This is a genomic window from Chromobacterium sp. S0633, from assembly GCF_024158805.1.
In the GTDB taxonomy this organism is placed as follows: Bacteria; Pseudomonadota; Gammaproteobacteria; order Burkholderiales; family Chromobacteriaceae; genus Chromobacterium.
In genome coordinates this window covers 1-56,425 of the sequence record NZ_JAMZGH010000004.1, presented here as the reverse complement: position 1 = coordinate 56,425, position 56,425 = coordinate 1, and the positions used below count along the sequence as shown (strand labels likewise).

Below are 56,425 nucleotides of genomic sequence, written 5' to 3'. Positions count from 1 at the left end.
CGCCGCCGCCCGGATAAGGCGAGCACAGTACGTTGCCGAATTCATCGATCGCGCATTCGCCCTTGCCGCACATCGCCTGTCCGCGCTGCACCAGGGCGATGCCGCCGTCTTCGGAACAATAACTGCGTCCGTTCAGATTGACGCAATTGGCCCAGGCCTGGGCCGAGAACAATATGGCCAGCAAGGCCAGCCCGGACAGCAAGATTCGCTTCATGCGCTTTCTCCGCTTCAACGGCTGGCCTTGGAGAACAGCCGGAAAAAGTTATCGCTGGTGACGCGCGCCACCTCTTCCACCGCCATGCCGCGCAGCTCGGCGATGTGCGCGGCCACATGGCGGACATAGGCCGGCTCGTTGACCTTGCCGCGATACGGCACCGGCGCCAGATACGGGGAATCGGTTTCGATCAGCATCCGATCCAGCGGCACTTTCTGCGCCACTTCCTTGACCTGGGCCGCGTTCTTGAAGGTCACCACGCCGGAGAAGGAAATGTAGAAGCCCAGCTCCAGCGCGGCTTGCGCCACCTCCCAGGTTTCGGTGAAGCAATGCATCACGCCGCCGCACGCCTCGGCGTTTTCTTCCCGCATCAGCCGGATGGTGTCCTCGGCGGACTCGCGGGTGTGGATCACCAGCGGCAGGCCGACGCGCTTGGCGGCGCGGATATGGGTGCGGAAGCGTTGATGCTGCCATTCCAGATCGCCCTTGCACCAGTGGTAGTCCAGCCCGGTTTCGCCTATGCCCACCACCCGCGGGTGCGCGGCCAGCGCCACCAGTTCGTCCTCGCTGTACTCTTCCGCTTCCGGGTCGTCCGGATGCACGCCCACGGTGGCGTATAGATTGCCGTGGCTCTCCGCGAGTTCCAGCACTTGCGGATATTTGGGACGGCTGACGCCGATCACCAGCGCGTGGCTGACCTGGTTGGCCTGCATATTGGCCAGCACTTCCGGCATGCGCGCGGCGAGGTCGGGAAAATTGATATGGCAGTGGGAGTCGATAAACATATTTGCGTCAATCTGGCTGCGGCGCGCGGACGCGCGCCGCTAAAACAATCACATGGTATGAGTGGGCCGGCTGGAGTTGAGCACACCGCTGAGCAGGGCCTCGATCTTGTCCTTGGCCTGCTTGCCGGCGTCGCCGGCGACGAACTCGACGCCGACGCCCTGCACCCGGCTGTTGTTGGCGCCGGCCGGCGTCAGCCACACCACCTTGGCTTGCACCGCGATGCGCTGCGGGTCGTCCATCAGGGTCAGCAGCAGGAACACCTCCTCGCCCAGCTTCATTTCCTTATTGGTGGGAATGAAGATGCCGCCGTGGCGCACAAAGGGCATGTAGGCGGCGAACAGCGCGCTGCGCTCCTTGATGTGCAGGGACAGCACCCCGGGACGGTTGGGATTCAGGTCCGGGCGAGTGGCGGAATTGTCCATACTTGGCTAACCCTCTGTGTCAGGCGGCCTTGCCGCTGGCGAATATCTTCAGATAGTCCATCAGCACCGCTTCCAATTGCAAGCGCGTGTTCAAGGTATGCTGGCCGAACGGCGCCAGTTGGTTGAGCGTCTGCTGACACGCCATCAATTGCGCGATGTCGGCGCGCGCCGCCAGTGGCTGCAAGGCGCGCTCCTGATCTGGATAATAGCGGACCAAACCGGCCAGTCTCAAACTCGCCAGATCATGCAGCCACTTCATCAGCCAGCCTATGGGCAGCAACAGCGGCAGTTTCTGCTTGTCCACCGCCTCCGCCAGCTGCAGCACATTGGCGAAGCTGGGCTGGCCCAGGCCCTGGACGAACTGGCCGCGCAGCTTGGCCAAAGCCGGATCGTGGTCGAACAGCGGCGCGCCGCCGTTATGGGCCAGTTCCAGTTCCGCGTCCGCCACGCCCTGCTCGCGCAGCCAGGCCAGCGCCTGGGCCTGGTGCGGCCGCGTCAACGGAAACTGGCGGCAACGGCTGCGTATGGTGGGCAGCAAGCGCTGCGGCGCATGCGCCACCAGCAGGAACAGCACCTCGGCCGGCGGCTCTTCCAGGATTTTGAGCAAGGCGTTGGCGGCGGCCGGATTCAGGCTTTCCGCCGGTTCCACCAGCACGATGCGCCGGCCGGCGCGATGCGCGCTCAGGTGGGCGAAATCGATCACATCGCGCACCGCCTCGATCTTGATCACCGGCAGCTTGCGGCTGACTTTCTTGCCCTCGGCGCCCTCCTTGCCTTCCTCGTCCTCGTCGCCCAACGGCGACAAGCGGCGGAAGTCCGGGTGGGTGCCGTGCCGATACCAGCGGCAGGCCTCGCATTCGCCGCAAGGCTGGTGGCCGGCCTGCGGGCGTTCGCACAGCAGCGACTGGGCCAGGTGTTCGGCGAACTCCAGCTTGCCGATGCCGGCGGCGCCGGTGAACAGCCAGGCATTGGGCAGGCGTTCGCGCTCGGCGTTCAGCCGCGTCCAATCGCCTTCTTGCCAGGGCAGCAGCATCACGCGGCCTCCAGCAGTTTTTGCAGGCAGGCCGCGATGTCGACCTGGATCTCGGCGATGGAGCGGCTGGCGTCCAGCACCGCGAAACGCGGCTGGCCGGCGGCGCGGCGCAAATAGGCTTCGCGCACGCGCACGTGGAAGTCGGCCTTCTCCTGCTCGAAGCGGTCCAGCTGCCGGGTCTTGGACATGCGCTCGGCCGCCACTTCCAGCGGCAGGTCGAACAGCAGGGTCAGGTCCGGCTGCAAACCGTGCTGCACCCATTGTTCCAGTTCGGCGATGCGCTCGAACGGCACGCCGCGGCCGCCGCCCTGGAAGGCGAAGGTGGAATCGGTGAAGCGGTCGGACACCAGCCACTGGCCGGCGGCGAGCGCGGGCTCGATCACGCTGTGCAGCAATTGCTGGCGCGAAGCGAACACCAGCAGGGTTTCCGCGTCCAGCGAGGCCTCGGTGTCCACCGCCAGCAGCAGCTCGCGGATTTTCTCGCCCAAAGGGGTGCCGCCCGGTTCGCGGGTGAATACGGCGTTGACGCCGTGTTGCGCCAGCCAATCGCGGATGAAGGCCAGATGGGTGCTTTTGCCGGCGCCGTCTATGCCTTCCAGGCTGATGAAGCGGCCGCGTTGCTGCTCTAGCGCCATTACTGTCCTTTCTTCAAAATATATTTGCGCACCGCCTGATTGTGTTCGTCCAGCGTTGCGGAGAAATGCGAAGTGCCGTCGCCGCGAGCGACGAAATACAAGGCCTTGGTTTCGGCCGGATTGGCCGCCGCGTCCAGCGCCGCCTTGCCGGGCAAGGCGATGGGCGTGGGCGTCAGGCCGGCGCGGGTATAAGTGTTGTAAGGCGTGTCGCGGCGCAGATCGGCCTTGCCTATCTTGCCCTGGTACAGACTGCCCATGCCGTAGATCACCGAGGGATCGGTCTGCAAGCGCATGCCCTGCTTCAAGCGGTTGACGAACACCCCCGCCACCATTGGACGGTCGGCGTCTTCGCCGGTTTCCTTCTCAATCAGGCTGGCCATGATCAGCAGCTCGTAAGGCGTGCGGTAAGGCAGCTCCGGTTTGCGCGCCGCCCAGGCCGCTTCCAGCCGCTGCTGCATCGCGCCGAAGGCCTGGCGGTAGAGCTCCGCGTCCTCGGTGTCCGGCGAGAACAGATAGGTGCTGGGGAAGAACAGGCCTTCCGGCTTGGCGTCGCCGAAGCCCAGCCGCCGCATGATCTCCTCGTCGCTCCAGTCCTTGGCCGTATGCTTGATGTCGGGGTTGCGGTCTATCGCCTGGCGGAATTGGCGGAAGGTCCAGCCCTCGATCACCGTCAGGCTGGCCTCGTCCGGATGGCCGTCGGCCAGGCGGTTCAGGATGTCCAGCATCGATGCCTGGCCGTCGAAACGATACAGGCCGGCCTTGATCTTGCGGTCCACGCCTTGCAGGCGGGCCAGGGCCACCATCACCTGACGGCTGCGAACCACGCCCTCCTGCTCCAGTCCCCGCGCCACTTGGCTCAGGGTGCGATTGGGCCCCACGGTCAGCTTGTAACCGGCTTCCGGCAGGCCAACCGGAATCAGGACCACCCAAACCAGCCAGGCACAGCCCAGCGCAAGGCACAGCAAGAACAGGCGAAACAGAGTTTTCATCATTTGACGGGAAGCATGAGACAGCGCAGCGGGACGATCGCGCATGATACCAGACAAGCCGGCCTGACCGACATGTCAGGCCCGCCCCCCGCAATCAAGCAAAGTTTGCGCCAAATCAACTGTCCACCTTTCCATTTTGCATAGTTTTGCTCGCGTTCTATACCTGATTAAATGGACTGCTTAAATGATGCGAGTCTTTTCATGAAGCCATTCTTCAATCTGGGATGCGCATTGGTGGCCTGGACGGCGCTGGCCAGATTGGCGGCAGTCCGGCAGACCGACAGGGATTTATGGCGCCTGCCGATGGACGCTTTCCGACAAGGAGGGCATCCGCAGCAATTGACTTACCAGCAATCCCCCGCTGCGCTGAGCGGCTACCACGCGCTGATCGTGGAGCCTTTGCTGCTGTTGAACCGCCAGCAGGACGGCGGCTGGCAGCTGCTGCAAACCGCGGAACAGGAAAACGCCAACCAGATCATGCGCCGCCAGGTGGCCGCGCTGCTGCAGGCCTGGCCTATCGCGCTGACCGACGTGGCCACCGCCGGCGTGCTGCGCTTGCGCATCGCGGTGGCCGCGCGTCAGTCTCGGATTGCCCAGGACAGCCAGCCGCTGAACAGCAGCCACGTGGCGCTGCAACTGCCTTGCATGGCTTCCAATATAGAACCCTATCTGCAACTGGTGTCCTCGGTGTCCCAATTGGAAGACGCGCTGGGACGGGGCGTGGTCGCCGGCGGCGTCACCATGCAGTCGCAAGCCGAAGCCGCCTCCGGCGACGAAGACGACGGCTGGCGGCAGCTGCTGACCCAGGACTGGTCCCCGCTGCTGCGCCAACAACTGGCGCCGGCGACGCGGCGCGGCGCGGCCTCGACGACGCGATAAGCCGCATGAAGACAGTCCGCCCCGTCACAAAGTCGCAACAATATAGAGGGAACGCCGCTTGGCGGCCGCAGTCCATCTCCCACGCAATCTCCACTGAGCCCGCACGATGAAACCATTCTTTAAACTCGCCTGCGCGCTGATGGCTTCCGCCTTGCTGGCCAATATCGGCCACGCTGGGGAGCCGCCGGAGAATCTGGTCCTGCTGCCCAGCGAAGCTTTTCATCCCAACCCTGAGCATGCCGGCCAGGTGCTGTACCTGCAGCCCGGCGTCGATCTGAAACGCTATCACGGCATCCTGATCGAGCCGCTGATTTTCCTGGGCCGCCAAGCGGACGGCCAATGGCTGGCGACGGCGGCGGACGAGCACAACCGCCTAGACGCCTGCTACCGCAACAGCCTGGCCCGGGCGCTCTGCCGCGAGGGATTGCCGGTGGCCGCCGCGCCCGGTCCGGGCATCGCCCGGCTGCGCGTGGCGGTGGGCGACATGCTCAGAGAGCTGGCCGGCCCCAAGGAACGGCGCCCCGTGAAGACCGCCCTCAACCTGGCGCGCTTCGCCGACGACATCGATCCCTATCTGGCCCAGGTGTCCACCGTGGGCCAGCTGGAAGACTCCGAATCCGGGCTGCTGCTGGCCGGCGGCGTCAATCTGCTGGGCAAGGACATGGACCTCGCCAACGCGCAACCGTCCAATGCGGAATGGCTGCAACAGCGCGTCGACCTTTGGAGCAGCCACCACGCGCGGCAGATGGCCCAGCATCTGGCGGCGGCTACGTCGTTTGGGGAGTAGGCTAGCGCCCAGGCTGGCGGCATAATGGTCGCCTCATCTCTTGTCAGAAAGCCGACCATGCCGCGCAAACTACTGAGTTTCTTGCTGTTGTTGTCCCCGCTGTTCGCCGCCGCCGACACCGTCACCGTGGCGGTCGCCAGCAATTTCCAGCAAACGCTGGACAAGATCGCGGTGGAGTTCAAGGCCGCCAGCGGCCATGACATCAAGGCCAGCGGCGGCGCTTCCGGCAAGCTCACCGCGCAGATCCGCCAGGGCGCGCCCTTCGACGTGTTCCTGTCCGCCGACGACGAACGCCCGGCCGAGCTGCTGCGCGACAAGATAGGCAAACCCGACAGCCGCTTCACCTACGCCATCGGCAAGCTGGCGCTGTGGAGCAAACAGCGCGACGACGCCGGCGAAGCCGCGCTGCGCGGCGGCAACTTCAACAAGCTGGCCATCGCCAACCCGGCGGCCGCGCCCTATGGCCGCGCGGCGATGGAAACCCTGGCCGCGCTCAAGCTCGTCGACGCGCTCAAACCCAAGTTCGTCACCGGCGACAATATCAGCCAGACCATGCAGTTCGCCCAGGTCGGCGGCGCCGACTTCGCCTTCGTCGCTTACGCGCAGCTGCTGGAACAAGGCATCTCCGACCGCTACTGGCTGGTGCCGGCCAAGCTGCATCAGCCGATACGCCAGGACGCGCTGCTGGTGCGCGACACGCCGGCGGCCAGGGCCTTCCTCGCCTTCCTCAAGGGCGACAAGGCGCGCGCGCTGATCAAGAAAGCGGGCTACGACTTCGCGCAATGATGGCTTCCGAATGGGCGGCCATCGCGCTGACGCTGCGGCTGGCCGCCATCAGCACCCTGATCCTGCTCCTGCTGTGCGTGCCGCTGGGCTGGTGGCTGTCGCGCACGCGTTCGCGCCTCAAGCCGGTGATTGAGGCCGGCGCGACGCTGCCGCTGGTGCTGCCGCCCACGGTGCTGGGCTTCTATCTGCTGGTCGCCTTCGGCCCGCACGGCCCCATCGGCCAGCTGACCGCCTGGTTGGGCTGGCCCGGCCTCGCCTTCACCTTTCAAGGGCTGATCATCGCCTCGGTGCTGTACTCCTTGCCCTTTGTCCTGCAACCGCTGATCGTCAGCTTCAACGCGGTGCGGCGCGAGGAAATCGAAACCGCGATGGTCTTGGGCGCCAACCGCTGGCAGCGGCTGACCCGCGTCATCCTGCCCAGCTGCCGCTCCGGCGTGCTGGCCGCCGCCAGCATGGGCTTCGCCCACACCGTGGGCGAATTCGGCGTGGTGCTGATGATAGGCGGCAATATCGAAGGGGAAACCCGGGTCATTTCCATCGCGCTGTACAACCACGTGGAACAGGCAGACTACGCCAGCGCCCACCGTCTGGGCCTGCTGCTGGTGCTGTTCGCCTTCTCCACCCTCGCCCTGGTCTACCGCCTCAACGCGCGCCAGCGCCGCTACGACTAAGACCCGCTCGCAAAACTCCGGATCCTGCCTTGCGCCCGACGGGCGCTGCCTGCGTCGGCGCGCCTTGGCTCAGCCTCCCCGCGAGGTTCGCTTAGCGGTTCTTAAGAGGCCGCGAATCCGGCCGCGTTTACTGACAATGCTGACATCTATCGATGCAAACCGTTACATGACGTCAACAAAACGCAGTGTTCATGCGCTATAACTTGGAGTATCGTTTTTCTCGCCCGTCATGGGCCCGACAACCTGTGCTACCAAGGATGAATCATGCGCAAATACCTGATGATCGCTGTTCTGGCCCTGACTTCCGCCAACCTGGCGCTGGCTGACGCCGCCTGCGACGCCAAAGCCGCCGAGAAGAAACTGGCCGGCGCCGCCAAAAGCAGCTTCCTGAAGAAATGCGAGAAAGACAGCGCCGCGGCCAACGCCCAGAAAGCCTGCGACGTCAAAGCCGCCGACAAGAAACTCGCCGGCGCGGCCAAGGCCAGCTTCGTGAAGAAATGCGTGAAGGACGCGGCTCCGGCCAAGTAAGCCCCCTCCCCGGCGGCCTGTCCGCCGGGACAGCCCGCTCGCCGGCAAGTCCCTGATTTTTCGCCTACACTGAGATGTGGCAACAGGGATTCTGCGGGTGAGCCATGGCAAACAATATCCTTGGAAATTACAATCCGCTGTTATCGCTTTTCGGCAATAACAACCAACTCTTGAGCGGTTTATTGGGCTCCTCGCCCATTGTGCCGCTGATCCGGAGCAGCAACAGCTCGCCAAGCGCCGGCACCGATCCCAATGTGGTGCTGATTTCCGGGCTGGGCCAATTGCTGTCCAGCCTGAACATCTTCCAAGACAGCCTGCAACAGATCTATTCCCCGTACGCGGTCAACAACTCCATCAGCGGCAGCAGCAGCAATCCGTCGGTGGCCAGCGTCTCCACCGCCGCCGGCGCGCAAAACGGCAATTACAGCGTATCCGTCTCGCAACTGGCCCAGGCTCACAGCGCGGTCACCGCCTTCACGCTGCCGGACACCAGCAGCACCGCGGTGGGCAGCGGCAGCCTGACCATCAAGACCGGCAGCTACGCCTACACATCGTCCACCTCGGCCAGCAGCTTCACGCCCAGCGGCAGCTCGGCCACGCTCTCCATCAGCAACGGCACGCTGTCCAGCATCGCCACCGCCATCAACGGCTCCGGCGTCGGCATGGTGGCCAATATCGTGCAGAACGCCTCCGGCAATTATCAATTGCAGATCAGCGCCGCCCAGACCGGCGCCAGCAACAATTTCCAGATCCTGGTCAGCGACAACGACGGCAACAACACGGATCAGAACGGCTTGTCGCGCTTGGCTTTCGACCAGACCCAGGCGGTGGGTAGCGGGCAGAATCTGACCCAGACCCAGGCCGCGCAAAACGCCAACTACCTGATCAACGGCGCCTCCGGTTCCAACGCCGGCAACAGCGGCATCTCGCTGGGCGCCTCGGTATCCATGGACTTGCTGTCCACCGGCAGCACCAATATCTCGGTCAAGCTGGATCTGAACGGCCTCAACGGGCAGGCGCAATCGCTGGCCGACGCCTTCAACACCCTGCAAGGCAGCCTGAACGCGCTGCTGGTCAGCGGCGGCCTGCTCAGCCGCGACCCCATCGCCAAGCAATTGGCCAACAGCATGAACCAGCAGGCCGGCGCCAGTTACAGCAACGGCAGCTCGCTGCTGGTCAAGCTGAACCAGATCGGCCTCAATTTTCAATATCCGCAGCAGTTCGGCCAGATGGGCAGCCTCAGCCTGAGCAACAACAGCCTGCAAAGCGCTTACAGCGGCGACTCCCAGGGCGTGGCCAATCTGCTCTACACCGCCGCCCGGGCGCTGAACTGGCTGGCCAACAGCTACGCCTCCTATGGCAACGGCACCATTCCGCAAACCCTGACCGCCTTGCAGAAAATGCAATTCAGCCTGCAGCTGCGGCAGTCGGCCACCCCGACGTCCAACACCGTCCCCGCCAACCTCGCCTCCTTGACCGGCAACCAGTCCGGCACCATCCAGCTGAGCGCGCAGCAGATCAGCGCGCTATCGCTATACGCGATGGTCTACTCTCTGGGCGCGCCCTATGCGGTCAATTCCCAGATTCTGAACAACGGCCTGGGCCTGTCCGGCAACGGCAACAGCGGCAACGGCATCTCCACTTATGCATGATTGATATTTGCTATTTGTTTTTCATCTAGCATTGCCTGCGCCGTATTGTCTCGTTAAAATTCATCGGATGATTGGATGAATAAGGAGGCCGCATGCTGGCGCTGCCCTATAAACGCTCGCTGGTCGACATCGCCGTGGAAAACATCGCCAAACGTCTGGCGGACGGCGACTGGCCGATAGGCGCTCGCATTCCCACCGAACCGGAACTGGCGGAGCAGCTGGGCGTCAGCCGCAACACGGTGCGCGAGGCGGTGCGGGTGCTGCTCTACGCCGGCCTGCTGGAGGTGCGCCAGGGCGACGGCAGCTATGTGCGCGCCACGGTCAACCCCGGCGAGGCGATGCGCGCCATCAGCCGCGCCAGCCTGCGCGAGCACTTGGAAGTGCGCTGCATGCTGGAGGAAAGCGCGGCGCGGCTGGCGGCCGGCCGCTGCCCGGAAGCGGATCTCAGCGCGATAGCGGACGCGCTGGCGCGGCGCGGAGAACGCCTGCCGCAGGAGCCGCTGGAGGACTTCATCGAGCGGGATCTGGAATTTCATCTCGCCATCGCCAACGCCAGCGGCAACCAGGCTTTGGCCGAGCTCTACGCCTATTTTTCGCGCGCGGTGCGCCAGCACGTGCAGCAATCCATCCTGGACGAGGCCTTGCCGGACCCGGACCTCGCCGCCCACCAGGCCATTTACGAAGCCATACGCCAGCGCCGGCCGGACGAGGCGGCGCGCGCCGCCGCCGCCATCACCCGCCCCTTGCTGGAGGCGCTGGACCGCTTGCTGAATCGCTCCAACACGGATTAAGCCCGATTTGAGCCGGCCCCCAGGCGCGGGGAGCCGGCTCCGACAACAACAAAAGCGCAGAAGGAAAACCCATGTCCACACCCAAATCCATGCCGGATCATCTGCCGGTTGAAGACACGCTGATCGACGCCGAGATCGACGACGCCGGCGTGCAAAGCCAGCGCCCCGCGCTGCACCGTCCCTGGCTCTTGCTGCTGGGCCTGATCCTGGTCGGCGTCAATCTGCGGCCGGCGCTGTCCAGCCTGTCCCCGGTGCTGCACGACGTCGCCGCCAGCCGCGGGCTCAGCGGCCTGATGGCCGGCCTGCTCACCACGCTGCCGGTCGCTTGCCTAGGCGTGTTCGGTCCGCTGGCGCCGCGGCTGGCCCGCCTCTGGGGCAGTGAAAAGACCATCGCGCTGATTCTGGTGACCCTGGCGCTGGGCATCTTGCTGCGCACCCAGTTCGGTCAATTCGGCCTGTTCGCCGGCTCGGCGCTGGCCGGCGCCAGCATAGGCATCATCGGCGTGCTGCTGCCCGGCATCGTCAAGCGCGACTTCCCCGCCCAGGTCAGCCTGATGACCGGCGTCTACACCATGGCGCTGTGCCTGGGCGCGGCGCTGGCCGCCGGCCTGACCGTGCCGGCGATGCGCTGGATGGGGAACAACTGGCAGGGCGCGCTGGCGATCTGGGCGAGCCCGGCGCTGCTGGCGCTGCTGGTGTGGTGGCCGCAGACACGGAGCCGGCAGGCGTCCCACCACGGCCAATGGCTGGTGCGCGGCCTGCTGCGCGACCCTCTGGCCTGGCAGGTGACTTTGTTCATGGGCCTGCAGTCCTCGATGGCCTACATCGTGTTCGGCTGGCTGCCGTCCATTCTGATTGACCGCGGCGAGACCGCGCTGCACGCCGGCCTGCTGCTGTCCATCTCCATCATGGTGCAGGTGCTGTCCTCGCTGCTGGTGCCGGCCCTGGGACAGCGCTGCCGCGACCAGCGGCCGCCGATCGCCGCCACCGTGGCGCTGGTGATCAGCGGTCTGCTGGGCATGTTGTTCGCGCCGACCGACAGCCTGCTGTTCTGGGCGGTGCTGCTGGGCCTGGGCCAGGGCGGCCTGTTCAGCATGGCGCTGAGCCTGCTGGCGCTGCGCTCGCCGGACCCCCATGTCGCCGCCCATTTGTCCGGCATGGCTCAGGGCGTCGGCTACGCGCTGGCCTCGCTCGGCCCGCTCAGCGTGGGCCTGATCCGCGACCAGACCCACGCGCTGTGGCCGCTGGGCCTGTTGTTCTCGCTGATCTCCGCCGCCACCTTCGCCATGGGCATGCTGGCCGGGCGCAAGCGTCTGGTGCAGGTGGAGTCGCGTCCGCTCTAAGAACCTGTTTACGATCTGCTACGCGTCGTGGAGCGTTACACGGTGAGTACGGCTTCAAAATACTCATGTACCGTGTGTACACTCCGCTTTTTCAGCCGTTTTCGCCTTGTCTCGCCCTTGCTCGCGAGATTGTAAACCGGTTCTAAGCCATCCGCGGACCAAACAAAACCCCGGGCTTGCCCGGGGTTTTGTTTGGAGGTGAAACGGCTCAGCCCTTGGGCCGGCCGACGATGCCGTAACGCCGCCACAAGTCCGGCAGGCTCTCCTTGCCCAGCGGGATGGCGCTCTTGCCCAAGGCCAGCCGGTCCGGCAGCGAGTCCATGTCGCCGTCCCAGCCCGGCGCCCCTTCTTCCAGCACCGCGGCCAGGTCGCGGTCGTCCACCGCCGCCAGCTCGCCGCCGATCTCGATCAGCAACATGCCCTCCGGCGTCAGCCAGGCGGAGCGCGCCGGCACGTCGTCGTCGTAGGGCAGCGTGCGCCAGCCCGACGGAGTGCGCCGCGCCACCAGCGGCGCGGCGTCCAGCGTCACATAGACTTTCTGCGGCCCGTTCTGCACATAACAGCGCCCCAGCCCGTCGCGGCTGTAATTGCGGCCGAAAAACTCCACCATCGCCTCGTGCTGCAGGCGTTCGTCCTTGATCCACCACTGGCCGCGCGCATCCAGCCGCAGCCAGCCGAACACGGCGGGCACGTTCGGCCACTTGGCCATTGCCGCCTGTACTATCGCATCCATCATGCGTCTCCTTGCGGGCTTGCTCCCGCTTGATTCTCAGCTTTGACCACTACACTCAGATCGCTCTCAACACCGCCATCGGCGACGTTCTGGTCACCCGCCCCACGAGCGGCCAACCGGCCACCACCACCACCAGCGCGCCGCTGGCGACGCCGGCGGGCAACAGCCACGGATTGAACACCAAGGGCAGATTGAACAATTTGACCGAAGCCAAAGCGCCGATGCCCATGGCGCCCAAGGCCGCCAATAAACCGGAAAACGCGCCCAACCAGGCCAGCTCCGCCAGCACCACGCTGCGCACCTGCCGCCGCGACGCCCCCAGCGCCCGCATCAGGCCGACATCGAACAGCCTCTCGTCGCGAGTGGCCGCCAGCGACGCCCACAACACCAGCACGCCGGCGGCCAGCGCCAGGCCGAACATGGCTTCGATGCCGCGCGACAGCTTGTCCATCATCGCCCTCACCTCGCTCAGGATCGCCCCGACGTCGATCACGGTCAGATTGGGAAACTCGCCCACCAGGCGGTTGACGAAGTCCTCGTCCGCCGCCTCCAGCCGGAAGCTGGTGATCCAGCTGGCCGGCTGCTGGCTGAACTGGCCCGGCGTGCCGATCACGAAGAAATTGACGCGGAAGCTGTCCCACGGCACTTCCCGCAAACTGCTCACCTTGGCGCGGTAAGCGGTGCCGGCCAGATCGAAGACCAGCGTGTCCCCCAGCTTGATGCCCAAGGTGGCGGCCAGCTCGCGCTCCACCGAGAACTGCGGCGGAATCCGTTTCTGAGGCTGCCACCACTGGCCCGCCGTCAGCTTGTTGCCCGGCGGCAACTCGTCGCGCCAGGACAGGTTGAACTCCCGCTCGGCCAGCCGGCGCGCGCGTTCGTCCTCGTAAGCCGACGGCCGCACCGGATGCTCGTTGATCGCGATCAGCCGCGCCCGCACCATGGGCGCCAGCTCCGGCGCCGCGCGTCCCTCCACCGCGAAGGCGTTGCGCACGCCGTCGAGCTGGTGGCGCTGGATATTAATGACGAATTTATTCGGCGCGTCCGCCGGCACGCTGCGCTGCCAGGCGCCGATCAGGTCGTCGCGCACAATGGTCAGCGTCAGCAAGGCCATCAGGCCCACCGACAAGGACACGATCTGGATCACCGCCAGCCAGTGGCGGCGCGCGATATTGGCGATGCCGAAGCGCCAGCCCACCCGGCGTCCGCGCGGCAGCCGCCGCATCAGATAGACCACGCCCAGCGCCAGCGCGCCCACGGCGGCGAAGAAGCCCAGCATGCCGGCCAGCAGCCAGCCGGCCACCGCCAGATCGCCCACCTGCCAGGCGGCCAGGCCCAGCAAGGCCACCAGGGCCAGCAAGGGCGCCAGCACGCCCTGGCGGGTCGGCGTCAATTCATCGCGCAGCACCGCGGCCGGCGGCACGTCGCGTATGCCCATCAAGGGCGGCAGAGCCAGGCCGGCCAGCAACACCAGCGAGGCCAGCGGCCCCACCAGCCAGGTCAGCCAGCCCGGGTCCGGCAGTATTTCGCCGACATAGCCGCTGGCCAAGCGCATCAAGGCCAGCTGCACGCCGAAGCCGCCGGCGGTGCCCAAGGCGCCGGCCAGCAGGCCCAGCAAGAGGAACAGGCTGACGAACAGCCCCCACACCTCGCCCGCCGTCAGGCCCAGGCAGCGCAGCACCGCCACCTGCTGCCAATGGCGCGCCAGATAGCGGCGGACCACCAGCGCCACCGCCGACGCCGCCAACGCCACGGTCAACATCGCGGTCAGGCCCAGGAAACGCCGCGCGCGCTCCAGCGCGGTGCGCACTTCCGGCCTCGCCTCCTCGACGTTTTCCAGCCGCGCGTCCTTGGGCTTGGCCTTGTCCAGCCACTGGCGGAAGTCGGCGATGCCGCGGTCGTCGCCGGCGAACATCAGCCGCCAGCGCGCGCGGCTGCCCTCCTGGATCAGGCCGGTGGCGGCCAGGTCGGCGCGGTTGAACATCAGCCGCGGCACGAAGTTGTACAGGTCCATCGCGCCGTCCGGCTCGCGGACGATTTCGCCGGCCAGCCGCAGTTGCGCGCCGCCGACGCCCAGGGTGTCGCCCAGTTTCAGCTTCAAGCGCCGCATCAGGCGGGCGTCGGCCCAGGCTGTGCCCGCGGCCGGCCGCAGGCTGCCGGTTTCCACGCGGCCGTCGGCCAGGCGCACGCTGACTTCGCCGCGCAAGGGGTAGTTGTCGCTGACCGATTTATACGTGGCCAAAGCCGCCTGACCGCCGGAAAACACCATGGAGGGAAAGCTGATGTTGTCGGCCAGCCGCAGACCGCGCTTTTCCGCCTCGCGGCGGATGGGTTCCGGCGCCGGCTGATTGCCGTTGAGCACTAGGTCGGCGGCCAGCAGCTGCGTGGCCTGGGTGGTCAGCGCGCGCTCCACGCGATCGGAGAAAAAGGCCACGCTGCTCATCGCCATCACCGCCACCACCAGGGCCAGGGCCAGGATGGTCAGTTCGCCGGACACCAGTTCGCGGCGGATGAAGCGCAACACCAGGGTCAAGCGGCCGGCCAGAGTCATGAGCGCGCCCCGTTGAGCTTGCCTTCCACCAGCCGGTAGATGGCGTCGCAGCGGCTGGCCAGCTCGGTGTCGTGGGTGACCAGCACCAGAGCGGTGCCCTGTTCGGCGTTGAGCTGGAACAGCAGATCGATGATCTGGCGGCCGCTGTGCGGGTCCAGATTGCCGGTGGGTTCGTCGGCGAACAAGAGGCCGGGATGAATGACGAAGGCGCGCGCCAAGGCCACCCGCTGCTGTTCGCCGCCGGACAAATGGCGCGGATAATGGCCCAGCCTATGGCTGAGGCCGACGCGGTCCAGCATCTGCCGCGCCGCTTCGCGCGCGTCGGCGCGGCCGGCCAGCTCCAGCGGCAGCATCACGTTTTCCAGCGCGGTCAGTTGCGGCATCAGCTGGAAATTCTGGAACACGAACCCCACCTTGTCTCTGCGCAGCAGCGCGCGCGCGTCTTCGCTCAAGCCGGACAGCGCCTGGCCGAACAAGGACACCTCGCCGCCGGACGGATGATCCAGCCCCGCCAACAGGGACAACAAGGTAGACTTGCCGGAGCCGGAAGCGCCGACGATGGCCACGCTCTCGCCCGGATACAAGGTCAGCGTGGCGCTGCGCAGGATGTTCAGCGGCTCGCCGTGGAAATGCACCTGCTTGGCCAGCTCGCTGGCCGCCAACACCGCCTGGGTTTCAATTGGATTCATTTATGCGCTCGATACTAAGCAAAGTTCTACTTTCCGCCGGCCTGTGCCTGCTGATGCTGCCGGCGTCCGCCGCGACGATACTGGTCTTCGGCGACAGCCTGTCAGCCGGTTACGGCCTCTCTCCCGGCCAGGGCTGGGTCAGCCTGCTCGCCAAGGAGATGGGGGCGAAGCACCGCATCGTCAATGCCAGCATTTCCGGCGAAACCACCGCCGGCGGCCTGGCCCGCTTGCCGGACGCGCTGGCGCGCCACCGCCCGGACATCGTGGTGCTGGAATTGGGCGCCAACGACGGACTGCGCGGCCTGCCGCTGGAGCAAATGCGCGGCAACCTGTCCAAGATGATCGCCTTAGCCAAACAAAGCAAGGCCAAGGTAGTGCTGGTGGGCATGGCCCTGCCCCCGAACTATGGCCCGCAATACGGCGCCGAGTTCCGCAAAGCCTACGCCGACCTGGCCAGGCGCGAGCGCCTGTCCTTCGTTCCGCTGCTGGTGGCCGGATTCGAGGCCGATCTATCCAAGTTCCAGCCAGATGGTTTGCACCCGGTCGCCGCCGCCCAGCCCGCGATGATGCGCACGGTCAAGGCCAAGCTGCCGCTGAGCTGAAAAGCCGCGGCGTCCCGGGCGGACGGATATTCATGGTGTTGACTTTCTTCGTTGCAACGCAGCAAGATAAGTCAAAAGCATAATCATATCCTGGATTCTTATGAGCCGCCCGCCCCCCTCCCCCTGGCTGAAACGCCTGCTGTCCCCCTATCGCGGCCTGCCCGCCACGGTCTACATCCAGGTGCTGTGCAGCCTGATCAACAATATCGGCGGCATTTCCAAACTATTCCTGCCGCTCTATCTGCGCGAGAGCTACCAGCTGGGCTATGCGCAGATCGGCCTGACCATGGCGGCCTACGGCGCCGGCGCGCTGCTCGGTTCCCTCAACGGCGGCTCGCTATCCGACCGCTTCGACGGCCGCAAGCTGGCCACGCTGTTCCTGTCCGTTTCCGGCCTGTGCCTGCTGTTGCTGGCGCTGGCCATCCCGTTATGGCTGTTCGCGCCGGTCTTGCTGGTCTCTGGTTTCGCCGACGGCGCTTTCCGGCCGGTCAATCTGCGCCTGGCGCTGGAGCCCTGTCTGCCGCGGCAGCGCGCGGTGGCCCAGGGCATGTTGCGGGTGGCCTTCAACCTGGGCGTCGCCGGCGCCGGTTTGCTCAGCGGCTCGCTGGCCGCCATCGGCTATGGCTGGGTTTACGCCGCCAACGCCGCCGCCACGCTGAGCGCGGCGCTATGGCTGGCCTGGGCCTACCGCCGCGCCGGCACGGCCCACGCAGAGCCGCCGCGGGCCGGCGAAGACGCCGGCGGCCGCCAAGGCCCCTGGCGCGACGCGCCCTTTCTGCGCATGTTGCTGGGCATGGTGCTGATGACCGCGGTATTCGACCAGATCTATGTGACGCTGGGACTGTTCCTGCGCGAGCATTACCAGCTGGGACCGCAATGGGTGGGTTATCTGTTCACGCTGAACGGCCTGATGGTGGTGGCGCTGCAGATCGCCATCAGCCGCCGCATCCTGGATTGGGGCCTGCTGGCCAGCACTCAAGCCGGGGTGCTGTTGACCGGTTTCGCCTTCCTGTGGCTGACCCTGGGCCAGGGTCCGCTGTGGGCGGTACTGATGATGGCGACGCTGACGCTGGGCGAACTGCTGGTGTCGCCCTGCTACGCCATGCTGGTGATGCACCGCTCGGAAGGCCGGCTTCGCGGCCGCTATCTGGGGCTGTACAACGCGGTGTGGCAGGGCCGCACCCTGTTCGCCCCGGCGCTGGGCACCTGGCTGTACGGCGCCGTGGGCGGCATTGCGCTATGGTGGCTGTGCGCCGCCGCCGTCTGTCTGTCGGCGCTGATCCAGCAGCCGGCGCTGCGCGCCATGCTCGCTAATGAGCCCGAGCCGGCGCCCCCAAACCCGTACAAGCTCTCGCAAGCCCGCGCGAGACAAGGCGAAAACAGCTGAAGAAACGGCATGCACAGGCGGCGCGCGAGCCGGCCGGAGCGGCGCTCACGAAACGCGGCGGGCCTTGATCAGCGGCTCAGCCGGCCTGGCCCCGCTCCGGCTCCGCGTTCCACAGGCATACCCGGTTGCGGCCGGACGCCTTGGCGCGGTACAAGGCGGCGTCCGCCTGCAACAAGGCCTGCTGGCTGCCGTTCAGCGGCGGCTGGCCCGCCACGCCGATGGACACCGTCTGCGCATAGCCTTCCGGCAAACCGTCCAACTGGGCCTGCGCCAGGCGCAGCCTGACCGCCTCCATTCTTTCCGCCAAGCCCTCCGGCGCCAAGCCCGGCGCCAGCACCACGAACTCCTCGCCGCCATAGCGCGCCAGCGTCATCCAGGCCTCCAGACAGGAGGCGATGTGCTTGGCCGCCTGCTGCAGCACCTGGTCGCCCACCAAGTGGCCGAAACGGTCGTTCACCTGCTTGAACTCGTCCAGATCCAGCATCGCCAGGCTCCAGGGGCCCGCGTCGGACTGATCCAGCTCCGCCATGCGGCAGCGCAAGGCCCGCTGGTTCAAACAGCCGGTCAGCACGTCGGAGTCCGCCAGCAGATGCATCTGCTCCGCCGCCTGCTGCAGCATCTGCCTGCGCTGTTCCAGCAGTTCCCTCTTGGCCGCGCTTTCCGCGTACAGATCTTGCAGCCGGCGCAGCACCACCGCATTGCGCTCGCGCAGCCTCACGGTGTCGCGCAGCAGGGGGTTGAAGCTCGACAGGAACTCCCATTGCACCAGGATGAAGATCACCGCGCCCACCAGCAAGGCGCTGTACAGCAAGGTGCCCTCGCAATGGAAGCGGTAGAGCGGATACACCCAGTAGCCGACGAAGAAAGTCAGGTGCAGATCGCGGCACGGCGCCAGCAGCAGGCATACCGCGGCGAAGCCGCCGGCCAGCCACAGCACGACCACGATGCGGTAGGGCCCTTCCTCCTGCGGAAACATGAACCACATCATCATGCTCCACACCAAGGCGCTGAACAGCATCAGTTGCCGCAGCGCCTGGTAATGCCGGAACACCTGGTCCTGGGTATGCGCGTAACGGCGAAAACGGTAGACCAGGCGCGCGAACAGCAGCTGCATCAGCAGGAACATGCCCACCCAGCACAGGATGCGCCAGCCGGGCGCGTGCCCGTACATCAGCACGCCAAACAGAGGAATGGCGATGAAGGACTGCAAGATAGAGAGCTGAAGCATGGAGACGAACTGGCGCACCAGCTCCGCCTCCAGCTGCGGGTGCGCGGCCTGCCAGGGAAACGGCATCAGAATGCCCAGTCTTCGCCTCACGCCCCGGCCTCTCTCGCCAGGCAGACGCGGTCCCGCCCTTGCGCCTTGGCCTGGTACAAGGCCTTGTCCGCCTGTTGCAGCAAGCCCAGCGGATCCACGCCCGGCCGCCAGGCGGCCACGCCGCAGGACAAGGTCACCGGCAAGTCGCCGGTCCAGCGCCGCCAGTCCCAGCCGCCCACCTTGTCGCGCAGCGTTTCCATGCGCCGGCTCAATTCGGCGCCGCTGCAGGCCGGCGCCAGCAGCAGGAATTCCTCGCCGCCGTAACGGCCGAACAGCTCGCCGTCCGCCAGGGCCTGCTGCGCCAGCTCGCACAGCTGCTGCAACACTTCGTCGCCGCGCGCATGGCCGCAGCTGTCGTTGATGCGCTTGAAATGGTCCAGGTCGATGATGGCGATGGCGAAAGGCGCGCCCTGGGTTTCCGAAAGCTCCAACAGGCGCTCCATTTCCCGCATCAGGGTTCGCATGTTCAGCACCCCGGTCAAGGGATCTCGCGAGGCCAGTTCGCTGATGCGCTCCACGGCGCCGTCCAGTTCTATGTTTTGCCGCTCCAGTATCGCGTTGTAGCTGTCCAGCTGCGTCTGTTCCAGCGTCAACTCGCGCATCAGGCTGGCGTTTTCGGCGCGCTGCCCCATGGATTCCAGCGCGAAGCGATGCAATAAGGCGGTGAACAGCGTCAGCGACAGGCAATAGATGATGCCGGAAGCGCCCACCCAGCGCAGCACCGCCTCCGGCGAGAGAAACATGCGCAGCAGCAGCAAGCCCCAGAGCGGGCCGACGAAGCCGTAAAACAGCTCCCGGCGCGCGGACAGCATCGCGCCTTGTACCGCGCTGACCGCGATGCCCCACAGCACCACGATCAGGCTGTAAGTCAGATCGTCGCCGGGCATCAGAATCCAGGCGGCCAGACCCCAGCCCGCGCCCGCGGCGACGATCTGCGCGGAAAAACGCCTATGCAAGGCGGCGATCTGCCAGGCGTCGTGCTCGGGGCAGCGGCAGGCGCGCCACGTGGTGCCCCACAGGCTTAGCAGCAGCAGGCTGAAAAGCAATAGCCACAGCAAGGCGGCCACCAGCGGCGCCCGCCCCCATTCCAGACCGGTCAGCAGGGCCGCGCCCAATAAGGCGTGCGGCACGGACAGGTGGGTGGAGCGCATCGCATGCAGCATGGTGAAGCTGTCCAGCTGGCTGATCGGCAAAGACATGGCTTGGGCCTGTCCTATTTTGGAAACTTATTGTTAGTTATAGCGAGCAATGCGCCAAACCGGCCAAGGCCGCGCAAGAAAAAGCCCCGCGGGCCAAGGCGCGCGGGGCAGGGTCGGACGCAATCCGTTAAAGACGGATTACAGGTCCTTGGCGTTTTCGGCCAGGTAGGAAGCCACGCCTTCGGCGCTCGGCTTCATGCCTTTCTTGCCCTTGTTCCAACCGGCCGGGCACACTTCGCCGTGCTCTTCGGTGAATTGCAGTGCGTCAACCATGCGCAGCATTTCGTCGACGTTGCGGCCCAGCGGCAGGTTGTTCACCACTTGGTGCTGCACCACGCCGGAACGGTCGATCAGGAAGGAGCCGCGGAAAGCGACGCCGCCGTCGGCTTCAACGTCGAAGGCCTTGCACAGTTCGTGCTGGATGTCGCCCACCAGGGTGTAGCCAACTTGGCCGATGCCGCCTTTTTCCACCGGGGTGTTGCGCCATGCGGCGTGGGAGAACTGGCTGTCGATGGACACGCCGATCACTTCCACGTTCTTGGCTTTGAAGTCCGCCAGGCGGTGATCGAAAGCGATCAGCTCGGACGGGCACACGAAGGTGAAGTCCAGCGGGTAGAAGAACACTACCGCGTACTTGCCGGCGGTAGCTTGCTTGAAGGAGTAGTTGTCAACGATCTGACCATCGCCCAGCACGGCGGAGAAGGTTTTCGCGCCATCGAAGAAGGGGGCTTGTTTGCCAACGAGTACGGCCATTGCGGATCTCCTTAAAGGTCTTGGTATGACTGCGCTTCCCTGTTCGGGCATTGGGAAACGCGGCGGAATGCGAGGCTTTATAAAACAGGGCCGCCGACATCGGCAAATTGTAAATCCATATCGTTGCGATAAAGTTTTGCAATGTCGGCCCGGCAGGCGCTCGCTTACAAGTATGAGGCCGCTATTAGATTGGGCCAAAAGCGCAAGGTTCAAGCCGACGTCTCCGGCCGGCCCGGAATAAAAAACGGCCGCTGCATGGGCAGCGGCCGTCGGCATCGCGTCAAACCGGCATCAAGCGGACGGCTCGGCCTTCTGACGCAGACGCAGGTTCAGTTCGCGCAGCTGCTTGTCGTCCACCGCGTTGGGCGCGTTGGTCAGCAGGCACTGGGCGCGCTGGGTTTTCGGGAAGGCGATCACGTCGCGGATGGACTCCGCGCCGCACATCAGCGTCACCAGACGATCCAGGCCGAAGGCCAGGCCGCCATGCGGCGGCGCGCCGAACTTCAGGTTGTCCAGCAGGAAGCCGAACTTGTTCTGCTGCTCTTCCGGGCTGATCTTCAGCGCGCCGAACACTTTTTCCTGGATCTCGGCGCGGTGGATACGGATGGAGCCGCCGCCGATTTCCCAGCCGTTCAGCACCATATCGTAGGCGCGCGCCAGGCAGGCGCCCGGATTGGTGGCCATCAGGTCCTCATGGCCCTGCTTGGGGCTGGTGAACGGATGGTGGCAGGCGGTCCAGCGGTCGTCGTCCTCGTCGTGTTCGAACATCGGGAAGTCCACCACCCACAGCGGGCGCCATTCCTTGACGAAGTAGCCGTTGGCCAGGCCGTGTTCGTGGCCGATCTTGATGCGCAGCGCGCCGATGGCCTCGTTCACCACCTTGGCCTTGTCCGCGCCGAAGAAGATGATGTCGCCGTTTTGCGCGCCGGTGCGCTCGATGATGGCTTTCAGGCCGTCAGCGGACAGGAACTTGACGATGGGCGACTGCAGGCCTTCTTCAGTCGGCTTGCTGGCGTCGTTGACCTTGATGTAGGCCAGACCCTTGGCGCCGTAGATGCCGACGAACTGGGTGTAGTCGTCGATTTCCTTGCGGCTGAGGCCGGAACCGCCCGGCACGCGCAGGGCCACCACGCGGCCGCCCGCCATGTCGGCCGCGCCGCGGAACACCTTGAACTCTTCCGACTTCATCACATCGGTCAGTTCGGTGAATTTCAGGTCCACGCGCATGTCCGGCTTGTCGGAGCCGTAGTAGAACATCGCGTCGGCGTAAGTCATGCGCGGGAACTGCGGCAGTTCCACGCCCAGCACGTCGCGGAAGATCTCCTTGGTCATGCCCTCGGTGATGTCCATGATCTGGTCCTCGTTCAGGAACGAGGTCTCGATATCGATCTGGGTGAATTCAGGCTGACGGTCGGCGCGCAGGTCTTCGTCGCGGAAGCACTTGGTGATCTGGTAGTAGCGGTCGAAGCCGGCCACCATCAGCAATTGCTTGAACAGCTGCGGCGATTGCGGCAGCGCGAAGAATTCGCCCGGGTGCACGCGGGACGGCACCAGGTAGTCGCGCGCGCCTTCCGGCGTGGAGCGGGTCAGCATCGGGGTTTCGATGTCGATGAAGCCCTGCTTGTCCAGATGGTTGCGCACGCCCATCGCCACCTTGTAGCGCAGACGCAGGTTTTTCTGCATCGCCGGACGGCGCAGATCGATCACGCGGTTGGTCAGGCGCACGTTCTCGGACAGGTTCTCGTCGTCGATCTGGAACGGCGGCGTGGCGGCGGCGTTGAGGATCTCGATGTCCTTGGCCAGGATTTCGATCTCGCCGGAAATCATCTTGCTGTTGGCGGTGCCGGCCGGACGCTCGCGCACAATGCCGGTGATGGACAGCACGTATTCGCCGCGGCTGCTGTCGGCCAGCTGGAACGCTTCCGGGGTGTCCGGATCGATCACCACCTGCACCAGGCCTTCGCGGTCGCGCAGGTCGATGAAGATCACGCCGCCATGGTCGCGGCGGCGGTGAGCCCAGCCCTTCACGGTAACGGTCTGGCCGAGGTATTTCTTGTCAATAAGTCCGCAATAGTCGGTACGCATTTGGGTAAACCCTTTTTATTCAAATTCGGTGAGGCTTCCCCGCCCGGGGGAAAGAAAGGCGTTAAGGGCTAGACAGGGTGTCGGTCTAGCCCTGCCGATTATGTTCGTCGTTCAGACGCGGACGCTGGGCGGCCGGCGGCGGGTTCGGCGCCACCATGCCCATGGAGATCGCGTATTTCAACGCTTCGTCCACGCTCATGTTCAAGGCGCGGGTGTCCTTCTTGGCCACCATCACGAAATAACCCGAGGTCGGGTTGGGGATGGTGGGCACGTAGACCCCGATGAACTCGTCGTCGGACAGCGATTCGGACACGACTTCAGGCAGCGGGCCGGTTTGAAACGCCACCGTCCACATGCCGGAATGAGGGAACTGCACCAGCAGCGCCTTTTTGAAGGCCTGGCCGGAGTCGGACAACAGCGTGTCGCTGACTTGCTTGACGCTGTTGTAAATGCTTTTCACCACCGGGATGCGGGACAGCAGCGCGTCCCACATGTCCAGCACGCGCTGACCCAGCACATTGGCGGCCAGCATGCCGGTGCCCAACAGAATCAGCACCGACAGCACCACGCCCAGGCCCGGCAGATGGAAGCCGAGCAAGGCCTCCGGCTGCCATTCCTGCGGCAACAGGTTCAGCGTCTGGTCCAGCGAAGTGACGATCAGGTTCAACACCCACAGCGTCACGGCCAAGGGCAGCCACACCAGCAAGCCGGTGACGAGATAGCCCTTAAGCGTCATTTTGATTTGCGGCGTCATCGAGGTTTACGCGCACCCACAGCCGGTGCCGCAACTATGACCGCCGCCGCTGTCCGAAGACGCGGAGGAGGAAGAGCCGGACGCGGACGCGCCGCCCTTGAAGTCCGTGGCGTACCAGCCGGAACCCTTCAGCTGGAAGCCGGCCGCGGACAGCTGCTTGCGGTACTCCGCGCTGCCGCAGGCCGGGCATTGCGCGACAGGCTCGTCGCTGAGTTTTTGCAGATGCTCTTTGGCAACGCCGCAGGCGCCGCAACGGTATTCGTAGATTGGCATAGCTTTGCTTCCCCACCAGTAATCATGATGGCATAATAAACCGAACTCATGCTGCACTGCACTATCCGAGCGTGAACTTACGCTCGGCATGCCTAGTCGGACAGATGCGGACGAACGCCCCCAAGATCAAGCCTTCGTTCCCGCCAAATCGTCGATTATATCCGACTGAATCGTCAATACAAAAATCCCTTTGCTTCATTAGCCCGCAATACTGCCCTGCAACCCTACAAATCCCGGAGGTCACATGGTTTACCAAGAGGGTCAGATGGAAAGCATTCGCAACATTCTTGCCGGCAAGAAAGGCCTGATCGTAGGCATCGCCAACGAGAACAGCATCGCCTACGGCTGCGCCAGCGTGCTGCGCGACCTGGGCGCGGAGTTCGCCGTCACCTACCTGAACCAGAAAGCGGAAAAATACGTGCGTCCGCTGGCCGACCAGCTGGGTTCGCCGCTGGTGCTGCCGCTGGACGTGGAACAGCCGGGGCAGATGGAAGCGGTGTTCGAGGCCATTCGTCAGCAATGGGGCAAACTGGATTTCGTCATTCACTCCATCGCCTATTGTCCGATGGACGATCTGCACGGCCGCGTCACCGACTGCTCGCTGGAAGGCTTCCAGCAGGCGATGCGCGTGTCCTGCTACTCCTTCATCGAAATGGCGCGTCTGGCCGAACCCTTGATGAGCCAGGGCGGCAGCCTGATCACCATGAGTTATTACGGCGCCGACAAGGTGGTGGAGAACTACAACATCATGGGTCCGGTCAAGGCGGCGCTGGAAAGCGTGTCGCGCTACCTGGCCAGCGAGCTGGGCGCCAAGAATATCCGCGTGCACGCGGTGTCCCCCGGCCCCTTGCGCACCCGCGCCGCCTCCGGCATCGCCCACTTCGACCAGTTGATCGAGGACGCCATCGCCCGCGCGCCGCAAAACCGCCTGGTGGAAATCGAGGACGTGGGCACCACCTGCGCCTTCCTGATCTCCGAAGCCGCCCGCGGCCTGACCGGCCAGACCATCTATGTCGATGGCGGCCATCACATCAAGGCCTGAGGGAGCACGCCATGACACGCGACGAACACGCTTTTTCCGACATCCTGCAACAGGCCGTCGGCCTGGGCCCGCTGCCGATGGCGGTGACCCACCCCTGCAGCCGCGAGGCACTGTTGGGCGCGGTGGAAGCCGCCGACCACGGCATCGCCACCCCCATCCTGGTGGCCCCCGCCGCCAGGCTGGCCAAGCTGGCCGACGAACTGGAAGTGGACCTGAGCCGCTTCGAGCTGGTCGACGTGCCGCACAGCCACGCCGCCGCCGAACAGGCGGTGAGCCTGGTCCGCGACGGCTACGCCGACATCCTGATGAAGGGCAGCCTGCACACCGACGAATTCATGGGCGAAGCGCTGGCGCGCGGCACCGGCATCCGCACCGACCGCCGCATCAGCCACGTCTGGATCATGAAGGTGGAGACCTATCCGCGCTATCTCTTCATCACCGACGCCGCGATCAATATCGAACCGGACCTGCTGACCAAGCGCGACATCTGTCAGAACGCCATCGACCTGACCCAGGCGCTGGGCATACGCCAGCCCAAGGTGGCCATCCTGGCCGCGGTGGAAACCATCAATCCGGCGATGCGCTCCACGCTGGACGCCGCCGCGCTGTGCAAGATGGCGGACCGCGGCCAGATCACCGGCGCCATCCTCGACGGCCCGCTGGCTTTCGACAACGCCATCTCGCGCGAAGCCGCCGACAGCAAGGGCATCGTCTCGCCGGTGGCCGGCGATCCCGACATCCTGCTGGTGCCGGATCTTGAGGCCGGCAATATGCTGGGCAAGCAGCTGACGTATCTGGCCGCCGCGGCCTCCGCCGGCATCGTGATGGGCGCGCGCGCGCCCATCGTGCTGACCAGCCGCGCCGACGACGCCAACGGCCGCCTCGCCTCCGCCGCCGTGGCCAATTTGCTGGCGCACAAACGCCGGCAAAGCGGACAGCGGACATGAGCCGGGTGCTGCTCGCCGTCAACGCCGGCTCCTCCACGCTGAAATTCCGCGCCTTCGCGCCGGACGGCCGCCAATTGCTGGCGCGCGGCATGGTGGACCGCTTCGGCCAGGCCAAGCCGGAGCTGCAATTGCTGGACGGCAAGGGCCAGACGCTGAGCCGCCACGCGCTGGACGACGGCAGCCGCGGCAGCGCCATCGCCGCGGTGATCAACAGCCTGGCCGATCAGCAGCTGGAACCGCTGGCCGTGGTGCACCGCGTGGTGCACGGCGGCGGCCGTTTCACCGCCGCCATGCGGCTGGACGCCGACATCCGCGCCCAGCTGGAGGACTACGTGGCGCTGGCGCCGCTGCATCAGCCGGTCAGCCTGTCGGTGATCGCCGCCTTCGAGGAATACGACGCCCGTTTGCCGCAGTTCGCCTGCTTCGACACCGCCTTCCACGCTCAACAGCCGGAAGTGGCCACCCGCTTCGGCATCGCCCGCCATTGGCACGACGACGGCGTCCGCCGCTACGGCTTCCACGGCCTGTCCTACGCCGCCATCGCGCGGCGGCTGCCGGAGCTGGGCCTGGAGCGCGCCAAGGTGGTGGTCTGCCACCTGGGCAGCGGCGCCAGCGCCTGCGCGCTGGACGCCGGCCGCAGCATGGCGTCCAGCATGGGCTTCTCCGCGGTGGACGGCTTGATGATGGGCAGCCGCCCCGGCTATATCGATCCGGAAGTCATTCTCTACTGGCAGGAACAGGCAGGCATGAGCGTGGCCGAGGTGAGGCGCGAGCTGTACAAGAACTCCGGCCTGCTCGGCGTCTCCGGCCTGTCCTCAGACATGCGCGAACTGCTGGCCAGCGATTTGCCGGCGGCGCGCGAGGCCATCGAGCTGTTCTGTTACCGGGTGGCGCGGGAAGTGGCCAGCCTGGCGGCGGCGATGAAGGGGTTGGACGCGGTGGTGTTCACCGCCGGCGTGGGCGAGCACTCGCCGGAAGTGCGCGGCCGGGTGCTGCAACAGCTGGCCTGGCTGGGCTTTGAAGCCGACCAGGCCGCCAATCTGGCCCAGGCGCGGCGGCTGACCACCGCCGCCAGCCCACGCGCGGCCTATGTGCTGCCTACCGACGAGGAAGGCGAAATGGCGCGCCAGGCGGCCGCGCTGCTGCAATAAGCGCAGGGCCCGCCCATGGGCGGGCCTGCTTCGGGCCTGTTCACAATCTTTTCAACAGCCGCGCAGCGAACTCCAAAGCTGGCGAGACTCACTCCAGCCAGTCGCTCATCGTCAGCCCCACGCCCAGCGCGCGGGTGCGCACGTTGTAATCGATCAGGCTTTCGCCGTAACCGTCGAAAGCCTGCACATAACCGCGCAGCTTGCCCTTAACCGGGAAACTCCAGTCCAGTTGCAGTCCATGTTTGCCGCTGTCGAAATTGGGCCGCCACATGGCGCTGAAAGTCTGGCCGCGGTACTGGTAGATCGCCTGCAGATCCCCGTGCCCCATGTATTTGACGATGTCGGGATTGTCGTCCTTGTCGCCGGATTCCGGCAGCCTGGCCCACCAGCGGCCTTGCAGCGTGAACGGACCGTTGTCCAGCGCCGCCATCGCGTACACCCGGTTCCAGCTGCGCGACAAGGGATTGGCGCGGCCGTTGGATTGATGCAACAAACCCAGGCCGCCCATGCGCAGCCGGGTGTCGCCCCAGGCCCAGGCGGACGGCAAGGGGAAGGTAAGAATCAGTTCCGGCTCGTAGTCGGTGCCGCGGAACGGCGCGGAATGCGCCTGGTTGTAGATTTGCCAATGCGATTGCTGGGTGTAGGCGAACCACAGGTTCAGCGGGGTATCGAAAATGTCTTCCCACACCTTGGTCTTGAACGACAGCTGGAATTTGGCCTCGGTCTTGTCCAGTTCCCCGCCCGGCGTCTGGCTGGGCGGCCGGGTCGGCGACTGCGGCTCGTTATTGGGCTTGGCCATCTGCCAGACCGGCAGATAGTAATTGGGGCGGTATAAGCGAAACCCGAAGGTGTCGCCGCGCGAGCGCCCGTCCAGATCCCAGGCTTCGGCCAGCCGGCTGGAAGCCGGCGCGGCATCCGGCTCGACGCCGGCGGCCGGAAGCGGGCGCTCCGGAGGCGCAGCGGCCGCGGAAGACGGCGCTGCGGGCGCCACAGCGGCGGGCACAGCGGCCGCCAGCCCGTCGTAGCAGGCCAGACGCAGCCTGGCGTCCGCCAGGCGGCCGCAATCGGCCAGTTGCTGCGGCAGTTCCGCCGCCAGGGTCTGCGCCGCGCACAAAGCCAGCGCCCAAGCCGTCCATCCCGACATAGCCATGCCTCCAGCGAGGGAAATCGATGCGCCAGACACACAAAAGGCTCCGCGATGCGGAGCCTTTGCGTATTCTTCAGCGCTGGGCTGTGATCAGGCCATGGCCTTGATCTGAGCCGACAGACGGCTCTTGTGACGAGCGGCCTTGTTCTTGTGGAACACGCCCTTGTCAGCAATGCGGTCAATCACTTTTTCGGAAGTCTGGAACACTACCTTGGCAGCGGCTTTATCGCCTGCTTCAACTGCCTTGAGCACTTTCTTAACTGCGGTACGGAACGCAGTACGCAGGCTGGCGTTGTGCGCGCGCTGCTTAAGGGCTGTGCGTGCACGCTTGCGAGCTTGTGCGCTGTTAGCCATGAATCTTTCTCCTGATGAGCGGAATCTGAAACCCGCGATTCTAAGCCCTAAACTCAGGTTTTGCAACAATAAACCTGGCGGCGTACACTAGCGGGCTTGCTCAACGCTAGATAAACCACCCGCAACATGAATCTGCTCAAGGCTCTGGCTGCTGTCAGCAGCATGACCATGGTGTCCCGCATCCTGGGTCTGGTCCGCGATACCATCATCGCCCGCGTTTTCGGGGCCGGCATGGCCGCCGACGCCTTCAACGCCGCCTTCAAGATTCCCAATATGCTGCGCCGCCTGTTCGCCGAAGGCGCGTTTTCGCAGGCTTTCGTGCCCATTCTTGGCGAATACAAGAACCAGCGCAGCGAAGAGGAAACCCGGGAATTCATCGCCAAAATCACCGGCGTGCTGGGCTCGGTGCTGCTGCTGGTTACCGCCGTGGGCATGCTGGCCGCGCCGCTGATCATGTGGATTTCCGCGCCCGGCTTTTACCGCGAGCCGGCCAAGGCCGCCTTGTTCGCCGACATCCTGCGCGTGTCCTTTCCTTATATCTTCTTCATTTCGCTGTCCTCCATGACCGGCAGCGTGCTCAACAGCTGGGGCAAGTTCTCGATTCCGGCTTTCACGCCCACCTTCCTCAACCTGAGCTTCATCGTGTTCGCGCTGTTCTTCAGCAGCCGCTTCGATCCGCCCATCATGGCGCTGGCCTGGGCGGTCTTCGTCGGCGGCCTGGTGCAACTGGTGTGGCAGCTGCCCTTCCTGAAGCAGATAGGCATGCTGGCGCGCCCGGTGTTCGCCTTCCGCGACCCGGCGGTCTGGCGCGTGATCCGGCAAATGGGGCCGGCCATCTTCGGCGTGTCGGTGGCGCAGATCTCCTTGCTGATCAACTCCACCTTCGCCTCCTTCCTGCCCACCGGCAGCGTGTCCTGGATGTATTACGCCGACCGGCTGATGGAGTTCCCGTCCGGCGTGCTGGGCGTGGCGCTGGGCACCATCCTGCTGCCCTCGCTGTCCAAACACGCCGCCACCCGCTCCGACCGGGAGTTCAGCGTGCTCTTGGACTGGGGCATCCGCCTGTCCCTGCTGCTGGCGGTGCCGGCCACGGTGGGCCTGGGCCTGCTGTCCGGCCCGCTGCTGGCCACCCTGTTCACCTACGGCAAATTCACCGCCCACGACGCGCTGATGTCGCAGCAGGCGGTGATCGCCTACTCCTTCGGCCTGCTCGGCCTGATCCTGGTCAAGGTGCTGGCGCCCGGCTTCTACGCGCGCCAGGACATCAAGACCCCGGTGCGCATCGCGCTGATCACCCTGTGCCTGACCCAGCTGATGAACCTGGCCTTCGTGTTTCCGCTCAAGCACGCCGGCCTGGCGCTGTCCATCGGCCTCGCCTCCTGCCTCAACGCCGGCCTGCTGCTGCGCGCGCTGCTCAAGCGCGGCATCTACCAGCCCTCGGCCGGCTGGGGCGGCTTCCTCAGCAAGATGGCCGTGGCCATCGCGGCCATGGCCGCCGCGCTGCTGGCGCTGCAATGGCTGCTGCCCGTCCACTGGCACGGCCCGGCCTGGCAACGCGTGGCCTGGCTGAGCCTGCTGGTGTCGGCCGGCGCGGCCGTCTATTTCGCCGCGCTGTTCGCGCTCGGCTTCCGCCCGCGCGACTTCATGCGCCGCGAGCGCTGAGATGCCGGCCGGCCCGCGCGCTCCTCTTCTGACGCCGGCCGACCGTCAGACCGCCGGCGTGCTGCTGGTCAGCTGCCTGTGCCTGACCTTGCTCTACTACCCCGCCAACCGTTACTGGATGATGGACTGGCTGCTGCAATGGTGGCCGGCGCTGGGCTTGTCCTTCCGCCAGCAGGTGGTGCACAACCCGGACACCGATCTCTACCGCGCCGCCTACTGGGCGCTGGCCAGCATCGCCAGCTACTGCCTGCTGCCGCTGCTGGCCATCCGGCTGCTGGATCGCCGCCCGCTGGCCGACTTCGGCCTGGCCTGGCCGGACCGCGCCACGCTGAAGACGGACCTGAAGCTGTTCCCGCTGTTCTACGCCCTGATGCTGCCCTTGGTATGGTGGGCGTCCGGCCAGCCGGGCTTTTTGAAGATCTACCCCTTCTTCCGGCTCAGCCCCGGCGAGAGCTTATGGCCGCACTGGCTGCTGTGGGAGCTCTTGTATTTCGCCCAGTTCGCCGCGCTGGAGTTCTTCTTCCGCGGCTATATGGTGCACGGCCTCAAACCGCGGCTGGGCGTCAGCGCCGTCTTCGTGATGGTGCTGCCCTACTGCATGATCCATTTTGAGAAACCGCTGCTGGAGAGCCTGGCCGCCATCGTAGCCGGCGTCGCGCTGGGCGCGCTCAGCTACCGCTACCGTTCCATCTGGCTGGGCATCGCGCTGCATTGCAGCGTGGCGCTGACCATGGACTTGATGGCGCTGTGGCGCAAGGGCCTGCTTTAAAAAGCGGCTCACGATCTGCCGCCTCTTTGAAAATCGATATAATTCAAGCCATGAACACTCAAGCCATGTCCCCGGAGCAATCCCCTCTGGGCAAAACCGTCAGCTACCAGGATCATTACGATCCCCATCTGCTGTTTCCGATCCCGCGCCAGGCTAAGCGCGACGAAATCGGCGTGGACGCCGCCGCGCTGCCCTTTGCCGGCGTGGACATCTGGACCGGTTTCGAACTGTCCTGGCTCAACGCCCGCGGCAAGCCTCAGGTGGGCATCGCCGCCTTCCGCATCCCGGCCGACAGCCCGAACCTGATCGAATCCAAATCCTTCAAGCTCTATCTGAACAGCTATAACCAGACCCGGATGGCCGGCCTGGACGCGCTGCGCCGCCAGCTGGCCGCGGACCTGTCCGCGGCCGCCGGCAAGCCGATAGGCGTCGACATCATGCTGCCGCAGCAGTTCGGCGGCGAAACCGTGGCCGAACTGGCCGGCGACTGCATCGACGATCTGGACATCGAAGTGGACAACTACGCGCCCTGCCCGCAGATTCTGCGCGCCGACGCCGGCGACATTGTCAGCGAGACCCTGTGCAGCCATCTGCTGAAATCCAACTGCCTGGTCACCGGCCAGCCGGACTGGGGCAGCGTGCAGATCCGCTACACCGGCCCGCGGCTGGACCGTGAGGCGCTGCTGCGCTACCTGATAGGCTTCCGGCAGCACAATGAATTCCACGAGCAATGCGTGGAGCGCATCTTCACCGATCTGCTCCGCGCCTGCGCGCCGAGCCGCCTCACCGTCTACGCGCGCTACACCCGCCGCGGCGGACTGGACATCAACCCCTTCCGCAGCAATTGCGGCGAGATGCCGGTGGGCAACACCCGCACCGCGCGGCAATAAGATCCTTACTAAGCGGGAAAAGCGAACAGGCCGGCGAATGCCAGCCTGTTTATTAATGACAACGATGTGATGCGAGCCACCCATTCACAGACAAAATTCATTTAGACCAGTCAATTTTATATAGAAAATAAAACATACTTCCGGCTTAGTAGGAGCGGGCCTATGTTTCATTAAATAAAAAGGCGCATATCCACGCTCCCTCCCTATTTCAAATGCAGTTCTAAACATGCGCACATAGGACTCATTGCCTTTCGAAAGTGCAAGCCAAACCGATCTTGCTGCTGAAAAGCACCACAGAGCCTAATCCGCTTATCAATTGACCGGTTAATGGCTTGCGAGGCGAGGAAAATTTTATTGGCAACTATCAAGCATTGATTCTCATCACAAGTAACAGCCCCATAGGTTTCTCATTCAAAACCAGCTTCTAATTAATCTTCACAACCAGCTCTAAACTTATCAAAAAAATGCCTTCCATATCCTCCATTTTCACATCATTAGAAGCCACCTTGCCTTGATAGAAACTATTAATTATATCAACAGATCGATTTGCTATAACATAGCTTGAACCCATCATCATCATACCAACCATACATTTAAGTAATTGCATTGCTTTTACTCCCTTGCTTTCCTGCAGCCAATACTAGTATTTTCAATTATTTTATTTCATCTAAAAAATAAAAATCCACTTCTGGCGTAGCCAAATTTGGCTCATGCTTGATAAGATAAAAAGTAGCATAAGCAGCCCCCTTCCCACTTTCATAAGCAGGTGCCGTCACACAAATATAAGACTCCTTCCCTTTCAAGACACTATAGAAACGAGTAGAGCCCGCAGCAAAGGGATAACCCGGGGAAACATTCTTATCTATGGAGTGATTAATCGCTTGTGATGAGAGAAAAAATCGATCAGAAACTATTAAATACTGCTGATCATTGCAAGTGCTATAACCATAGTTTCGACCACCAAATGGTATTTGATATTGGTACTCGCAACCACTATTTGGCTTTAAAACAAAAGCACCGCCGTCCAGCCTCGTCAGTCCTATCTCTTTTGCAGCAGGCACTCCATTACGACAGCTATTAACAACATCAACATATGGAGCGGACCAAGCGCAAGATGACAGCACAACCAAACTTAAAAAAACCTTAATCACCTGCATTGTTTTACTCCTTCTGCCGCTATAAAATCAGCATTGTATTTCCAAAAAATAGTACCTCCATATGCTGCAGTGGAGTCATAGGCATAATTGTAATATGAGCCAAGTCCTCCTTTTCTATTTAAACCTACAGGGGAGGCAATGCCATAAATATTATGCTCTTGCATGACAAAGCGAAATCCATCGCTATACCTATAATGCTTTTTCCCTTTGGTCTTAAGATCAGCCCCATCCCAAAAACACCCTCCATTGCTATAATCTACTCCATAGGCCAGAGCATTCCTCGCCGCTTCATATGCCTGCATGTATTTCTTAGCATCACTGGCGCACATCAACTCCTTGTAACGCACATTGCCATCGGTAAGCACATAGGCATACCGAGGGTACTTTTCATGAATTTTTGAAGCGACCCAACCTGTTGCCAGGTATCGCATGTCCTAATCATTACCAGCGCTAAAGCTTGAGGTGTAAAAAAACAGGCCGGTAAGTACAGGCCTGTTTGCTAATAAAAGTGGGCTAGCGCGATCAGCCCTGCTCATTAAGACAAATATTATTTATCCCAATCGATTTTATCTATAAAATAAAAGTCAACTTCAGGGGTTATACTAGACTGGCCATGCTTGATCAAATAGAAAGTTAGATAATTATTCCATTTTCCACTATCAAAAATGGGGGAAATGATACAAAGGTAAGATTCACTTCCCTTTTTGACATTCAGCAAAGTTGTTGAGCTACCCGAAAAAGTATTGCCCGGGACAATATTTTTATCAATTGAATGATTAATTGCCTGAGAAGCTAGGAAGAATTTATTAGACACAATCAAATATTGCTGACTATTACAAGTACTATACCCATATATTTTCCCATCAACTTTAGCCTCCAGTTGATTTTCACAGCCGGCAGCAGCCTTCTTCGCAAACCCACTTACCACATCTTCAACTTGCACCCCTTGTGATACCACCTTCATTTTGCGACAGCTTTCCACAATATCCGCTGATGGCGACGCCAAAGAGCTCACCGCATAAACCCCCCACACCCCTGCAAAAAATCTAATCAATTGCATTGCTTTGCTCCTCTTGCCGTCATATAACGATCATTAATTTTCCAAAAAATGGTTTCGCCATATGCGGAGGTTGACTCATAAACATAATCATAAAATCCAAATTCTGCTCTCTTATTTTTAGCAGGAGGTTCAGCGATATCAAAAACATTATGAGAAGGAGATGTAAATTTAAAACCTTCTATATATCGATAAGCACTCGTTCCTTTCACTTTCAGATCTCGGCCATCCCAAAAACATCCTCCATTGCTGTAATCCACTCCATAGGCCAGAGCATTCCTCGCCGCCTCATATGCCTGCGTGTATTTTTTAGCATCACTAGCGCACATCAACTCCTTGTAACGCACATTGCCATCGGTAACCGCATAAGCATATTGTGGGTACTTCTTCAGGAACTTTTGCAGCGACCCTCCTTGTTGCCAGGCATCGCGTTTCCTGACCATCGCCGAAGCAATGCCGTACATCTCCTCCTTCACTTGCTGCACCGAGCTTTCACCGTACACGATGGCGGCCAGCAGCTTTTCTTGGGTAACGGCATTGATATCGGGCTTGCAAGGTGGCGGGCAGGGTTTGCCGGGAGCGGCCTTGGCCCATGGGGCCAGCATTGCGGTTTCCACGCATTGCTCTGGGTCCGGCCTGCTGCAGCTGCGCCCATCCTCTGACAAGGTCCAGGAAGCATCCGGGCAGGCCGGCAATACGCAGCTATGGCTGCTAGCCCAATATCCCGCACCAGGCGGGCACTCCGCCGAAGTCATCAGCGACAAGGCCATATAGTCAGGCAGATTGGGTTGCCGGCAGCGGTCCGGTGGTAGAAAGGTAGTATTGAAGTTGGCGCAAGCGCCTTGTTGAGTATCGGATCGCTTATCCCAGTTGATCCCAGGAGGGTAGACCACGTATACGGTTTTCGCCGGCGTCACCAGCGGCAGCATTTCAGCTTTCACAGCTAAAAATGGCATCCCTGACAACACCAGCGCACAGCTGACACGGTGCAGCATTCCTCACCTCGCATCGCAAGTTATGAGCGCATCCCCGGGCAGAGTGTTTTACCAAATTTATTAATTTGTTAAATTACAATAAAAGAAATGCTCTGCCGACTGTCACAAAGGGCAGATCACCAAGTTCCAAGGAGACAAAAAGGCCTGCCAGGCATGGCAGGCCTTTGAAGAAGCAGCCTACTGTCGGAGCGGCCACTAGAGGTAAACAGCGCACTGGCAACCATACATCAGTACGGGAGAGGTGCTATCTCCGTTGGTCGCTAGGGATAGAACCAGTAAAGGCTATACCCCATCGCATGCACCTTGCCGGCGTCCAGCCGCATGGTGACCTTGACCTCGCTATTGGAATTGAAATGGCCGAGCTTGAAATCGTCCGGCTTCAAATACTCCTTGGGCGCGAACACCTTGCGGATCAGCACCTGATCGTCCGAATCCTTCAGCGTCACTTCCAGCATCGGATAGGCCTGGGAATAAGTGGCGTGGTTCTTCAGCGTGGCGGACAGCTGGATCAGATTGGGGAAATCCGGGACGAAGGCCAGTTCCGACCACTCCGTGCGCACGCGGGCGATATCGGTGGGCCAGGGCACCGCACAGCCTACGGCGCCGCAGAGGTTTTCCAGCGTCGGGCGCAGTTCCGGCACTTCCGCGGCGATGCGGGTGCGGTTGAAATACACCAATTGACCGGCCAACACCAGCACGCCTATCGCCGAGGCGACGACGGCCAGGAAGGTCAGCGCCGGATGGCGTCTTCGCGGCGATTCGTCCGGCTCGTCTTCGCCGTGGCTGGACGGCGGCTCGACGCGCGCCTCCGGCGCCGGCTTGGCGGGCGGCTCTTCGAACTTGGGTTCCGGAACCGCTGCCGGCGCAGGCTCCGCCACCGGCTCCGGCGCGGGGCGGCGGCGGTTGCCGAACACCTCCGGCGCGGGTTCCGCCACGGCAGGCGGCTCGGCGTCAAAGGGGTTGCCCAGCGGCGCGCTGACATGGCGATTCTGCATCGCCTCCGCCAGTGCGCGCTGGAACTCCTCGACATCGGCGCGCGCGGCCGGGGCTTCCTCCGCCTCCGCCATCGGCGGCGGCATCAGCAGTTCGTCCGGCGGCGCTTCCGTCGCGCTGGAGCCCGGATCGAAATCCGGCACTTCCAGCTCGAAATCGTCCAGCGCCTCACTCTGCCGAGCCTGAGTCTGGACGGGCGGCGGCGCCGCGCGCGGAGGTTCCGCCGGCGGCGCTTCCGCCGCGACGAAATGCTCGGTGGCGTTGAACACATGCGAACAGCGCCCGCAGCGCACCAAGCCATTGGCGGCCGCTAATTGGGCATCATTGACCTTGAAGCGTGTCTGGCAATTGGGGCACTGTGTCGTATATGTCATACCGTGGGGCGTCGGGTTCCTGTCAGTCTGGTCCATCCTTCGTCGAACACCGGAGCGTCCATCTGGAACCACTGTTCATAGATGGCCGACAGTTCTTCGGCTTGTTCGGCGAGAATGCCTGAAAGCACGATTCTACCACCGGTTTTGACGTGGCTCGCCAGCAACTGGCCCAACATGCGCAGCGGATTGGCCAGAATATTGGCCAGTACCACGTCGTAGACCGCTTCCGGGTTCTGGTCAGGCAGACAGAAGTCCGCCTTGACCTGGTTCTGTTCCGCGTTGTCCTGGCTGGCCCGCACCGCCTGCGCGTCGATGTCCACGCCCAAGGCGGAGGCCGCGCCCAGCTTGAGCGCGGCGATGGCGAGAATGCCGGAACCGCAGCCGTAGTCCAGCACGCTTTCGCCGCCTTGCAGCTGGGCGTCCAGCCATTGCAGGCACAAGCGCGTGGTCGGATGGCTGCCGGTGCCGAAGGCCAGGCCCGGATCCAGTTGCAGATTGACCGCGTTCGGCGCCGGCGGCTCGTGCCAGGTCGGCGTGATCCACAGGCGGTCGGAAATCCGGATCGGGTCGAACTGCGACTGGGTCAGACGCACCCAGTCCTGCTCTTCCACCCGCTCCACATTGTAGCTGGGCAGGGCCAGACCGCAGGCGTTGGCGGCGGCGGCGATCAGCAGGGCCACGTCGGCCGCTTCATCAAACAGCGTGATGATGCGGCTGCGGCTCCACAGCTTGTCCACCGGCTCGCCGGGTTCGCCGAAAATCGGCTCTTCGCGCTCGGTGCCGGCAAAAGCGTCTTCGATCGCGGTGGACAGCGCGCCGGCGTCCATCAGCGCGTCGGCCAGACGCTCGGCGACGGTTGACTCGGCGTCAATGGTGGCTTGCAGCCAGGCCATCACGCGCCCCCTTTTTTCTGCTGCGACAAACGCTGCTCCAGATAGTGAATGCACGTGCCGCCGCGCTGGAAGGCCGCGTCCATGAACAGTTCCTGATGCAGCGGGATATTGGTCTTGATGCCGGAAATGGAGATTTCCGACAGCGCCACCCGCATCCGCGCCATCGCCTGCTCGCGGGTATCGCCAAAGGCGATCAGCTTGCCCACCATGGAATCGTAATGCGAAGGCACGGTGTAGCCCTGGTAAATATGCGAATCGATGCGGATGCCCGGGCCGCCGGCCGGGTGATAGCTTTCGATCTTGCCCGGGGACGGCACGAAGGTGAACGGGTCCTCGGCGTTGATCCGGCACTCCATCGCATGGCCGCGCAACACCACGTCCTTCTGTTTGTAGCGCAGTTTCTCGCCGGCGGCGATGCGGATCTGTTCCTGCACGATGTCGATGCCGGTGATCATCTCGGTCACCGGGTGCTCAACCTGCACGCGGGTGTTCATCTCGATGAAGTAGAACTCGCCGCGCTCGAACAGGAACTCAAAAGTGCCGGCGCCGCGGTAGCCGATGCGGCGGCAGGCTTCGGCGCAAGCTTCGCCAATCTTCTGGCGCTGCTTGTCGGTGATGCCCGGCGCAGGCGCTTCCTCGATGATCTTCTGGTGGCGGCGCTGCATGGAGCAGTCGCGCTCGCCCAGATAGATGGCGTTGCCGTATTCATCGGCCAGAATCTGGATTTCGATGTGGCGCGGCTCTTCCAGGAATTTTTCCATGTAGACGGTGGGATTGCCGAAAGCCGCGCCGGCTTCGGTGCGGGTCATCTGCACCGAATTGATCAGCGCGCCCTCGGTATGCACCACGCGCATGCCGCGACCGCCGCCGCCGCCGGCGGCCTTGATGATCACCGGGAAACCGATCTTCTTGGCGATCTTGACGATCTCGGCCGGATCGTCCGGCAAAGCGCCTTCGGAGCCGGGCACGCAAGGCACGCCCGCTTCTATCATCGCGTTCTTGGCCGACACCTTGTCGCCCATCATGCGGATGGTGTCCGGACGCGGACCGATGAACACGAAGCCGGACTGCTCGACGCGCTCGGCGAAGTCGGCGTTTTCCGACAGGAAGCCGTAACCCGGGTGGATGGCCTGGGAATCGGTCACCTCGGCGGCGGCGATCAGGGCCGGCACGTTCAGATAGCTCTTGCCGCTGGGCGCCGGGCCGATGCAGACCGATTCGTCGGCCAGCTTCACGTACTTGGCTTCGCGATCGGCCTCGGAATGCACCACCACGGTCTTGATGCCCATCTCGCGGCAGGCGCGCTGGATGCGCAGGGCGATTTCACCCCGGTTGGCAATCAGAATTTTTTCAAACATGGAATTCTCCGCTGGCGGATTCCGCGGCCGGCGTCGTCGCCGGCGGGGGCCGCCAATGCTGTCGTGGCAAACGACAAGGGCACAGACGCTGCGCCGTGCCCCCTTGCCGTCTGCCTGTCGTCTGGCTTACTCGATGATGAACAACGGCTCGCCGAATTCCACCGGCTGGCCGTCTTCGACCAGAACGGCCTTGACCACGCCGGAGCGGTCGGCTTCGATCTCGTTCATCAGCTTCATCGCTTCGATGATGCACAGGGTGTCGCCGGCGTTGACGCTCTGACCCACTTCGATGAAGCTCTTGGCGCCCGGGCTCGGCGAGCGATAGAAGGTGCCCACCATCGGCGACTTCATCGCATTCTTGTCGTTGTTGGCCGGCGCGGCGGCTTCGGCTGCCGGCGCGGCCACGGCGGCGGCTTGGGCGTTGGGCACTTGCAGCGCGGTCATCGGCTGAGCGTAGGCCATCTGCGGCGCGGCGGATACGCGGGTAATGCGGACTTTTTCTTCCCCCTCGGTCACTTCGAGTTCGGCGATGCCGGATTCCTCGACGAGATCGATCAGCTTCTTGAGTTTACGGAGATCCATTGATAATCCTTCGAGTGGGATATTCGGTAGAGTGAGTTAGGCCTGCGCGGCAAGATGCCGGATGGCGTGCGCAAGCGCCAGTTCATAGCCGTGGGCGCCGAGTCCGCAGATCACGCCGACCGCGAGGTCGGAGAAATAGGAATGCTTGCGGAACGGTTCGCGGGCATGAACGTTGGAAAGGTGGACTTCGATAAACGGCACTTGCACCGCCGCCAGCGCGTCGCGCAAGGCGACGCTGGTATGGGTGAAAGCGGCCGGATTGACCAGAATGAAGGCAGTACCGTCATGCAGGCACTGCTGCACGCGATCAATCAACACATGTTCCGCATTGCTCTGCAATGCCGACAATTCAAACCCCGCGGCGCTAGCCTGCTGTTCCAGCCGCTGGTTGATATCGTCAAGCGTTTCCCGGCCGTAGTGCTGCGGCTCCCGCTGTCCCAGCAGATTGAGGTTGGGGCCATGCAACACGAGGATTTTTCCGGTCAAAGCCTGCTCCTGTTTATCATCTTGGGCGCGAGTTTGCCGCAATTCGCTGCAAGATGTCTAGCTTTTGCATCATTTCAAACAGTTGTTTGGATGGCGAACACGGCGGATCTTCGAGTCAAAGCACTAGTATCCACGGGCGTTTTTCCGCCTGGGAAGTTTTTACCGCCTGGCCGAAAATCGATGTTGATTCAGCGCAAATCCCGCCACTTCGCTCACTAAGCTGATGCCGGCCGGCGGCGGCGCAGGTATAATTTGCCGATTCTGAATCTTTTACGCCTTATGCAGCTTTCCGACTTCGACTACCACCTGCCCGAGCACCTGATCGCCCAGCACCCTCCGGCAGAGCGCGGCGCCAGCCGCCTGCTGCGCGTCGCCGGCCATGACCGCGCCAATCTGCGCTTCACCGACTTCATCGATCAGGTCAGCCCCGGCGACGTGATGGTGTTCAACGACACCCGCGTGATCAAGGCCCGGCTGTTCGGCGAAAAAGCCAGCGGCGGCAAGATCGAGGCGCTGATAGAACGCGTGCTGGACGCGCATACCGCGCTGGCCCACGTCCGCGCGTCCAAATCGCCCAAACCCGGCACCCGGCTGATCTTCGCCGATCGCTGGGAGGCGGAAATGGTAGAGCGCCACGGCGAACTGTTCAAGCTGCGCTTCCTGGCCGAGGACAATCTCTTCGACATCCTGGAAGCTTCCGGCAAGCTGCCGCTGCCGCCTTATATAGAACGCGGCGCCGGCCACGAGGATGACGAGCGCTACCAGACCGTTTACGCCCGCGAGCGCGGCGCGGTGGCCGCGCCCACCGCCGGCCTGCACTTCACCGAAGACATGCTGGAACAGCTGCGCGCCAAGGGCGTGCAACTGGCTTACGTCACCCTGCACGTCGGCGCCGGCACCTTCCAGCCGGTGCGGGTGGACAATATCGCCGAGCACAAGATGCACAGCGAAATCTACGAAGTGCCGGAAACCACTCGCGCGCTGATCGCAGAAGCCCACGCCGCCGGCCGCAAAGTGCTGTCGGTGGGCACCACCAGCATGCGCGCGCTGGAATCCGCCGCGCGCGGCGGCGAACTGGCCGCCGGCTGCGGCGAAACCGACATCTTCATCACCCCGGGCTACCGCTTCCGGGTGGTTGACCGCCTGCTGACCAATTTCCACCTGCCCAAGTCCACGCTGCTGATGTTGGTGTCCGCCTTCGCCGGCTACGAGGAAATCCGCGCCGCCTACCAGCACGCGGTGGAGCAGGAATACCGTTTCTTCAGCTACGGCGACGCCATGCTGCTGGAACGCAAAGACTGATGCGCGGCTTAATCGGCCGCCTTTGAGGATCAGACCATGTCCGGACTCTCTCCCGACGCGCCCGCGCCGCAGGAAATCCAGCTGCACGCGGTGTCGCGCGTGCTGGAAATCAGCTTCGACGACGGCGCCCGCTTCGAGCTGCCCTGCGAATACCTGCGCGTCTACTCGCCCTCGGCGGAAGTGCGCGGCCACGGCGCCGGCCAGGAAGTGCTGCAAGTGGGCAAGCGCCATGTCGCCGTCACCGCGCTGGAGCCGGTGGGCCATTACGCGCTGAAGATCACCTTCGACGACGGCCACGACAGCGGACTGTACAGCTGGAGCTATCTATACGAGCTGGGCGCCAAGCGCGACCAGTACTGGCAGGATTATCTCAATCGCCTCGCCGCCGCAGGCGCGAGCAGGGAGTGACCATGGACAAGACGACCCACTTCGGCTTCAAGACCGTTGCCGAAAGCGAAAAAGCCGCCAAGGTGGCCGATGTGTTCCACTCGGTGGCCAAGAAATACGATGTGATGAACGACCTGATGTCCGGCGGGCTGCACCGGGTGTGGAAACACTTCACCCTGACCACTTCCGGCGTCAAGGCCGGCGACAAGGTGCTGGACATCGCCGGCGGCACCGGCGACCTGTCGCGCGGCTGGGCCAAGCGCGTGGGCAAGAGCGGCGAAGTGTGGCTGACCGACATCAACAGCTCCATGCTGACCGTGGGCCGCGACCGGCTGCTGGACGACGGCCTGGTGCTGCCGGTGTCCTTGGCCGACGCAGAGAAGCTGCCCTTCCCCGACAATTACTTCGACGCGGTGTCGGTGGCTTTCGGCCTGCGCAATATGACCCACAAGGACGCGGCGCTGAAGGAAATGTGCCGGGTGCTGAAGCCGGGCGGCAAGCTGATGGTGCTGGAGTTCTCCAAAGTCTGGAAACCGCTGTCGCCGTTCTACGACTTCTACTCCTTCAAAGCGCTGCCGGTGATGGGCAAGCTGGTAGCTAACGACCCCGACAGCTACCAGTACCTGGCCGAATCCATCCGCATGCATCCCGATCAGGAAACGCTGAAGCAGATGATGCTGGACGCCGGCTTCGGCAAGGTGGATTACCACAATATGAGCGGCGGCGTGGTGGCCCTGCACAAGGGCTACAAGTTCTAAGACCCTGCTCAAAGTCTGCTGCGCGTCAGCGATACGGTGTTGAAACCAAGCTCAAAATGCTCATGTGCCAGGTGTACATTCCGCTTTTTCGCTCGTTTTCGCCTTGTCTCGCTCTGGCTCGCAAGACTTTGAACAGCTTCTAAGAGCCTGATTACGATCCGCGGCGCTCCGGCAATGCGGCCTTAGACCCTTTCACCTTCCAATCACGGCGGAGACAGCGCATGGGCATCCAGATCGCGGCATTCAACCACCTGTTGAACCAACACCCGGCGGTGCGGGCGGAACTGGCCGCGCACGCCGGCCGGCGCGTCGCCGTGGCGCTGCCGCCCTTCCACGTGGCCGGCGTGTTCACCGACGACGGCTGGCTGGCCGCCTGCGAGGGCGAGCCGGAAGCCACGGTGCGGCTCAAACACGCCGTCGCGCTGGCGGCGGCGGCCGGGCGCGACCCGGCGCTGAGCGACATCCAGCTGGAAGGCGACGCCGAACTGGCCGCCGCCCTCGGCCGCCTGCTGGGCCGCCTGCAATGGAACGCCGCCGAGGATCTGTCCCGGCTGGTGGGCGACGCCGCCGCCCAGCGCGCGGAAACCCTGGCCCGCGGCCTGCTCGGCTTCAAGGGCCAGGTGGCCTGGCGGCTGGCCGCCAACTGGGTGGAGCATCTGCGCGAGGAAACGCCGGTGCTGGCCGGCCGCCGCCAGGTGCAAGGCTTCGTCGCCGCGGTGGACACCTTGCGCGATGACGCCGGCCGCCTGGAAAAACGCCTGGCGCGGCTGCAGGCCGCGCTGCAACAAGAACAGACAAAGGCCTGACGGCACATGCGGACTTCGCGCTTCATCAAGATCGTTTCCACCTTCTACCGCTTCGGCCTGGACGACTTCCTGGAAGGCCATTCCAAGCTCGGCTTCGTCCACAAGCTGTTCGGCCTGCTGCCGCTGCGCCGCGACACCAGCGCGCCGCTGCCGCAGCGGGTACGGCTGGCGCTGGAAAGCCTGGGACCCATCTTCGTCAAATTCGGCCAGGTGCTGTCCACCCGCCGCGATCTGCTGCCGCCGGACTACGCGGACGAACTGGCCCGGCTGCAAGACCGGGTGCCGCCCTACGACGGCCTGCAGGCGCGCGAGATGATAGAACGCAGCCTGGGCCGCAAGGTGGACGAACTCTACATCGATTTCGACAACACCCCGGTGGCCAGCGCCTCCGTAGCCCAGGTGCACAAGGCCTGGCTGCGCCGGCCCGACGGCGGCCGCGGCCGCGAAGTGGCGGTCAAGGTGCTGCGCCCCGGCATCCAGCCGGTGATCGAGCAAGACCTGGCGCTGATGGGCACGCTGGCCGGCTGGGTGGAGAAGCTGTTCACCGACGGCAAGCGGCTGAAGCCGCGCGAAGTGGTGGCCGAGTTCGACAAATACCTGCACGACGAACTGGACATGATGCACGAGGCCGCCAACGCCTCGCAGCTGCGCCGCAACTTCAAGAACTCGGACATGCTGATCGTGCCCGAGGTGTTCTACGACTACACCAGCCGCGACGTGCTGACGCTGGAATGGATGCACGGCATCCCGGTGGGCCAGGTGGACCGGCTGCGCGAAGCCGGCGTGGACCTCACCAAGCTCAGCCGCTTCGGCGTGGAAATCTTCTTCACCCAGGTGTTCCGCCACGGCTTCTTCCACGCCGACATGCACCCGGGCAATATCTTCGTCGCCGCCGACGGCCGCTACATCGCGCTGGACTTCGGCATCGTCGGCACCCTGACCGACACCGACAAGCACTATCTGGCGGTCAACTTCCTCGCCTTCTTCAACCGCGACTACCACCGCGTGGCCACCGCCCACATCGAATCCGGCTGGGTGCCGAAAGACACCCGCGCCGAGGAGCTGGAAGCGGCGGTGCGCACCGTGTGCGAACCCATCTTCGAGAAGCCGCTGTCGGAAATCTCCTTCGGCATGGTGCTGCTGCGCCTGTTCGAGACCAGCCGCCGCTTCAATGTGGAAATCCAGCCGCAACTGGTGCTGCTGCAAAAGACCCTGCTCAATATCGAAGGCCTGGGCCGCCAACTGGATCCCAATCTGGATCTGTGGGACACCGCCAAGCCCTTCCTGACCAAGTGGATGAACGAGCAGATAGGCTGGCGCGGCCTGCTGCGCACGCTGAAGCACGAAGCGCCGCAATGGGCCACCACCCTGCCCACGCTGCCGCGCAAGCTGAATGACGCGCTGTCCTCCGCCAACAGCGAGCTGCTGATCAGCGGCTACATCCAGCTGATGCGGGAACAGAAGCGCCAGAACTGGCTGCTGGCGCTGATCGCCATCCTGCTGGCGGCCTTGCTGCTGAAGAACTGGCTCTAAGAGTCTGTTGACGATCTTTTCAGATCGAGGGTGTCGCTCAAGGCAAGGCATTGAATCCGCTGCGCGGATGATGATTTAGGGCCGGTTCCGCCCTGACCGAGCGAGGCAAGCGTAGCGTCGCGAGGGAATAAAACGGAAAGGGAGATTTGCGCGGCCAAATCTCCCTTTACCCTAAAGGCCGCCCTGCAAGCCTGGCCTGCGGCTTCCCGCCGGGTCCCGTCAGGCCCGAGGCGCGGCTGAACTCTCTACGTGCGAATCTTCGATTCGCTCAGTGATGGCGCGCTAACGTCGCGGTGCTCGAACAAGCAGCCGCTTAAGACCTCGGGCCTGCCACCCTACAGCAGGCTTGAAGGGACCTGGGGGCGTCGGATACGTGGTTACCTACGTATCTAGCAACGCTTAACCACACCTACAAAAGATCGTGAACAGGCTCTAAAAGCTGCGCACAAAACCACGCAGAGAAGCTGAGCCAAGGCGCGCGGACGCAGGCAGTACCAGTAGGCGCAACGCTGGATCAGCGGTTTCGTGAGCACCTCCAGTTCACAGCTCGCGCAGCGCCGTGCCCTCCGCCGGCTTGCGCAGCCAGCCTTCCAGCAGCTTGTAGCTGTCCAGATCGAAGGACGGCGCGCCCTCCAGCGGGCCGTCGTCGCCCTGGCGCGAGCCCAGATAGCACCAGCGGTCGAACACATGCTCGGCGCGCTCGCCGGTCACTTCGTCAGTTTCCACCACCGCGATCGCGCCGGCGAACGGCCAGGCCTTCACCTTCAACTTGGCCAAGGCGCCCAGCAGCCGGATATTGTGCACCTCCGCCGGCTCGCGGCCGATGCAGGCGCCGCGGCAGCGGCCCAGCTTCAAAGCCGCGCACGGCGCGCCCTTGCGGCTGGTCACCGCCTCCACGCCCAATACCGACTGGCACAGCGCGTTGCCCAGCGCGATTTCCGCCAGGATCTTGCGCGCCTCGCGCGCATGGCGGAACAGGCCGTACAAATCCGCGGTGCGGCTGAAATCCAGCTCGCGCGCGTACACCACCTTGGGGCGGGTGAAGCCGTCCTCCGTCTCCAGCTGGATGGAGCACAGCTCCGGGCTCAGCTTGCCGCGGTGGTTATGCTGCGGCTTCAAGGCGTGAATCAAGCGCAGTTCCAGCAAGTGCGCGCCGAACTCGCCCAGGGTCTCCTGCCACTCCACCCGGCCGATGGGCTCGCCGATATGCACTTCGCGGCTCTTGCCGCCGCCCTTGACCGCGGCGAAATGCGCCAGCACCCGCGTGCGCAGATTGCCGCCCTTGCCCACGTACAAGGGTTTGCCCTCCTCCCCGTACAGCGCGTACACCCCCGGCACGTCCGGCAGCAGCTCCAGTTGCTCTTGCAGCGCCGCCGGCAGGCCGGCCAGTTCCGGCGGCGCGGCCAATACCGCCGCCATCGCCGCGCCCACGGCCGCTTCGCCCAGTTCCTGGCTGGCGATGCCTAGGAAGCGATGCACCGCTTCCGCATCCGCCAAGGCCCGGTGCCGCTCCGGCAGGCGGATGTCGTAACGCTCTATCAGGCTGTCCAGGCTGTGCTTGAAAAACTGCGGGTAGAGCCGGCGCGACAGCTTGACCGTGCACAGCGACTGGCTCTGAAAGCGCAGTCCGGCGCGGCGGAATTCGTTTTTCAGGAAGCCGTAATCGAAGCGCGCGTTGTGCGCCAGGAACAGGCGGCCGGACAGCATGGTCAGCAAGCGCTCGGCCAGATCGGCGAAGCTCGGCGCCGCCGCCACCATGGCGTCGGAGATGCCGGTCATGTTCTCGATGAAGGGAGGGATGGGCTGGCCGGGGTTGATCAGAGAGCTGAAGCGCTCCACCCGGTCGCCGTCGATCAGGATGACGCCCACCTCGGTAATGCGGTCGCGGCTGATGTGGCCGCCGGTGGTTTCCAAGTCGACGATGGCGCAAGGCTGGGCAAACAGAGGGTTCAATGTCTGGCTTTCAAGTGCGGCGCGCGGCGGCTTGATTGCACTATAGCCGCCGCCCTGGCCCCGCAGGTTGCAAATCAAGAGCGGCATTTTACTCCAAGAGCCGGGGCCCCATCCGCTTTCCGCCGCATCCGGCCGCGCCTACTTCGCCTTCGCCACCGGGATGTCCTCCCAGCGCGTGGTGTAGGCCGGCGACAACATGTCCTGCTTCATCTTCCACGGCTGCTCCAGCCCTTCCGCCAACAGCTTGACCGTGCCGCGGCCCATGCGATGGTTGATCGCGTCCAGCGCCGCCATCAGGCGCCGCGCCTTTTCCGGATCCGGTCCCTCCGCGAACAAATCCGGCTGCGCCCGTTCCGCGTCCACCAGCTGCCAGGCCATCACCCCGCATTTCTGATAGCCGGCGCCGGGCCGCCACAAACGCTCCACCGCCCGCCCGGCCGCGGCCGCCAGCACCCGGCTGTCCGCGCTGGCCGGCAACAAGGGCACCACCTCGCTGTCCCGCTGCACCGTGCCTTGCTGATACACGCCGCGCTGCAAACTCACCTGCAGAAAGGAAGCCAGCGAGCCCTGGCGGCGCAAGCGCTCCGCCACCTGCGCCGCGTGCATCGCCACCGCCTCGCGCGCCTCTTCCAAACGCGTCACCTTGTGGCCGAAAGAGCGCGTGGACATCAAGGATTGCCGCGGCGGCAGCGCCTCCTCCAGACTCAGGCAGGACAGGCCGTCCAGTTCGTCTGCGATGCGCGCCACGGTGATGCCGAAACGGCGGATCAGCCAATCCCGGTCCGCCGCCGCCAGCGCCGCGGCGTGGCCGATGCGCTCCAGACACAGCTTGGCCGACAGCTTGCGGCCCACGCCCCAGATCTCCTCCACCGCCACCTCGGCCAGCAGCGTTCGCCGCTCCGCCGCGTCCAGCGCTTGCAGATTCATCACCCCGTCGCGGGACGGGTCCAGCTTGGCCAGGTGGTTGGCCAGCTTGGCCAAGGTCTTGCTGGGGCCGATGCCGACGCATACCGGCAGGCCCAGGCCGCGCGACATGGCGTCGCGCATCCGCTGCGCCAGCCGCTCCGGTTCCGGTTCGCCGCCGATGTCCAGAAAGCATTCGTCTATCGAATACACCTCCTGCGCGCGCGCGAAACCGGCCAGCAGCCGCATCGCGCGGCCGGACAAATCGCCGTACAGCGTGTAATTGGACGAGAACACCGCCACGCCCAGCTGCTCCAGCCGCGCCTTGTGCAGGAAGTAAGGTGCGCCCATCGGCACGCCCAGCGCCTTGGCCTCGGCCGAGCGCGACACGATGCAGCCATCGTTGTTGGACAACACGACAATGGGCGCGCCGGCCAGGCGCGGGTTGAACACCCGCTCGCAGGAAGCGTAGAAGGAATTGCAATCGACTTGGGCGTAGCAGGTGGACATGGCTGGGCTAAGGGGCGCGAATCCGGCGCGGCGGCGATGCTTGCAGTGTAGCGCCCGCGGCCCGGCGGAGGCGAGCGCGCGGCAAAAAACGGCGCGCCGTCATCGGAGGGCGCGCCGTCTTCAACAAGCTCCAGCGTCGGAAAGCCGTTCAGAGGCCCAGGCTGTCCAGCAAGGGCGAGGAGAACAGGCGGTAGGGGTCATACGTCGCCAGCGCCGCCTTGGCCGCGTCCCAATTGGCCGACGCCGGCTGGCCGGCGCGGAAGGCGTTGGGAATAGTCGTTTGCAGCATGGCGGAATCCGCCCACGCCGCCTGGTCGGTATAGCCCCAGCCCTTGGACCATTCCGGACGCACCGTCGCGTAGGAGCCGTTGAAATTGGCCTCGATCCACTGCTCTATCTCGCGATAGAACTGGTTGGCGTAAGGCGTGCCCGGCAGCGTCAGGATGTCCAGCCACACCGCGGCGTTCCATTCCGGATGGTCCGGCCGCGGGCGGATGGCGGACAAGGCCGGCGCCACGCTGCCGTTCAAGGCCGTCTCGCTAGGATCGTCCAGCCCGGTCACGCGGATTTCCACCGGCCCGTTCATCGGATAGCGGCCCTGTTGCTGATAGGCCTGCACCCTCGCCTGATAGAAGGTGACGAACTCGTTGAGCACGCGCTGCACGTTTTCGCGGCGGGTCAGCACCGCGTAGCCGTTGGCGGTGACGCGCAAGGTGGTGGGCTTGACGTAGAGCAGCAGGTTTTTGGACCAGCCCCACAGGTCCCAGCTGGCCGTCGCCACCAGGCCGGCGCTGGCCGCGGCGAACTGCGCCTTGCCGAAGGCCGGCGTCAGCTTGCCGTCGCCCAGCGACAGAATCTTGTTGGCCAGATCGGTCACTTCGTCGGGCAGATTATCCGAGAAGGGGTAGTTGAACGGCTTGTCGGTCTGACGGGAGAACAGCGGCTTGTTCGGCGTCACCGTCCACACCTTGAGCCAGGGATTGCTGGTGAAGGGGAACCAGATCGCCTCCACCCGGCCGGCGCTGTCCAGATAGCTGGCGAAGGTGCGCCCGCCGCTGCCCGCCGTGGCGAACATTTCGGTATAGGGAATATTGAACCAGCTCTGACAGCGCAGGCGCTGGTTGGGCGCCGCCTGCAAGGTGGCTTCCACGATCAGCGAGCGGCCCACGTGCGCCAGCAACGGCGCGATCTGCGGATCGTTGCGGGCAAACTTGCGCAAGGCGTAAGCGCCGCTGGCCTTGTCGTAGACCACGGCGGTGAGGCTGAGCACCAGATTGCTGATCGAGCCGTAGCTGGCGCCGGCCAGGCGGCGTTCGCCCTTGGCCGGAATCGCGGTGCCGTGACCGTTGATGGCCAGCACCCCGCCCAGGGTCAGATCCCCGGGCGCCGGCGCGGCGGTCACGCCCAGACCGGCCTTTTCCATTCCGGTGAGCAAGGCTTCCATGGTGATGCCGGCCTGGGCGGTGACCTTGGCCACCGGGCCCGAGGCGTCGACGGACATCGCGGTCAGATAGCGCGTGGTGTCCAGCAAGACCACCGCCGGGCAGCTGACGCCGGCGGCCAGCGTCAACGGCGACCAGTTGTGCATCATGCCGCGCGCGCGCACCTTGTAGCCGTTGTCCTTGGCCCAGTTGGCCACCTTCACCACTTCGTCCGCGGAACGCGGCGCGCAAGTCCAGACATCGTCCACCTTGATGTCGCCGGCCCAGTTTTTGAAGCTTTGCTTATATAGGGGAATGTCCGCCGGGAAGTTATTGGGCTGGCTGCAAGTCAGCCTCGCCGCCATGATCCGCTCGGCCGGCAACCAGCCCGCCAAAGCCCCGGCGGAAGTCAATTTCAAGGCCCCGGTCAAAAAGTCGCGACGGCTGGCGGCCAATGGTTTTTCCGCATCATTCGAACTCATTTCAAAACTCCTCGCAAATGCAAAAGTAAAGATAAAAACAATACGAGTTAAACAAGCAGCATTTAAACCGTATTCAGCAAGAATATTTGAAAATCAATAATGCGAATCGCTGCATCAGCTATCCCATTATCTTAATAGAATGACGCTATCATGTACCGCAAGTATTAAAAACCTGACTTATTTACCAGTTAAATTGCTTCACTAATTTAATTCACATCGGTGTAGATTTACGCGACACACAAGGCAGTACAAAAGCATATTTCGGCATAATACTTTCTAAATAAGATTGGAATAACTCAAATGAAAACCTTCCCGCTTACACGCCGGCAGCTGGAAATCTATTTTCATCAATCGTTATTCTCCGCGCCCGAACTGTTCAATATCGGCGGTTTCATCAAAATCCAGGGCGCTCTCGATATCGAAACCCTGCGAACCGCGCTCGTCTCCCTGATGGAACACACGCCGGCGCTGCGCATCGCCATAGACGAAGCCGGCGGTCAGCCGCGCCAAGTGCTCTGCCCGCGCCACCCTTGCCCGCTGACGGTGATAGACACCCGCGGCGAGGCGGACCCGGAGGCCGCGGCCAAGCAATGGACCGAGCGCGATTTCGCCCGCGCCTTCCCCTTCGACGGTCAAACGCCGCTGGCCGCCTACACCTTGCTGCGCCACGGGGAAGAGGATTTCATCCTGTACGGCCGTTTCCACCACATCGCCTTCGACGGTTGGGCCATCGCCCGGCTCTACGGCGAGAAATGCCGCTACTACAACAGCCTGCGCCAAGGCCTGTCTCCGGAGCCGGCGTCGACGATGACGCCGGCCGAGCAGGTGGAGGAAGAGGATGGCTACTACGCGTCGCGCCATTACGAGAAAGACCGGCAATACTGGCAAGACAAGCTCGCCGGCTACTCAACCCGGCTGTTCGCCGACGCCGGCGGACAACTGGCCTGCGGTCAGCGCAGTTTCCAGCTATCGGCGGAAAGCTATAGCCGCATCGGCGAACTGGCCGCCGCGCACCAGGCCACTGTCTTCCACTTTTTCATCGGCCTGATCTACACCCACGCGCTGCGGGAATTCGGCGCCGACGATCTGCTGCTGGCGCTGCCCATCCTCAACCGCCGCAGCGCCTTGGCCAAGAACACCCCCGGCCTGTTCGCCAGCCTGTGCCCGCTGCGTCTGAAGCTGCGGCCGCACTGGAGCTTCGCCGAGCTGCTCAGCCTGATCCAGCGCGAGCTGAGAGCCGACTTCCGCCATCACCGCTTCCCGATAGGCGAAACCGAAGGCCTCGGCCGAGACCGGCTGCCCTACGAAATCAGCCTGTCGTTTGAGAAGCACGATTACGACGCCATGTTCGACGGCACCGTCAGCAATATGACCGCGATGCGCGCCTTGTCGCAGCACTATCCGCTGAAGGTCTTCGTGCGCGAGGCGGACTCCCGCCAGCCGGTGAAAGTGGACCTCGATTACAATCTGGCCGGCTTCGCCGAGCTGGACGCCGCCGCCTTCATCGACGGCGTGGAACCCTTGCTGCACAGCCTCTTGCGCGATCCAGAGCAAACGCTGGCCAAGCCGCCGCGCGCCGCCGCCTTGCCCGCTTCCGTCGCGCCGCCCCACCCCGATCTGTGCAGCTGGTTCGAGCATGCCGCCCAGGCCTTCCCCGAACGCGTCGCCGTCCAGGGCGACACCGCCGCGCTGCGCTACCGCGAACTGGACGCCCGCGCCAATCAATTGGCCCGGCAATTGCTCCAGCTCGGCGTGCTGCCGGAACAGCGCGTCGGACTCTGCTGCCAGCGCCAGCCGGATCTGCTGGTCGCCATCCTCGCCATCCTTAAAGCCGGCGCCGCCTATGTGCCGCTGGACCCCGGCTATCCCGCCGAGCGCCTGGAGTTCCTGGTCCGCGACAGCGCCATCCACGTCGTCGTCGGCGACGCCGAATCCGCCGACGCCCTGCCCGCCGGCCTCGCGCTGCGCTGGCTGGACGTCGCCGTCTCCTCCGGCGACGACACCCCGCCGCCGCGCCGTCTGCATCCGCAGCAGGCCGCCTACGTCATCTATACCTCCGGCTCCACCGGCACCCCCAAGGGTTGCGTGGTCAGCCATCACAATGTGGTCCGATTGATCGCCGCCACCTCGGAGCGCTTCGCTTTCGGCCCCGATGATGTGTGGTCGCTATTCCACTCCTACGCCTTCGATTTCTCGGTCTGGGAGATCTGGGGACCGCTGCTGTTTGGCGGCACTTGCCTGGTGGTGCCTTATTGGGTGTCCCGCTCGCCGGAGGCTTTCGCCGGCTGGCTGCAACAGCACCGGGTGTCGGTGTTGAACCAGACCCCGGCCGCCTTCCGCCAGTTGATTCCCGCCGCCGCCGCTCACGCCTTGCCCGACTTGCGCCTGGTGATCTTCGGCGGCGAGGCGCTGGAGCTGGCCAGCCTGGAGCCCTGGTTCCAACAACGCGGCGATCAGCGTCCCGAGCTGGTCAATATGTACGGCATCACCGAAACCACCGTGCACGTGACTCAGCGCGCCATCCGTCAGGCCGATCTCGACGCCCGAAAAGGGCAGGTGATCGGCCAGCCGATTCCCGATCTGGCCTTCCATCTGCTGGACCGCTTCCTGCAGCCGGTGCCCGTCGGCGTGCCCGGCGAGATCTATGTCGGCGGCCCCGGCGTCGCCCGTGGCTATTGGAACCGTCCGGCGCTGACCGCCTCCCGTTTCCTGCCCAATCCCTTCGCCACGGACGGCTCCCGTCTGTATCGCTCCGGCGATCTGGCCCGCCGCCGCGCCGACGGCGAGATCGAATACCTGGGCCGCGCCGATCATCAGGTCAAGCTGCGCGGCTTCCGCATTGAGCTGGGCGAGATCGAAGCCGCGCTGTGCCGGCTGCCCGCGGTGCGCGAGGCGCTGGTGCTGCTGGACCGCCCCGCCGCCGGCGAACCGCGCCTGGTCGCCTACGCCGTCGGCGACGCCGAACCCACCGCGCTGCGCGCCGCGCTGGCCGCCGAGCTGCCCGAACACATGCTGCCCGCCGTCATCGTGGCGCTGGAGCGTTTCCCGCTGACCCATCACGGCAAGGTGGACCGCGCCGCGCTGCCCGCGCCGCAAGCGCTCAGCGCCGCCCTGCGCGTCGAAGCCCGCTCGGACGCCGAACGCGCGCTGGCCCAGATCTGGGCCGAGGTCCTCGCCGTGCCCACACCCGGCATCGACGACAACTTCTTCGCCCTCGGCGGCGATTCCATCCTTTCCCTGCAAGTCGTCGCCCGCGCCCGCGACCAGGGCCTGGCCCTGAGCGTGCAAAAACTGTTCAGCCTGCCCACCATCCGTCAGCTGTGCGAAGCGCCGGACGCGGCCGCCGGCCACGAAGCCGCCGCGCGGCGGCCCTTCTCCCTGATTGCCGACGCCGACCGGCTGCGCTTGCCCGACGATGTGATCGAAGCGCTGCCGATGTCGCGGCTGCAAGCCGGCATGCTGTTCCACAGCGAGCTGTCGCAAAACGGCGCCATCTTCCACGACATCTTCAGCTTCGACCTGCGCCTGCCCTGGGACGAGGCCGCCTGGCGCGCCGCCGTTCGCCGCCTGGCGGAACGCCACGCCGCGCTGCGCACCACCTTCCACTGGAACGCCTACTCGGAACCGCTGCAACTGATCCATCGCGACGGCGACATTCCTTTGAGCGTCGCCGACTTGCGCGCACTGGCGCCCGAGGCGCAAAGCCGGGCGCTGGCCGACTTCGTCGCCGCGGAAAAAGCCCGGCCCTTCCAGCCGCAATCCCCGCCGTTGCTGCGCCTCGCCCTGTTCCGGCTGGAAACCGGCCGCGCGCGGCTGACGCTGAGCTTCCATCACGCGATTCTGGACGGCTGGAGCGTGGCCACCCTGGTCACCGACTTGCTGCGGCTGGCCCGCCAGCCGGACAGCACAGCCGGCAGCGACGCGGCCGGCGCGCTGAGCGCGCTGTTCATCCAGCAAGAGAAACAGGCCGAGAAGGACCCGGCGCTGAAAGCGGCCTGGCAACGACGGCTGGCCGGAACGGAAGCCTCCATCCTGCCCCGGCTGAGGCCTGCGCGCCCAGCCGCCGGCGCGCGCAGCGTCCGCCGCCTCAGCCGCATGCTGCCGGCCGAACTGTCCGGCGCGCTGGACGCCGCCGCCGTGCGGCTGGCGCTGCCGCTCAAGACCGTGCTGCTGACCGCCCATCTGCGCGTGCTGGCGCTGCTGACCGGTTCCGCCGCCGCCAGCACCGGCTACGTCACCCACAGCCGCCCCGAGCGCGAAGACAGCGCCGCCGCGCTGGGCCTGTTCCTGAACACCCTGCCGCTGAACGTGGCGCTGCAAGCCGGCAGCTGGGCGCAATTGGCGCGCGGCGTCTTCGCCGAGGAAACCGCGCTGCAGCCCTTGCGCCGCCTGCCGCTGGCCGCCGTCATGCAACTGAATCAGGGGCGGCGCGGCTTCGAGGTCGGTTTCAACTACATCCACTTCCATGTCTACGGACAGGCGCTGCGCTTGCCGGAGGTGACGGTAGAAGGCGTGGAAGTGTTCGAGGAAACCGACTTCCCCTGCCTGGTGCAGTTCAGCCGCGACCCCCGCGACCAGGGCCTGGAGCTGACGCTGGCCTGGGACGAGGCGGAATTCGACGCGCCGCAGATCGAGGACATGGCCGCCTATCTGCAACAGGCGCTGACGGCGCTGGCCGCCGACCCGGACGCCGACTGGCTGGCCGCGCCGCTGCTGGACGCCGAACAAACCGCCCAGGCCCTGGGCCCGACGCCTCTCGTCGTCACGCCGCCGCATCCCGATCTTTGCGCCTGGTTCGAGCATGCCGCCCAGGCCTTCCCTGAGCGTATCGCCGTTCAGGGCGACACCGCCGCGCTGCGCTACCGCGAGCTGGACGCCCGCGCCAATCAATTGGCCCGCCAATTGCTCCAGCTCGGCGTGCGGCCCGAGCAGCGCGTCGGCCTGTGCTGCCAGCGCCAGCCGGATCTGCTGGTCGCCATCCTCGCCATTCTCAAGGCCGGCGCCGCCTATGTGCCGCTGGACCCCGGCTATCCCGCCGAGCGCCTGGAGTTCCTGGTCCGCGACAGCGCCATCCACGTCGTCGTCGGCGACGCCGAATCCGCCGACGCCCTGCCCGCCGGCCTCGCGCTGCGCTGGCTGGACGTCGCCGTCTCCTCCGGCGACGACACCCCGCCGCCGCGCCGTCTGCATCCGCAGCAGGCCGCCTACGTCATCTATACCTCCGGCTCCACCGGCACCCCCAAGGGTTGCGTGGTCAGCCATCACAATGTGGTCCGATTGATCGCCGCCACCTCGGAGCGCTTCGCTTTCGGCCCCGATGATGTGTGGTCGCTATTCCACTCCTACGCCTTCGATTTCTCGGTCTGGGAGATCTGGGGACCGCTGCTGTTTGGCGGCACTTGCCTGGTGGTGCCTTATTGGGTGTCCCGCTCGCCGGAGGCTTTCGCCGGCTGGCTGCAACAGCACCGGGTGTCGGTGTTGAACCAGACCCCGGCCGCCTTCCGCCAGTTGATTCCCGCCGCCGCCGCTCACGCCTTGCCCGACTTGCGCCTGGTGATCTTCGGCGGCGAGGCGCTGGAGCTGGCCAGCCTGGAGCCCTGGTTCCAACAACGCGGCGATCAGCGTCCCGAGCTGGTCAATATGTACGGCATCACCGAAACCACCGTGCACGTGACTCAGCGCGCCATCCGTCAGGCCGATCTCGACGCCCGAAAAGGGCAGGTGATCGGCCAGCCGATTCCCGATCTGGCCTTCCATCTGCTGGACCGCTTCCTGCAGCCGGTGCCCGTCGGCGTGCCCGGCGAGATCTATGTCGGCGGCCCCGGCGTCGCCCGTGGCTATTGGAACCGTCCGGCGCTGACCGCCTCCCGTTTCCTGCCCAATCCCTTCGCCACGGACGGCTCCCGTCTGTATCGCTCCGGCGATCTGGCCCGCCGCCGCGCCGACGGCGAGATCGAATACCTGGGCCGCGCCGATCATCAGGTCAAGCTGCGCGGCTTCCGCATTGAGCTGGGCGAGATCGAAGCCGCGCTGTGCCGGCTGCCCGCGGTGCGCGAGGCGCTGGTGCTGCTGGACCGCCCCGCCGCCGGCGAACCGCGCCTGGTCGCCTACGCCGTCGGCGACGCCGAACCCACCGCGCTGCGCGCCGCGCTGGCCGCCGAGCTGCCCGAACACATGCTGCCCGCCGTCATCGTGGCGCTGGAGCGTTTCCCGCTGACCCATCACGGCAAGGTGGACCGCGCCGCGTTGCCCGCGCCGCAAGCGCTCAGCACCGCCCTGCGCGTCGAAGCCCGCTCGGACGCCGAACGCGCGCTGGCCCAGATCTGGGCCGACGTCCTCGCCGTGCCGCTGCCCGGCATCGACGACAACTTCTTCGCCCTCGGCGGCGATTCCATCCTCTCGCTGCAAGTGGTCGCCCGCGCCCGCGCTCAAGGCCTGGCGCTGAGTCCGCGCCAGCTGCTGCTGGAGCCCAGCATCCGCCAGCTGGCCGCCGCGCTTAGCACGGCGGCGGCCGAGGAAGACGCCGCGGCCGCCGGCCCGCTGCCGGCCACGCCCATCCAGCGCTGGTTCGCCGGCCAGGAGCTGGCCGAGCCGCGGCATTGGAACCAGGCGTTGTCGACGCCGCGCGGCGCGCCCAGGTAATTGAAGCTGATTTC

Annotated in this window: 52 protein-coding genes (1 of these 52 cut by a window edge); 22 read left to right on the top strand and 30 right to left on the bottom strand. The window is 64.4% G+C overall.

Annotated elements, in window-relative coordinates:
- The 6 genes in view from NK214_RS03720 to mltG are tightly spaced (at most 48 nt apart) and all read right to left on the bottom strand, a layout consistent with a single transcriptional unit that may run on beyond the window.
- Positions 1-214, bottom strand: partial view of a hypothetical protein gene (locus NK214_RS03720; protein WP_107798119.1) — the 5' portion only. Its footprint begins 179 nt before the window's first position; 214 of the gene's 393 nt are visible here — the first part of the coding sequence; it begins with the start codon at positions 212-214; its stop codon lies off the left edge, out of view.
- 14 nt (positions 215-228) lie between these two features.
- Complete coding sequence (locus NK214_RS03715) at positions 229-999, bottom strand: TatD family hydrolase (RefSeq protein WP_227106878.1); 771 nt, start codon at positions 997-999, stop codon at positions 229-231.
- A gap of 48 nt (positions 1,000-1,047) precedes the next feature.
- Complete coding sequence (locus NK214_RS03710) at positions 1,048-1,422, bottom strand: PilZ domain-containing protein (protein ID WP_048416050.1); 375 nt, start codon at positions 1,420-1,422, stop codon at positions 1,048-1,050.
- A gap of 19 nt (positions 1,423-1,441) precedes the next feature.
- Positions 1,442-2,455 (bottom strand): DNA polymerase III subunit delta', encoded by a 1,014-nt coding sequence (locus NK214_RS03705; RefSeq protein ID WP_253313791.1) that lies wholly within the window; start codon positions 2,453-2,455, stop codon positions 1,442-1,444.
- Positions 2,455-3,090, bottom strand: a complete 636-nt coding sequence (gene tmk, locus NK214_RS03700; RefSeq protein WP_227106876.1) for a dTMP kinase — start codon at positions 3,088-3,090, stop codon at positions 2,455-2,457. Before tmk ends, NK214_RS03705 begins: the two co-directional genes overlap by 1 nt.
- Complete coding sequence (gene mltG, locus NK214_RS03695) at positions 3,090-4,082, bottom strand: endolytic transglycosylase MltG (RefSeq protein ID WP_107798116.1); 993 nt, start codon at positions 4,080-4,082, stop codon at positions 3,090-3,092. Before mltG ends, tmk begins: the two co-directional genes overlap by 1 nt.
- Positions 4,083-4,280: 198 nt before the next feature.
- Here mltG and NK214_RS03690 point away from each other — a divergent pair, with 198 nt between their 5' ends.
- The 8 genes from NK214_RS03690 to NK214_RS03655 all read left to right on the top strand — a co-directional run bounded on the left by NK214_RS03690 (position 4,281) and on the right by NK214_RS03655 (position 11,516).
- Positions 4,281-4,958, top strand: a complete 678-nt coding sequence (locus NK214_RS03690; protein WP_227106874.1) for a DUF3313 family protein — start codon at positions 4,281-4,283, stop codon at positions 4,956-4,958.
- Positions 4,959-5,064: 106 nt separating this feature from the next.
- Positions 5,065-5,745: a DUF3313 family protein gene (locus tag NK214_RS03685; protein WP_107798114.1), complete on the top strand. Its 681-nt coding sequence runs from the start codon at positions 5,065-5,067 to the stop codon at positions 5,743-5,745.
- Between the two features lie 57 nt (positions 5,746-5,802).
- The gene (modA, locus tag NK214_RS03680) at positions 5,803-6,531 is read left to right on the top strand and encodes a molybdate ABC transporter substrate-binding protein (protein WP_253313790.1); all 729 of its coding nucleotides are present in this window, start codon (positions 5,803-5,805) and stop codon (positions 6,529-6,531) included.
- On the top strand, positions 6,528-7,202 hold the full coding sequence (gene modB / locus NK214_RS03675) for a molybdate ABC transporter permease subunit (RefSeq protein ID WP_107798112.1): 675 nt from the start codon (positions 6,528-6,530) through the stop codon (positions 7,200-7,202). The genes modA and modB overlap by 4 nt, the downstream gene beginning before the upstream one ends.
- A gap of 264 nt (positions 7,203-7,466) precedes the next feature.
- Positions 7,467-7,730, top strand: a complete 264-nt coding sequence (locus tag NK214_RS03670; RefSeq protein ID WP_107798111.1) for a hypothetical protein — start codon at positions 7,467-7,469, stop codon at positions 7,728-7,730.
- A gap of 170 nt (positions 7,731-7,900) precedes the next feature.
- Positions 7,901-9,382: a flagellar filament capping protein FliD gene (locus NK214_RS03665; RefSeq protein ID WP_158274223.1), complete on the top strand. Its 1,482-nt coding sequence runs from the start codon at positions 7,901-7,903 to the stop codon at positions 9,380-9,382.
- 92 nt (positions 9,383-9,474) lie between these two features.
- The gene (locus NK214_RS03660; RefSeq protein ID WP_253313789.1) at positions 9,475-10,173 is read left to right on the top strand and encodes a FadR/GntR family transcriptional regulator; all 699 of its coding nucleotides are present in this window, start codon (positions 9,475-9,477) and stop codon (positions 10,171-10,173) included.
- Between the two features lie 71 nt (positions 10,174-10,244).
- A complete protein-coding gene (locus tag NK214_RS03655) occupies positions 10,245-11,516 on the top strand; it encodes an MFS transporter (protein ID WP_253313788.1) in 1,272 nt (423 codons plus the stop codon).
- A 208-nt stretch (positions 11,517-11,724) separates the two neighbouring features.
- Here the strand turns inward: NK214_RS03655 and NK214_RS03650 are convergent, their stop codons facing one another.
- Genes NK214_RS03650 through NK214_RS03640 form a run of 3 tightly spaced genes read right to left on the bottom strand, consistent with a single transcriptional unit; the run spans position 11,725 to position 15,486 of the window.
- Positions 11,725-12,249, bottom strand: a complete 525-nt coding sequence (locus NK214_RS03650; RefSeq protein ID WP_227106865.1) for a DUF2946 family protein — start codon at positions 12,247-12,249, stop codon at positions 11,725-11,727.
- A gap of 55 nt (positions 12,250-12,304) precedes the next feature.
- Positions 12,305-14,797, bottom strand: a complete 2,493-nt coding sequence (locus NK214_RS03645) for an ABC transporter permease (protein WP_253313787.1) — start codon at positions 14,795-14,797, stop codon at positions 12,305-12,307.
- Positions 14,794-15,486, bottom strand: a complete 693-nt coding sequence (locus NK214_RS03640; RefSeq protein WP_048414370.1) for an ABC transporter ATP-binding protein — start codon at positions 15,484-15,486, stop codon at positions 14,794-14,796. The genes NK214_RS03645 and NK214_RS03640 overlap by 4 nt, the downstream gene beginning before the upstream one ends.
- Positions 15,487-15,488: 2 nt before the next feature.
- On the opposite strand from NK214_RS03640, the gene NK214_RS03635 reads away from it, so the two are divergent.
- Together NK214_RS03635 and NK214_RS03630 are read left to right on the top strand one after the other, a co-directional pair.
- Positions 15,489-16,088, top strand: coding sequence for an arylesterase (locus NK214_RS03635; protein ID WP_107798106.1), 600 nt, complete (start codon positions 15,489-15,491; stop codon positions 16,086-16,088).
- 100 nt (positions 16,089-16,188) lie between these two features.
- Positions 16,189-17,475 carry an MFS transporter gene (locus tag NK214_RS03630; RefSeq protein WP_253313786.1) on the top strand — a complete coding sequence of 429 codons (1,287 nt, stop codon included), beginning with the start codon at positions 16,189-16,191 and terminating at the stop codon, positions 17,473-17,475.
- Between the two features lie 76 nt (positions 17,476-17,551).
- On the opposite strand, the gene NK214_RS25145 is transcribed toward NK214_RS03630, so the two are convergent.
- The 6 genes from NK214_RS25145 to NK214_RS03600 all read right to left on the bottom strand — a co-directional run bounded on the left by NK214_RS25145 (position 17,552) and on the right by NK214_RS03600 (position 23,857).
- A complete protein-coding gene (locus NK214_RS25145; protein WP_146176562.1) occupies positions 17,552-18,793 on the bottom strand; it encodes a GGDEF domain-containing protein in 1,242 nt (413 codons plus the stop codon).
- Entirely contained in the window at positions 18,790-19,992 is a 1,203-nt protein-coding gene (locus tag NK214_RS03620) for a GGDEF domain-containing protein (protein WP_107798103.1), read from the bottom strand. Before NK214_RS03620 ends, NK214_RS25145 begins: the two co-directional genes overlap by 4 nt.
- Positions 19,993-20,130: 138 nt before the next feature.
- The gene (locus NK214_RS03615; RefSeq protein WP_107798102.1) at positions 20,131-20,745 is read right to left on the bottom strand and encodes a peroxiredoxin; all 615 of its coding nucleotides are present in this window, start codon (positions 20,743-20,745) and stop codon (positions 20,131-20,133) included.
- A gap of 291 nt (positions 20,746-21,036) precedes the next feature.
- The gene (aspS, locus tag NK214_RS03610; RefSeq protein ID WP_227106853.1) at positions 21,037-22,830 is read right to left on the bottom strand and encodes an aspartate--tRNA ligase; all 1,794 of its coding nucleotides are present in this window, start codon (positions 22,828-22,830) and stop codon (positions 21,037-21,039) included.
- Positions 22,831-22,915: 85 nt separating this feature from the next.
- On the bottom strand, positions 22,916-23,584 hold the full coding sequence (locus NK214_RS03605) for a DUF502 domain-containing protein (RefSeq protein WP_081550658.1): 669 nt from the start codon (positions 23,582-23,584) through the stop codon (positions 22,916-22,918).
- Positions 23,585-23,590: 6 nt separating this feature from the next.
- Positions 23,591-23,857: an FmdB family zinc ribbon protein gene (locus NK214_RS03600; RefSeq protein ID WP_107798100.1), complete on the bottom strand. Its 267-nt coding sequence runs from the start codon at positions 23,855-23,857 to the stop codon at positions 23,591-23,593.
- A gap of 265 nt (positions 23,858-24,122) precedes the next feature.
- Between NK214_RS03600 and fabI the strand changes: the two genes are divergently transcribed.
- From fabI to NK214_RS03585, 3 genes are read left to right on the top strand one after another with little or no spacing between them, the layout of a single operon-like run.
- Positions 24,123-24,899: an enoyl-ACP reductase FabI gene (fabI, locus tag NK214_RS03595; protein WP_107801628.1), complete on the top strand. Its 777-nt coding sequence runs from the start codon at positions 24,123-24,125 to the stop codon at positions 24,897-24,899.
- 11 nt (positions 24,900-24,910) lie between these two features.
- The gene (locus NK214_RS03590; RefSeq protein WP_235084438.1) at positions 24,911-25,846 is read left to right on the top strand and encodes a phosphate acetyltransferase; all 936 of its coding nucleotides are present in this window, start codon (positions 24,911-24,913) and stop codon (positions 25,844-25,846) included.
- The gene (locus tag NK214_RS03585; RefSeq protein WP_253313785.1) at positions 25,843-26,997 is read left to right on the top strand and encodes an acetate/propionate family kinase; all 1,155 of its coding nucleotides are present in this window, start codon (positions 25,843-25,845) and stop codon (positions 26,995-26,997) included. The genes NK214_RS03590 and NK214_RS03585 overlap by 4 nt, the downstream gene beginning before the upstream one ends.
- Positions 26,998-27,085: 88 nt before the next feature.
- On the opposite strand, the gene NK214_RS03580 is transcribed toward NK214_RS03585, so the two are convergent.
- The gene (locus NK214_RS03580) at positions 27,086-28,141 is read right to left on the bottom strand and encodes a phospholipase A (protein WP_253313784.1); all 1,056 of its coding nucleotides are present in this window, start codon (positions 28,139-28,141) and stop codon (positions 27,086-27,088) included.
- Between the two features lie 93 nt (positions 28,142-28,234).
- Complete coding sequence (rpsT, locus tag NK214_RS03575) at positions 28,235-28,498, bottom strand: 30S ribosomal protein S20 (protein ID WP_048409254.1); 264 nt, start codon at positions 28,496-28,498, stop codon at positions 28,235-28,237.
- Positions 28,499-28,624: 126 nt separating this feature from the next.
- Between rpsT and murJ the strand changes: the two genes are divergently transcribed.
- From murJ to queF, 3 genes are read left to right on the top strand one after another with little or no spacing between them, the layout of a single operon-like run.
- Complete coding sequence (gene murJ, locus NK214_RS03570; RefSeq protein WP_253313783.1) at positions 28,625-30,160, top strand: murein biosynthesis integral membrane protein MurJ; 1,536 nt, start codon at positions 28,625-28,627, stop codon at positions 30,158-30,160.
- Between the two features lies 1 nt (position 30,161).
- On the top strand, positions 30,162-30,929 hold the full coding sequence (locus tag NK214_RS03565; protein WP_053077365.1) for a CPBP family intramembrane glutamic endopeptidase: 768 nt from the start codon (positions 30,162-30,164) through the stop codon (positions 30,927-30,929).
- A 50-nt stretch (positions 30,930-30,979) separates the two neighbouring features.
- Positions 30,980-31,819: an NADPH-dependent 7-cyano-7-deazaguanine reductase QueF gene (gene queF / locus NK214_RS03560; protein WP_253313782.1), complete on the top strand. Its 840-nt coding sequence runs from the start codon at positions 30,980-30,982 to the stop codon at positions 31,817-31,819.
- A gap of 424 nt (positions 31,820-32,243) precedes the next feature.
- Here queF and NK214_RS03555 read toward each other — a convergent pair whose 3' ends face one another.
- From NK214_RS03555 to aroQ, 10 genes are all read right to left on the bottom strand, one after another.
- The gene (locus tag NK214_RS03555; RefSeq protein WP_253313781.1) at positions 32,244-32,426 is read right to left on the bottom strand and encodes a hypothetical protein; all 183 of its coding nucleotides are present in this window, start codon (positions 32,424-32,426) and stop codon (positions 32,244-32,246) included.
- A 46-nt stretch (positions 32,427-32,472) separates the two neighbouring features.
- The gene (locus NK214_RS03550; RefSeq protein WP_253313780.1) at positions 32,473-32,976 is read right to left on the bottom strand and encodes a hypothetical protein; all 504 of its coding nucleotides are present in this window, start codon (positions 32,974-32,976) and stop codon (positions 32,473-32,475) included.
- A complete protein-coding gene (locus NK214_RS03545; protein ID WP_253313779.1) occupies positions 32,967-33,407 on the bottom strand; it encodes a hypothetical protein in 441 nt (146 codons plus the stop codon). The genes NK214_RS03550 and NK214_RS03545 overlap by 10 nt, the downstream gene beginning before the upstream one ends.
- A 116-nt stretch (positions 33,408-33,523) precedes the next feature.
- The gene (locus NK214_RS03540; protein WP_166450542.1) at positions 33,524-34,036 is read right to left on the bottom strand and encodes a hypothetical protein; all 513 of its coding nucleotides are present in this window, start codon (positions 34,034-34,036) and stop codon (positions 33,524-33,526) included.
- A complete protein-coding gene (locus NK214_RS03535; RefSeq protein ID WP_227106835.1) occupies positions 34,027-35,028 on the bottom strand; it encodes a hypothetical protein in 1,002 nt (333 codons plus the stop codon). Before NK214_RS03535 ends, NK214_RS03540 begins: the two co-directional genes overlap by 10 nt.
- 260 nt (positions 35,029-35,288) lie before the next feature.
- Complete coding sequence (locus tag NK214_RS03530; RefSeq protein ID WP_253313778.1) at positions 35,289-36,395, bottom strand: DUF3426 domain-containing protein; 1,107 nt, start codon at positions 36,393-36,395, stop codon at positions 35,289-35,291.
- Complete coding sequence (gene prmA, locus NK214_RS03525; RefSeq protein ID WP_107798093.1) at positions 36,392-37,288, bottom strand: 50S ribosomal protein L11 methyltransferase; 897 nt, start codon at positions 37,286-37,288, stop codon at positions 36,392-36,394. The genes NK214_RS03530 and prmA overlap by 4 nt, the downstream gene beginning before the upstream one ends.
- Positions 37,288-38,646 carry an acetyl-CoA carboxylase biotin carboxylase subunit gene (gene accC / locus NK214_RS03520; protein ID WP_235084448.1) on the bottom strand — a complete coding sequence of 453 codons (1,359 nt, stop codon included), beginning with the start codon at positions 38,644-38,646 and terminating at the stop codon, positions 37,288-37,290. Before accC ends, prmA begins: the two co-directional genes overlap by 1 nt.
- Positions 38,647-38,772: 126 nt before the next feature.
- Positions 38,773-39,228, bottom strand: a complete 456-nt coding sequence (gene accB, locus NK214_RS03515) for an acetyl-CoA carboxylase biotin carboxyl carrier protein (RefSeq protein ID WP_107798091.1) — start codon at positions 39,226-39,228, stop codon at positions 38,773-38,775.
- 36 nt (positions 39,229-39,264) lie between these two features.
- Positions 39,265-39,714 (bottom strand): type II 3-dehydroquinate dehydratase, encoded by a 450-nt coding sequence (gene aroQ / locus NK214_RS03510; RefSeq protein WP_107801626.1) that lies wholly within the window; start codon positions 39,712-39,714, stop codon positions 39,265-39,267.
- A 279-nt stretch (positions 39,715-39,993) separates the two neighbouring features.
- Between aroQ and queA the strand changes: the two genes are divergently transcribed.
- The 5 genes from queA (at position 39,994) to ubiB (ending at position 44,500) form a co-directional block, all read left to right on the top strand.
- Entirely contained in the window at positions 39,994-41,016 is a 1,023-nt protein-coding gene (gene queA / locus NK214_RS03505; protein WP_253313777.1) for a tRNA preQ1(34) S-adenosylmethionine ribosyltransferase-isomerase QueA, read from the top strand.
- A gap of 36 nt (positions 41,017-41,052) precedes the next feature.
- A complete protein-coding gene (locus NK214_RS03500; RefSeq protein ID WP_107798089.1) occupies positions 41,053-41,424 on the top strand; it encodes a gamma-butyrobetaine hydroxylase-like domain-containing protein in 372 nt (123 codons plus the stop codon).
- A 2-nt stretch (positions 41,425-41,426) separates the two neighbouring features.
- Complete coding sequence (gene ubiE, locus NK214_RS03495) at positions 41,427-42,161, top strand: bifunctional demethylmenaquinone methyltransferase/2-methoxy-6-polyprenyl-1,4-benzoquinol methylase UbiE (protein WP_048409245.1); 735 nt, start codon at positions 41,427-41,429, stop codon at positions 42,159-42,161.
- A 221-nt stretch (positions 42,162-42,382) separates the two neighbouring features.
- Positions 42,383-42,967, top strand: a complete 585-nt coding sequence (locus tag NK214_RS03490) for an SCP2 domain-containing protein (protein WP_107798088.1) — start codon at positions 42,383-42,385, stop codon at positions 42,965-42,967.
- 6 nt (positions 42,968-42,973) lie between these two features.
- Entirely contained in the window at positions 42,974-44,500 is a 1,527-nt protein-coding gene (gene ubiB / locus NK214_RS03485; RefSeq protein ID WP_253313776.1) for a ubiquinone biosynthesis regulatory protein kinase UbiB, read from the top strand.
- A 540-nt stretch (positions 44,501-45,040) separates the two neighbouring features.
- On the opposite strand, the gene NK214_RS03480 is transcribed toward ubiB, so the two are convergent.
- The 3 genes from NK214_RS03480 to NK214_RS03470 all read right to left on the bottom strand — a co-directional run bounded on the left by NK214_RS03480 (position 45,041) and on the right by NK214_RS03470 (position 49,769).
- A complete protein-coding gene (locus NK214_RS03480) occupies positions 45,041-46,540 on the bottom strand; it encodes an exonuclease domain-containing protein (RefSeq protein ID WP_253313775.1) in 1,500 nt (499 codons plus the stop codon).
- 51 nt (positions 46,541-46,591) lie between these two features.
- Positions 46,592-47,866 carry a Y-family DNA polymerase gene (locus tag NK214_RS03475; RefSeq protein WP_253313774.1) on the bottom strand — a complete coding sequence of 425 codons (1,275 nt, stop codon included), beginning with the start codon at positions 47,864-47,866 and terminating at the stop codon, positions 46,592-46,594.
- Between the two features lie 148 nt (positions 47,867-48,014).
- Positions 48,015-49,769, bottom strand: a complete 1,755-nt coding sequence (locus NK214_RS03470) for a cholesterol oxidase substrate-binding domain-containing protein (RefSeq protein ID WP_253313773.1) — start codon at positions 49,767-49,769, stop codon at positions 48,015-48,017.
- 300 nt (positions 49,770-50,069) lie between these two features.
- Between NK214_RS03470 and NK214_RS03465 the strand changes: the two genes are divergently transcribed.
- On the top strand, positions 50,070-56,411 hold the full coding sequence (locus tag NK214_RS03465) for a non-ribosomal peptide synthetase (protein ID WP_253313772.1): 6,342 nt from the start codon (positions 50,070-50,072) through the stop codon (positions 56,409-56,411).
- The last annotated feature ends 14 nt before the right edge of the window (positions 56,412-56,425 follow it).

Bases quoted from the DNA above. Each gene is read 5' to 3' on its own strand.
- NK214_RS03630 (WP_253313786.1), top strand. From the start codon at position 16,189: ATGAGCCGCCCGCCCCCCTCCCCCTGGCTGAAACGCCTGCTGTCCCCC.
- accC (WP_235084448.1), bottom strand. From the start codon at position 38,646: ATGTTTGAAAAAATTCTGATTGCCAACCGGGGTGAAATCGCCCTGCGC.
- NK214_RS03710 (WP_048416050.1), bottom strand. From the start codon at position 1,422: ATGGACAATTCCGCCACTCGCCCGGACCTGAATCCCAACCGTCCCGGG.
- NK214_RS03475 (WP_253313774.1), bottom strand. From the start codon at position 47,866: ATGTCCACCTGCTACGCCCAAGTCGATTGCAATTCCTTCTACGCTTCC.
- rpsT (WP_048409254.1), bottom strand. From the start codon at position 28,498: ATGGCTAACAGCGCACAAGCTCGCAAGCGTGCACGCACAGCCCTTAAG.
- NK214_RS03565 (WP_053077365.1), top strand. From the start codon at position 30,162: ATGCCGGCCGGCCCGCGCGCTCCTCTTCTGACGCCGGCCGACCGTCAG.
- NK214_RS03715 (WP_227106878.1), bottom strand. From the start codon at position 999: ATGTTTATCGACTCCCACTGCCATATCAATTTTCCCGACCTCGCCGCG.
- NK214_RS03535 (WP_227106835.1), bottom strand. From the start codon at position 35,028: ATGCTGCACCGTGTCAGCTGTGCGCTGGTGTTGTCAGGGATGCCATTT.
- NK214_RS03650 (WP_227106865.1), bottom strand. From the start codon at position 12,249: ATGGATGCGATAGTACAGGCGGCAATGGCCAAGTGGCCGAACGTGCCC.
- NK214_RS03555 (WP_253313781.1), bottom strand. From the start codon at position 32,426: ATGCAATTACTTAAATGTATGGTTGGTATGATGATGATGGGTTCAAGC.
- NK214_RS03530 (WP_253313778.1), bottom strand. From the start codon at position 36,395: ATGACATATACGACACAGTGCCCCAATTGCCAGACACGCTTCAAGGTC.
- NK214_RS03620 (WP_107798103.1), bottom strand. From the start codon at position 19,992: ATGTCTTTGCCGATCAGCCAGCTGGACAGCTTCACCATGCTGCATGCG.
- NK214_RS03580 (WP_253313784.1), bottom strand. From the start codon at position 28,141: ATGTCGGGATGGACGGCTTGGGCGCTGGCTTTGTGCGCGGCGCAGACC.
- aspS (WP_227106853.1), bottom strand. From the start codon at position 22,830: ATGCGTACCGACTATTGCGGACTTATTGACAAGAAATACCTCGGCCAG.
- queF (WP_253313782.1), top strand. From the start codon at position 30,980: ATGAACACTCAAGCCATGTCCCCGGAGCAATCCCCTCTGGGCAAAACC.
- NK214_RS03585 (WP_253313785.1), top strand. From the start codon at position 25,843: ATGAGCCGGGTGCTGCTCGCCGTCAACGCCGGCTCCTCCACGCTGAAA.
- ubiB (WP_253313776.1), top strand. From the start codon at position 42,974: ATGCGGACTTCGCGCTTCATCAAGATCGTTTCCACCTTCTACCGCTTC.
- NK214_RS03500 (WP_107798089.1), top strand. From the start codon at position 41,053: ATGTCCGGACTCTCTCCCGACGCGCCCGCGCCGCAGGAAATCCAGCTG.
- NK214_RS03645 (WP_253313787.1), bottom strand. From the start codon at position 14,797: ATGACTCTGGCCGGCCGCTTGACCCTGGTGTTGCGCTTCATCCGCCGC.
- tmk (WP_227106876.1), bottom strand. From the start codon at position 3,090: ATGGCGCTAGAGCAGCAACGCGGCCGCTTCATCAGCCTGGAAGGCATA.
- NK214_RS03615 (WP_107798102.1), bottom strand. From the start codon at position 20,745: ATGGCCGTACTCGTTGGCAAACAAGCCCCCTTCTTCGATGGCGCGAAA.
- modA (WP_253313790.1), top strand. From the start codon at position 5,803: ATGCCGCGCAAACTACTGAGTTTCTTGCTGTTGTTGTCCCCGCTGTTC.
- NK214_RS03590 (WP_235084438.1), top strand. From the start codon at position 24,911: ATGACACGCGACGAACACGCTTTTTCCGACATCCTGCAACAGGCCGTC.
- NK214_RS03465 (WP_253313772.1), top strand. From the start codon at position 50,070: ATGAAAACCTTCCCGCTTACACGCCGGCAGCTGGAAATCTATTTTCAT.
- ubiE (WP_048409245.1), top strand. From the start codon at position 41,427: ATGGACAAGACGACCCACTTCGGCTTCAAGACCGTTGCCGAAAGCGAA.
- fabI (WP_107801628.1), top strand. From the start codon at position 24,123: ATGGAAAGCATTCGCAACATTCTTGCCGGCAAGAAAGGCCTGATCGTA.
- NK214_RS03660 (WP_253313789.1), top strand. From the start codon at position 9,475: ATGCTGGCGCTGCCCTATAAACGCTCGCTGGTCGACATCGCCGTGGAA.
- NK214_RS03540 (WP_166450542.1), bottom strand. From the start codon at position 34,036: ATGCAATTGATTAGATTTTTTGCAGGGGTGTGGGGGGTTTATGCGGTG.
- NK214_RS03685 (WP_107798114.1), top strand. From the start codon at position 5,065: ATGAAACCATTCTTTAAACTCGCCTGCGCGCTGATGGCTTCCGCCTTG.
- NK214_RS03470 (WP_253313773.1), bottom strand. From the start codon at position 49,769: ATGAGTTCGAATGATGCGGAAAAACCATTGGCCGCCAGCCGTCGCGAC.
- NK214_RS03480 (WP_253313775.1), bottom strand. From the start codon at position 46,540: ATGCCGCTCTTGATTTGCAACCTGCGGGGCCAGGGCGGCGGCTATAGT.
- NK214_RS03600 (WP_107798100.1), bottom strand. From the start codon at position 23,857: ATGCCAATCTACGAATACCGTTGCGGCGCCTGCGGCGTTGCCAAAGAG.
- NK214_RS03690 (WP_227106874.1), top strand. From the start codon at position 4,281: ATGAAGCCATTCTTCAATCTGGGATGCGCATTGGTGGCCTGGACGGCG.
- NK214_RS03605 (WP_081550658.1), bottom strand. From the start codon at position 23,584: ATGACGCCGCAAATCAAAATGACGCTTAAGGGCTATCTCGTCACCGGC.
- NK214_RS03655 (WP_253313788.1), top strand. From the start codon at position 10,245: ATGTCCACACCCAAATCCATGCCGGATCATCTGCCGGTTGAAGACACG.
- accB (WP_107798091.1), bottom strand. From the start codon at position 39,228: ATGGATCTCCGTAAACTCAAGAAGCTGATCGATCTCGTCGAGGAATCC.
- NK214_RS03640 (WP_048414370.1), bottom strand. From the start codon at position 15,486: ATGAATCCAATTGAAACCCAGGCGGTGTTGGCGGCCAGCGAGCTGGCC.
- murJ (WP_253313783.1), top strand. From the start codon at position 28,625: ATGAATCTGCTCAAGGCTCTGGCTGCTGTCAGCAGCATGACCATGGTG.
- mltG (WP_107798116.1), bottom strand. From the start codon at position 4,082: ATGATGAAAACTCTGTTTCGCCTGTTCTTGCTGTGCCTTGCGCTGGGC.
- modB (WP_107798112.1), top strand. From the start codon at position 6,528: ATGATGGCTTCCGAATGGGCGGCCATCGCGCTGACGCTGCGGCTGGCC.
- NK214_RS03635 (WP_107798106.1), top strand. From the start codon at position 15,489: ATGCGCTCGATACTAAGCAAAGTTCTACTTTCCGCCGGCCTGTGCCTG.
- NK214_RS03490 (WP_107798088.1), top strand. From the start codon at position 42,383: ATGGGCATCCAGATCGCGGCATTCAACCACCTGTTGAACCAACACCCG.
- prmA (WP_107798093.1), bottom strand. From the start codon at position 37,288: ATGGCCTGGCTGCAAGCCACCATTGACGCCGAGTCAACCGTCGCCGAG.
- NK214_RS03705 (WP_253313791.1), bottom strand. From the start codon at position 2,455: ATGCTGCTGCCCTGGCAAGAAGGCGATTGGACGCGGCTGAACGCCGAG.
- NK214_RS03670 (WP_107798111.1), top strand. From the start codon at position 7,467: ATGCGCAAATACCTGATGATCGCTGTTCTGGCCCTGACTTCCGCCAAC.
- NK214_RS03545 (WP_253313779.1), bottom strand. From the start codon at position 33,407: ATGCGATACCTGGCAACAGGTTGGGTCGCTTCAAAAATTCATGAAAAG.
- NK214_RS03550 (WP_253313780.1), bottom strand. From the start codon at position 32,976: ATGCAGGTGATTAAGGTTTTTTTAAGTTTGGTTGTGCTGTCATCTTGC.
- queA (WP_253313777.1), top strand. From the start codon at position 39,994: ATGCAGCTTTCCGACTTCGACTACCACCTGCCCGAGCACCTGATCGCC.